Below are 57,671 nucleotides of genomic sequence, written 5' to 3'. Positions count from 1 at the left end.
TCGCCAGCCCGCGCGCCTACGATCCGCCGATGGGTGCGGTGGTCGGCGGCTTCCGCCCGTCGGCGCGGCGCTGGTGGGTGGCGGTCGGTGGCGTGGCGGCGCTGTTCCTGCTGGTGTCCCATCTGCTGTGGTCCACCGCCGTCAACGATCTCCAGCGTGACCTGCGCGGCGCCCGGTCCGCGGTCGAGGATATGGGGCAGTCATGGTCCTACTGATCCTGACGATTGAACTTGTGATCTCCAGCATCGGTTCGGCCATCGGCTGGATCCTGTCCTTCGTCTTCGCCTATCTGCCCTTCCTGCTGGCGGCCCTGCCGCTCTACATCCTCTATCGGGCGGCCCGGTCGGTCTGGCCGACGCTGCGCGCCCGGCTCCGCCGCCCGCGCAAGCCCGCCAAGGCCACGGCCCGTGCCAAGGCGCCGACGCGCAAGCCCATGCCGTCCTCGGCGCTCCATGTCCGGGCGGAGGCGCCGCCGCCGTCGAAGGCCGCCGCCGGCAAGCCGCCGCTGGCCCGCACCTACAATGAAGGGCTGGACATCCTGGCCCGGCAGATGCGCGGTCCCCTGCGGCGCGGCGACATTCCCTGGTTCCTCGCCTTCGGCGTGGGCGGCCCGGCGCTGCTCGCCACCGACCCGACCCATGTGCGCTGGCCGGAAGACGGCAGCACCGAGAACGGCTGCTGGTGGTTCTGCGAAGGGGCGGCGATCCTGCATGCCGGCGCCGATTCCGCCGACGGCACGAAACTGGACGCCGCTTGGCCGTCGCTGGTCGCGGCGATCCGCAAACGTCCGATGCGCCGGCCGCTGGACGGCATCCTGCTGTTGGTCGGCGCCGACGAGCTGCGCGCCGCGGCGGAACGCGAGGCACCGCGCCGGGCGCTGGCCAGGCGGGCGGAGTCCCTGCGCGCACGGCTGCGCTCGATCCGCGACGAGCTGGGCATGGTCTGCCCGGTGCATGTGGCGGTGGTGCGCGCGGAGTCCCTCGACGGCTTCGGCGACCTCTGCGCGACGATACCCGCGGCCATGCTGGACAGCGTGCTGGGATGGACCAGCCCGCATGACTGGCTGGCGCCCTTCGAACCCGCCCGTGTGGCGGAAGCCTTCGACGCCATCCAATCCGACCTCGCCCTGCTGGAGGCCGACGCGCTCGCCGGTGTGACCGCCGCCGGGACCGCCTGCGTGCGCCTGCCGCTTCTCCCGGCATCGCTGGAGACGCTGCGCCATCCGCTGGCGCTGTTCCTCGATGGCGCACTGGGTGGCGCGCTGGGCGGAGACGAAGCTTCCGAGCCCTTCCCGCTGCGCGGCATAGCCCTGACCGGCGCCTGTGCCACCGCGACGGGGGGACGCCGCCCGGCCTTCGCCCGCGACCTGCTGCCCGGCCGCGCCTTCGCCGAGCCCGGCTATGGGCGCCCGTCGGAAGCCGCCTTCCTGCAAGGCCGCCGGCAGCGCCGGATCGCGCAGGCCGCGCTGGCCGCCTCCGTGGCGGTCCTGTCGGTCGCCGCCTGGCAGGGCTTCGCCGGCGTATCGGCCGGAAGCGCTGCGGTGGCGGCACCGGTTGCCGACCTGCGGCGGGCGCTGCTGTCACGCGACGCCCTGGCGGATGGTGCGATGGTCGGCCCGATGGTCGGCCGCGTGATCGCCGCCACCGCCGTGATGGAGCGCGACCGGCTGGCGACGCCGTTGCTGCCGACCTCGCTGTTCAGCGGAGTCGACGAGGACAAGCGGCGGCTCGCGTCTGTCACCCTGCGCCGGGCGGTGCTGCGGCCGATCCGCGACGCCCTGCTGCCCAGTTCGGCCCTGACCGACCTGCCTCCGGTCACCAATCCCCGGCGCGTCGAGGATCTGCCGGCTTTCCGCCGGCTGGCCGCCCAGCTGGACCGCATCGGCGGCCGGCGCGGTGCGCTGGAGCGCTACGACCGCTTCCGCCGCAACAGCGGGTTCGACGAGTTGCTGGCGCTGGCCGAAAGCGTCTATGACGCCGTGCCGCGCCCGCCCATCGCGGCGACCGACGGCTTCATCACGCGCATCGCCGCCGGGGCCGACCTTCCCAACCTGGATGCCAGGACCATCGCGGTCGCCCTGCGGGCGGAATCGGTGCAGCTCGCCGCTCCGCTGGCCGAGGAACTCTACAGCCGCAATCCCCTGCGTCTGCGGGCACAGGCCTTGGCCGACCGGCTGCGCGACCTGCCGCAATCGCCGAGCGAAGAGGATGTCGCGGACCTCGGCCGGCTGGCCGATGCCGTCACCGAGGCCGCCGGCTGGCCGATTGCCGCCGCCTTGCAGGATCCCGCGCGCGGCTTGCCGGATTCCGTCAAGCTGGCGCTCCAGAAGGCGGCGATGGCCGAGCTTCCCGGCCGCGACACCACCGACCGCATCACCGAGGCGCTGTCCACCGCGGCCACTGCGGCGCGTGCCGCCGTCCTGGCGCTCGATACCCCGTCGGCCGGACGCCTGCTGAACAGTGGCGAAGGTGGCGCACTGTCCCTGAACCCTGCGGTCGCCGCCCTGCCGTCGCAACTGGTCGCTGCCGTGGCGGTCAAGCCCAAGGACGAGCCGCCGCCGGCCAAAGCCGCCGCTTCCGAAAGCAAGCCCGCGGCCCCCGCGCCGGCTCCCGAGCCCGTACCCGTTCCCGCACCCGTTGCCGCGCCGACCAAACAGGTTGCGGTCGCCAGCCCGCCGCCTGCGCCCTACGAGGCTCCCCCGCCGGCCCGGCTGCCGCCGCTGCCGCCATTGCCGACCCTTCCAATCCTTCCCGCGGAGCCTGCGGCGCTTGCCCCGTCTGCGCCGCCTGCGCCCGAGGCGGCGGTGACGAGGCTCGATGCCGTGTTCTCCCAATCGCTGGCCGGACGCTTCCCCTTCGTCCGCCCGGATCTCGCCCGCGGGGCGCCAGATGCCGATCCCAAGGACGTGCGCCGCTTCTACGAGCAGCTCGACGAGAACCGGGCGGCCGTCATGAAGACGGCGACGCCTGAAGTCGCGGCCTTCCTCGAGAAAATGGAGGCGGTGCGTCCCCTGTTCGACGCGATCTCCCGTTCGGCACCGGTCAGTGTCCGTTTCAGCCACGGCACCAACCGGGCGCAGGAGCTGGGGGCGGAGCACATCATCGACTGGTCGGTACGGTCGGGGACCAGTGCCGTCGGCGCCTCCGCCAGTTCCGACGCTCTGGTCTGGAAGACGGGGCAACCGCTGCTCCTCAGCTTCCGCTGGGCCGCCGGTTCGCCCTATCGGCCGAAGAACGCCATGGCCAGCGAAGCGGAGGCGGCGGTCGGCGATACGCTGACGCTGGTCGAACGCGGTCCCTGGGCATTGCTGCGGCTGTTGAAGGGGCGGTCAGCCTCCACCAGCGGCGACGGCGCCCTGCTGCGCATCGTCCTGCCGACCCAGACCATCGGCGGCGAGCCGGTGCGCGATACGGTTCTGTTCATGACGGCGTCCATTGCCGCCGGGTCACGATCCGCCCTGCCGGCGAAGGCCTTGGACCTGCCGTCGCGTTTCCCTTCAAGGTAGAGCAAAACGTTGGTTGCAAGAAACGCTAATGACATCTTTGGTCACATATCGCAACAAGCCGCTCCATGTTCCTGGAAAATTTCCAGTAACCCCAACAGTGACTTAATATGTTTTTAATCAATAAAACCGTATCAACAGACTATCTGATACAGATCTGAGGCAGATATTTTCTGCCAAGCTTACGATCTAATCATCATTAGGTAATTTCCTTGCTGCCATGGGCAGCCAACGCCTTTCGTTTGTCAATCGCCGTGACTGCAATTGACGATCGGCCGCCGCCTTCCACCGGAGGGCTTGACCGAGCGGCGCCGACCGGACGGAAACGTGTGGTTGACGCCGTGGCTTCCACCGCAGATCAACTCTTCCCGACCCGAGAAAGGCTTCGGATCATGGTAGACCGTAAGAAGCGCGCCCAGGACCTGATCAAGTATCACAGCTACGCCTCGGGCGCCTTCGGGCTGATCCCCGTTCCGGGCGCCGACGTCGCCGCCGTCAGCGCGGCGCAGCTGAACCTCGTCCACAAGCTCGCCAAGCTCTATGGAGTCGAGTTCGCGCAGGAGCGGACCCGCGCCATCGTCGGCGCCCTGCTGGGCGGCGTCATGCCGGGGGCTCTCAGCTCCAGCGTCCTGGGCTCCGCCGTCAAGGCCGTCCCCTTCATCGGCACCGCGCTCGGCGTGGCGGTGATGCCGGCGCTGTCGCTGGCGGCGACCCGGGCCCTGGGCCAGGTGTTCGCCCAGCATTTCGAGACCGGCGGCACGCTGCTGGATTTCGACATCGATGCGATGCGCGACTATTTCCGCAAGGAGTTCGAGGCCGCCAAGGGTGAGGCCGCCGCCGATGCTCCGGCCGCCGCACCGCAGATGGACGAGCAGCCGGTCCAGAAGGCCGGCTGACGCCTGAACGCCGGGCAAAGAAGGAAGCATCGCCGTGTTCGAGCTGATCTATATCGGTCTCTGCCTGCTGGTCGGGTTTCTGGGGATCGGCCGCCGCGGCGGCTTCCTGCTTTACGCCTTCCTGGCGGTGGTTCTGACGCCGCCCGGCGCTCTCCTCGTCATGATCCTGCTCACCGGCCGCCGCAAGAAGCCGGCCAAGGCGTGACCGCAGCCATGACCATGCTCCCCCGCAACGCACTTCGGCGACTGCCGGCACTGCTGCCGGTCCTGCTGGCGCTGCTCGTGCTGTGCACTCCGGCCCGCGCCGAATATTGGACCGTCGCGTCGGAGGACCATTTCCCGCCCTACAATTACTCCTTCAACGGCAACCGCACCGGCATCGACACCGAGATCGTCAACGCGCTGCTGAAGGAGCTGAACGTCACCCCGGTCCATCGTCCGCTGTCCTGGACGGAGGTGGTCCAGTCGATGGACGAGAACAGCGCGGACATCGGCTTCCAGTTCATCGCGTCGCCGACCCGCTTCGCGCAGTACAACATGATCGGCCCGTTCCGCACCGGCACGACCGTGTTCATGGTGCGCAAGGACTCCGCCATCACCTTCGACCGGCTGGAGGATCTGACCTCCTACCGCATCGGCGTGGTCGACGGCTTCTCCTACGCCGCCGACTTCGACGCGGCGACATATTTGGAGAAGGTGGCGTCGAGCAGCAACGTGGTCAATTTCCGCCGCCTGATCCTCGGCCGGGTGGACGTGATCGTCGGCGACCTGCATGTGCTGAACTACATGGCCAAGCAGGACGGCCGGCTTAAGGACGTGCGCGTTCTGCCCAAGCCGGTCGGGCTGATCCCCCGCTACATCGCCCTGCCCAAGGCGCGCAAGGAGAAGGCGGAACGGCTGCAGGCCGCCTTCGTCAAGCTGCGCGACAACGGAACCATTACCCGCATTCTCGACGGCTGGCTGGCGGAGTGACCGGACGATGGGCAAGCGCACCTCCTCTTCCAACCGACCCCCTCCCAGCCGGCCGCCGTCCTCGCTGCTGCCGCTGATCGGCCTTGCCGACCGCAGCATCCTGACCCGGCTGGTCGTCACCGGCTGCGTCGCCGCGACCGCCAACCTCATCAGCCTGATGAGCCTCAGCGCGGAACTGAGCGGCTGGATGCGCGGCGAGGTGCTGGACACCCCCTTCCTGATCTTCTGCCTGTCGCTGCTGGTGTCCTACGCGTTTGCCAAGCGCTTCGTCTCCCTGACGCTGACGACCGCCTTCAGCGCGCTGGCCGAGGTGCGGCGGCGCTTCCTCCGCCACGTCACGCTGGGCGGCCACGCCGACATCCTGGATTTGCAGGCCAAGCGGTCCTTCGATCTCGGCAACCACCATCTGGAGCGCATCGCCGCATTGCTGCCCAACCTGTCCATCGCCGCCAACATGATGCTGGTGGCGGCGGTCGCCTACCTCTACCTGTGGACCCTGTCCACCGTCGGCGCCACGCTGCTGCTGGTGGCCGCGCTGCTGGTCGGCGGCTGGTACGTGCGCGAGGCGCAGCGGACCCGCTCGCTGCTCAGCGACGCCAAGGAGTCCGAGCTTCGGATGCTCCAGGGCTTTTCCGAGCTGGTCGGCGGCAATGCCGAGGTCAAGCTGGGCAAGGCGCGCCGCGACGAGCTGTCCCAGGCGGTGGAGGCCGACGTCGCCCGCTGGGAGGAGCTGAAGCGCCGCCACGGCCGCAATCTGGGCGAGCTGTTCTCCTGGATCGCGACGATCATCATCGGCTTCTCGGCGGTCTTCGTCTTCATCTTCCCGCGCATGGGCGCGATGTCGGTGTCGGAACTTCCGCTGGTGACCTCGGTCATCCTGTTCCTGGCCCGGCCGCTGTCGAAGTTCCTCAACGCCGTTCCCGACTATGTGGCGGCGGAGGATGCGGCGGCGCAGCTGACGGCCCTGCTCGGCACCATGCCGGCCCTGGAATACGCGCCGTCGCGCACCGCCCGCGCCCCACGCCGTTTCTCCAGCATCGAGCTGCGCGGCGTCAGCTTCGCCTACCGCGCCGGCCTACGGCCGGAGCCCTTCGTGATCGGTCCCATCGACCTGACCATCCCGGCGGGCAGCGTGGTCGGCATCGTCGGCTCCAACGGGTCGGGCAAGTCCACCCTGCTGCGCGTCATCCCGCTGCTGTTCCGCCCCGACGAGGGGCAGGTGCTGCTCGACGGGCAGCCGGTGGAGACCGACCGGCTGGAGGCCTACCGCGACCTGTTCTGCGCCGTGTTCCAGGACCATCACCTGTTCACCCGGCTGCCGCAGGGGCCCGGCTTCGATGCCGAGCTGTTCCGCGAGATGCTGGCCTATCTGAAGATCGACCATCTGGTTCCGGACACCGGCAACGGTCTGCTGAACCGCGACCTGTCGAAGGGGCAGCGCCGGCGCGTCGCCCTGGCGGTGGCGGTGGCGGAAGGCCGGCCGGTCGTCATCCTCGACGAATGGACATCCGACCAGGATGCCGAATTCCGCACCCGCTTCACCAACGAGATCATCGGCAAGCTGCGGGCCCTCGGCCGCACCGTGATCTTCGTGTCGCACGACGGCGACGTCTCGTCGGTCTGCGACGTCATCATCCGGATGACCAACGGCCGGATGACGAATGACCGGATGACGAACACCGAAACAATCGACGGGGCAACGGACATGCCGGCCGCGACGGCCGCGTCCCGCCCCGACATGGGGTCCGCTTCGGCCCCCGCCATGGCTTGCTTGCAGGAGACCGCGTGATATGGCTGACCAAGCCTTCACCATCGACGATGCCGATGCGCTGCCGAAGCCGAAGTCGCGCCTGCGTGCGCTGCTGGCCCACTGGTACGACGAACACCGCCGCTCCCTGCTGTGCACGCTGCTGGTCGGCATCCTGATCTTCCTCTATTTCGCCCCGTCCATCGTCGTCTTCATCCCCGCCGGCCATGGCGGCGTGCTGTGGAAGCGTTTCCACGAAGGCACCCAGATGGGTCCGGCGCTCGCCGAAGGCGTGCATGTCATCTTCCCCTGGGACAAGATCGAGGTCTACGACCTGCGCCTGCAGGAGGACACCCGCTCCTATACGGCCATCGCCAACGACGGCCTGAACGTCAGCATCGAGATCACGGTGCGCTACCGCCCCTATGCGGAGATGCTGGCCGCCCTGCACAAGAATGTCGGCCCGCGGTATCTGGAAGTCCTGCTGGTGCCGGAGGTCGGCTCCGTCTCGCGCGAGATCGTGTCGCGCTTCAAGGCGGACGAACTCTATGCTCACCGCCGCCTGCGGGTGCAGACCGAGACCTACGAGCAGGTCGCCGACCGCGTGATGTACGCCCAGTTGATCGGCGCCGAGAATGTGCCGAAGCCGGACGGGCGGACCAAGACCGGCTATCTGCTGATCCAGGACATCCTGATCCGCAACGTCGCCCTGCCCGAAGCGATTATGGCGTCGATCGAACGCAAGATTCAGCAGGACCAGGCGGCGCAGGAATACCAGTTCCGCCTCCAGCGCGAACTGTTCGAAAGCCAGCGCAAGCAGCTGGAAGGCCAGGGCATCCGCGCCTTCCAGGAAACCGTGCAGGCCAACCTGACCGAGAATTACCTGCGCTGGCGCGGCATCGAGGCGACGCTGGAGCTGGCCCATTCGCCCAACGCCAAGATCGTCGTCATCGGCAACGCCGCCAGCGGCGGGCTTCCGCTGATCCTCGACGCCGCCTCCAACCAGAACCCCCTGCCGGCTCCCGGTGCCACCGCCGCCGCGCCGGGCGCGCCGCCGGCCTCGCCGAACGCCAAGCTGACCTCGGTGCCCACCAGCACCGCCGTGCCGCCGGTCTCGCAGCTGCCGTCGCTGAGCGGAGAGGGAACGCCGGGCCAGACCCCCGTCGGCCAGATGCCGAGCCTGAACACCGGCGGCGGCGAATCGGCTCCCGCGACCGGACATCCGACGGCCGCCGCTCCGGCTCCGGCCGCCAAGCCGGAACCCGCGAAGGACGGCGCCAAGACCGCGGCCTCGGCGCCGATCCTGTCGAAGGTGTCGCCGTCCAAGCTCCTCGACATGATCCAGTCGAAGTGAGGCGGCGATGGATCTATGGCGCATTCTGAGACGCGAGGCGCTGCGCAATATGCAGCCGCTGCTGCTGCTGGCGGTGCTGGCGGCGGCGCTCAACCTCGCCCTGCTGACCTCGCTGAACGACGCCCTGCTGGTGCTGGACGACCCGGAAGGGCTGCAGCGTCTGCTGATCGTCTTCCTGCTGTCGGCCTTCCTATGGCGGATCGCCCAGGGCTGGATGATGAACGCGGCGTCCAAGCGCATGCAGGCAGCACTCGCAGTCCTGCGCGTCGACCTGCTGCGCCGGGCCGTGGCCGCCGACCTGCCGGACGCGATGGCTGTCGGCCCCTCCCGCCTCGCCCAGGTGGCGGGAGGGGAGTTGCAGATGCTGGCCCAGGCGGTTCCGACGCTGGTCATCAGCTTCCAGTCGGTTGCCGCAATCGTGCTGTGCCTGCTGTATCTCTCCACCCTGTCGGGTGCGGCGGTGCTGATCGTGCTCTGCTTCCTGGTGGTCGGCGGCATCCTGATCGGACGCTCCGTCATCCGGCTGGAACTGATGTCGGAGACGATCCACGAGGCCGAAGGCGCCCTGGCGGAACGGTCCGACCACATCCTGCAGACCCTGCGCGAATGCAAGCTGAACCGCCGCCGGGCCGCCAACGCGCTGGCCGACGCGACCTCCTGCGCCGAAGCCCTGCGCAAGGAACGCCACCGCTTCGGCGCGGAGTACAGCCATTACTTCACCATCAGCGAGCTGACCTATTACGCCGCACTGGCCGGGATCATCTTCCTGCTGCCGGCGGTGACCAGCACCGACATCGCCACGGTCATCCTGGCCGGCCATGCCGCCGCCTTCATCGCCTATCCGGTCATCACCATCGTCGCTTCCTACCCCTCCTACATCAGCGCCGAGACCGCCGCCCGCTCCTATCTGGCGGTGGAAGCGGAGCTGAAGGCGGCGCCGCAGGCGGTCGCTCCGGGCCGCGGCAGCGGCATGGACGATCCCTTCTCCACCATCGCGCTGGAGGGTGCCACCTTCCGCCATGCCGGGCGGGACGGCACGGGCTCCTTCACCGTCGGCCCGGTGGACATGACGGTCGAGCGCGGCAGCGTCGTCTTCATCACCGGCCACAACGGTGCCGGCAAGAGCACGCTGATCCACATGCTGCTGGGCCTCTATCCGATCCAGCGCGGCAGCCTGTCGGTGGATGGCGTGACGGTCGGACCGGACGGCCTCGCCGCCCACCGCGACCGCTTCGCGGTGGTCTTCTCCGACAGCCATGTCACCCGCCAGCTCTATGGCGCGACGACGCTCGACGACGGCTTCGCCGAAGAGCTTCTCGACCTGCTGGAGATGTCCGACAAGGTCGCCATCGACGGCCGCGCCTTCACCACCGTCGATCTGTCGCAGGGCCAGAAGAAGCGGCTCGCCCTGATCGCCGCGCTGCTGGAGCGCAAGCCGGTGCTGGTGCTGGACGAGTGGGCGGCCGACCAGTCGCCCTATTTCCGGCGCAAGTTCTACCGCGAGATCATCCCCTGGATGAAGGCGCGCGGCATCACCGTGATCGCGGTGACCCACGACGACGCCTATTTCGACGCGGCCGACGTGCAGTTGCAGGTCGACCGCGGCGGCATCCGCCAGCTCATCGCCACGGCTCCCACGGGCGGCATTCCCGCCCCCGACCTTCTTCCCGTCTCTTCCTGAGACGGGTCCACCCCTCCCCTGCCCCCATCACCCAGACGCGAGACAGAGGCACACCATGATCCTTCTCACCGGCGGCACAGGCTTCCTCGGCGGCTCCTTCTACCTAGACGCCGTGCAGAACGGGACCGCGGCGGACTGCCTGCTGCTGATCCGCGGCGCCGACGAGGCCGCCTGCCGCGCCCGTCTCGCCTCCAACCTCGCGCGCTGCGTCGACCGTGCCACGGCCGATGCCTATGCCGGCCTGTGCCAGATCCTGCCGGGCGACCTGCAATCGCTGGCGACCAGCACCGACCCGCGGCTGGACGCGGTGACCCACATCGTCCATGTCGCCGCCGACACCTCCTTCGACAGCCGCCATTCGGTCTGGCAGATCAACGTCGACGGCACGCTGGCGCTCGCCGCCCGCGCCCGCCGGATGAAGCATCTCCAGCGCTTCCTGCACATCGGCACCGCCTTCTGCTGCGGCGAGACGCCGTGGCTGGAGATGGTCAGCGAGGCCCCGGCCCCCGGCCACGACACGCCGCACATCGTCGAGTACACCCGCAGCAAGGCCGCGGCCGAGCGCGCTCTGGCCGCCGGCTTCCCCGACCTGCCGATCGTCGTCTGCCGCCCGTCCATCGTCGTCGGCCACACCCAGCTGGGCGTGCGTCCCAGCGCCAGCATCTTCTGGTTCTTCCGTCTGGTCGACCGCACCGGCATCCTGCCCTGCTCGCCCGACGGCTTCATCGACATCGTCCCCGTCGACTGGGCGTCGGCCCGCCTGCACGACCTGCTGCGCAAGCCCGACCTGAAGCACAACCTCTACCACATCTCCGCCGGCCTCGGCAGCCGGACGACCTGGGCCGATTTCGAGGAAGCCTTCGCCAGCCACGGCCATGAGGGCACCCGCCCCTACAGCTTCTTCGACCCGAAGGGTCCGGAGGGGTGGAAGCCCTTCGACCGCGCCTATCGCCTGGCATTCCCGCAGCGCGACATCCTGCACCGGACGATGGCCGCCGGCGGCCGCAAGTACCACCGCTTCACCGCCCAGGACATCGCCTTCGACAACAGCCGCCTGCTGGCCGAAGGCTTCGCCCCGCCGCCGCGCTTCGCCGACTATATCGGCGTCTGCCTGCAGCAGCCGCGCACGACCGTCGAGGAGCAGTTCGTCGACGACGCCGCCAGCTTCGAGTTCGACGAATCGCTGGCTCCCGCCAACGCCGCCGCCTGACGCATCGACAGGTCGTCCGGGAAAAGAAACGCCATGCCGCTGCTCATCCCCACCCGCCTCGCCTCCAGCCCGATCCACGGGCTGGGTCTCTTCGCCGAGGAGCCGGTCGCGGCCGGCGTGCCGGTGTGGCGGTTCGATGCCCGCATCGACCGCCTCTTCGCCCCCGACGACGCGCTGCTTGACGAGTTCCCCCAGTTGTCCCGGCTGGTGGATTTCCATGGCTGCGTGATCGACGGGGTCGGCGTCCTGCTGCCCGGCGACGACGCCCGCTTCCTCAACCACGACGACGAGCCGTCCATCGGCCGGGCCGACCCCGGCGACTGGCGGGTCTTCGTCACCCGCCGCGCCATCGCCGTGGGCGAGGAGATCACCTGCAACTACGAGGACATTTGCGCCGATGTCCGCGACGCGGGTGCGGCCAGCTATCTGTCGGCCAGCGATTTGCCCGCCAGCGATTTGCCCGGAACGCCGGCATGACGCCGCGCGCGTCGCATCATCCCCTGGTGACCAGCATCGTCGAACCCGCCGCCCTGACTCCTGAGCGGCGGGCGGTGATGTTCGCCCTGCTCAGCGTCTGGTTCGAAGGGTACGGCGAGGAGTATTTCAACGAGGAGCTGGGCGACCTCGACCACTGCGTCCTGCAGGAGGATCCGGCTACCGGCGAGCTGGTCGGCTTCGCGACGGTCTATCGCCAGGAAACGGAGATCGCCGGCACCGCTGTCGGCGCCTTCCACACCGCCCACTGCATCCTGGAACGGCGCTTCTGGGGGTCGAACGGGCTGGTGCGCGCCATGGTCGCCGAAATGGTCGGGCGGGCGCGCGCCGACCGGTCGGGGCGGCTCTGGTACTGGAGCTACAGCGCCGTCGGCTACCGCTCCTACCGCTACATGCCGATGCTGTTCATCCGCCACACGCCCAACGCGGACCGGACGCCCGACGACCTCGACCGGGGCTTGCGCGACCATATCGGCCGCGAATGCTTCGCGCACTACTACGATCCCGGCACGGGGACGGTGGACTGGAAATGGCAGGGCTACGGCCTGACGGAGGAAGCCCGCGCCATCAGCGAAGCCAAGCTCGACAGCCCGGCGGTCGCCCAGTTCCGCCACCTCAACCCGCGCTGGGCCGACAGCGTCGAAATCCTCTGCCTTGCCCGCCTGACCGACGACAACCTCACCCCGTTCGGCCGCCGCTGGTTCCCCATTGACCAGACGGCCTGACGCCTGCCGCCCTTTCCCGGAATGACCATCCCGATGCGCCCGATGTCCTCTCTCTTCATTCTCCGCACCGCAGCCCTGGCCGGCACAGCCGTCATCGCACTTCAGGCCGCCCCGGCCCTTGCAGAGGCCGAGTTCAGCCTGACCATCGGCGGCGACGCCTATTTCCAGGGCGCCTATGTCAGCCAGAAGCAGGACAGCGGGCTGCGCTCGACAGAGTTTTCCAACCGCCTGCGCCTGACCGTCACCCCGTCGGCCACCACCGACAACGGGCTGACCTACGGCGCCCGGCTGCGTCTGGTCTCCGGCAACGGCGACCCTTCGGTGTCGAGCCGGACGGTGGAGAACGACCGCGCCTTCCTCTTCGCCAACGGGTCCTTCGGCACCATCCAGGCCGGCGTCATCAACGGGCTGTCGGACGAATACGGCATGATCGGCCCCAACACGGAGGGCATCGCCGGCAGCCCGGACAGCAACGGCATCCTGTTCCTCCACGGCTCGTCCACCTATGCCGCCCTGCCGCTGGCCGCGACCAGCCTGCGCACGCTGGTGTCCTACGACACCGGGACCAAGTTCATCTACATCAGCCCCAGCTTCGGCGGTTTGCAGGCCGCGGTGTCCTACACCCCGCGCACCGGCGATTCCAACACCTCGATCAACCGCCGCAAGGTGGATACGCTCGGCGATGCGCTCGCCTTCCGCGACGTGGTCGAAGCGGGTGCCGCCTTCCAGAACAGCTTCGGCGACGTGACGGTCGAGGCAAGCGCCTTCTACCAGACCGGCAAGGCGGTGCGGCAGAGCGACGGCATCGCCAGCCAGTCCTTCGAGGATCTGAACTCGGTCCATGTCGGTGCCAATGTCGGCTACGGGCCGGCGAAGGTCGGCGTCAGCTATGCCTACAGCGGCGACAGCGGCTATGCCAAGGGAACCGCGCAGACGCGCGACCAGCAGAACCTGATCGTCGGCGCCCAATACACCAGCGGCCCGCTGCTGTTCGCCGCCAACTACATGCGCGCGCTGGGCAACGACATGGCGACCATGACGACGCCGGCCAAGGCCGATGTCTGGCAGGGCGGCGTCACCTGGACCGTCGCCCCCGGCCTGACCACCGGGCTTGAGTATGATTATGTCCGCTCGACCCTGTCGGGCGCTGCGGCCAGCGGCGGCGACCTGACCGACCGCGCGCACATCCTGATGCTGGACACCCGTCTGGCGTTCTAAAACTGCGATCGGTTCAAGCGGAATCGCTTGAAGCGTGAATCGCACGAAAAACCAGAAGACTTGAGTCTGTCTGGTGCTTCAATAAGCATCAGACACACTCTAAGGGTCCGGACAAGCGCACCCTGGCGGGCCGGCCCGACGGCGATCTGGCGGAGGTGCCGCGCTTCGCCGTCGATGCCCCGCTGCCGGCGCCGCACGCGCTGCTGACGCTGGCCGGGGCGCCGGTTGGAGGCAGGGACCGTCTGGATCGACACCCCTCTCGATTTCGGCCCGACCATCCCCTTCGGCGGCGCCAGGCAGTCCGGCCTGGGTGTCGAGTTCGCCGAGGAAGGGGCTGGCCGAAGTCATCCAGCTCACAATCATCAACTGGGCCATCAACCGGGTCATCGACTGGGCCAACTAGCCGAACGGGGAATCGACAGACCGCCTCCGCGCGGGTTCAGTAGGGGGACCGCACCGCTCCCACCGGGGGCGGTGCCCATAAAGGACCGCCGGTCCAGAAATCATGGTCCAGAAATCATCCGGGGAAGGAAAGCAGCCTTGAGCACCGACACCACGTCGCTGACCCAGAGCTATGTTCACGGGACGGGCAGCACCCCGCTGCTGGGTGAGACCATCGGCGCGCATCTCGACCGCATGGCGGCGCTGTCCCCCGACCGGCCTGCCCTGATCGTCCGGCACCAGAGCGTCCGCTGGACCTATGCGGAGTTCAAGCGCACCGTCGACCGGATGGCGGCGGGGCTGGTGGCGCTGGGGCTGAAACCGGGCGAGCGCATCGGCATCTGGTCGCAGAACAACGCCGAATGGGTGGTGACCCAGTTCGCCACCGCCAAGGCCGGCCTGATCCTGGTCAACATCAACCCGGCCTACCGCCTGCACGAGCTGGAATACGCCATCAACAAGGTCGGCTGCGCCGCCCTGATCCTGTCGCCGTCCTTCAAGTCCAGCAACTATCTCGGCATGATGGCCAAGCTGGCGCCGGAACTGGCGCAGGCGAATGCGGACAAGCCCCTGTCGCTGCAACGGCTGCCGACCTTGCGCCACCTGATCCGCCTGGGGGCGGAGAAGACGCCGGGCATGCTGAATTTCGACGATCTGCCGGCGCTGGCCCGCCCGGCCGACGTGGCGGAGCTGGGACGGCTGGCCGGCATCCTGCAATTCGACGATCCGGTGAACATCCAGTTCACCAGCGGCACCACCGGCAGCCCGAAGGGCGCCACGCTGACCCACCACAACATCCTGAACAACGGCTTTTCCGTCGGCGAGGCGATGCGCCTGACCGAACAGGACCGGCTGTGCATCCCGGTCCCCTTCTATCACTGCTTCGGCATGGTGCTGGGCAACCTCGCCTGCGTCACCCACCGGGCCTGCATGGTGATCCCGGGCGAGGGTTTCGACCCCGTCGCCGTGCTGGGCGCGGTTCAGGAGGAGCGCTGCACCGGGCTGCACGGCGTGCCGACCATGTTCATCGCCCTGCTCGACCATCCCGACTTCCCGCGCTACGACCTGTCGAGCCTGCGCACCGGCATCATGGCCGGCTCGCCCTGCCCGATCGAGGTGATGAAGCGCGTGGTCTCCGAGATGAACCAGCGGGAGATCACCATCGCCTACGGCATGACCGAAACCAGTCCGGTCAGCTTCCAAAGCTCCACCGACGACCCGCTCGAACGGCGCGTCTCCACCGTCGGGCGCATCCAGCCGCATCTGGAGGTGAAGATCGTCGACGCGGAGGGCCGCATCGTCCCGCCGGGCACGCCGGGCGAACTGCTGACCCGCGGCTATTCGGTGATGCGCGGCTATTGGGGCGACGCCGAGCAGACCGCCAGGGCCATCGACGAAGCCGGCTGGATGCACACCGGCGACCTCGCCACCATCGACGGGGAGGGCTACTGCAACATCGTCGGCCGGCTGAAGGATCTGGTGATCCGCGGCGGCGAGAACATCTATCCCCGCGAGGTGGAGGAGTTCCTCTACACCCACCCCGACATCGCCGACGTGCAGGTGTTCGGCATTCCCGACCAGCAGTACGGCGAACAGCTCTGCGCCTGGATCCGGCCGAAGCCGGGAACGGCGCTCACCGAGCAGCAGGTGACCGCCTTCTGCCAGGGCAGCATCGCCCATTACAAGATCCCGAAATACATCCGCTTCGTCGAAGAGTTCCCGATGACCGTCACCGGCAAGATCCAGAAATTCGTCATGCGCCAGACCATGATCGAGGAGCTGAACCTGTCCCAGGACCGCACCGCCTGACGAAGCCGGCCCCGGCCGGTGGACTACCGGCTGGCGGCCAGGGGCAGGAGCAGGGGTCAGGACGCCCGCCCGCCCCATGGCAGCCAGGCGCCGATCCAGCCATACACGGTCCCGGTGGCGGTAGAGAACCATCCCTTCGCTTCCTCCGCCAGCGGCGGGGCCTTGTCCTTCCACTGCTTGATCCACTCGACGGCCGGCTGCATGTCCTCCTCGACCGACTTCAGCCGGTCGCTGACTTTGCCGAATTCCTCACGCTGCTCGCTCAGCCGGGTCGATGCCTGTTCCTGCAACGCGGACAGGGTTTCCATCATTCCCTTCGCCATCTCGACGGTGGCGTTCAGCGTCTCCATCCGGGAGGCATCCCCGGTACCGCGATCCGCAAGAGCCTGGAGGTCGGGCATCGCCGCCAGCTTCCGCTCGATCTCGTCGAGCCGGGCCTGGAGCTTGTCCAGCCGCTCCAGCAGGGCCGGATCGGCGGGCACCGGCGCGGGAGGGGACGCGGCGGCAGCGGCAACCGGCGGGGAGACCGGAACCGGTGCGTTCGCCGGGCCGGAGGCGCCGCCGGCCGCCGGAGGAGCCGCCCGCAGCAGGTCGGCCGACACGAAACCGGTCCTTCCGCTCTGCGTCACCACGCTGTACCAGGGGGCGTCGGCCACCTTGCCGGTCACCCGCAGTCGGCTTCCGCCATCGACCAGCTCGATGCGCGCCGCCCGCGCCGAGGGCTGCTCTCGCACATTGATCCGCGCAGTCGCCACGAAATCCCCGTCCAGCGGCGTGACCTGCGCCGGCGGCGTGTCGCGCGCGCTCTGCGCCCCGGCCATCGGCGGCGAGGCCAGGACGAACAGGGCCGAGGCGGCCAGGGCCAAGGCGGCCAGGGGAAGCGGGCGGCGGGCCGGACGGATCGAATTCATGGTTTCGCGCTTTCCTCGTTCACAAAGTCACTCGCCCTGATCAGCCGGTCGATTTCCGCCTCTTCGCGGGCGAGCTGGGCCTCCAGCTCCGGGCTGACCTTCCGGTTGCTCCAGAATGCGTCCTGGTAAAAGGTGTCGTACCAGTTCTGGAGCGTGTTCATGCCCACGTCCATGGCGACGCCGCCGAGCAGCGACGCGGTGACGACCAGGACGGTCAGGGAGGTCGGCTCCATGATGCTCTCTCCTCGTGGATCAGAAGGTCTCGCTGGCGAGGTCGCCCTCGGCCACCACGCGCAACCGCTCCAGCGCCTCCTGGCCGAAGCACTGGAACAGCACCGGGGTGGTCAGCGTGTCCAGCAGGGTGGAGCTGATCAGCCCGCCAAAGATGGCGACCGCCACCGGATGCAGGATTTCCGTCCCCGGCATGTCGGACGAGAACAGCAGCGGGATCAGCGCCAACCCGGCCGACAGCGCGGTCATCAGCACCGGCGTCAGCCGTTCCTCGCAGCCGCGCATGATCAGCACCCGGCCGGTCGGAACCCCCTCATGCAGGGCGAGGTTGATGAAATGGCTGATCTTGAGCACGCCGTTGCGCACCGCGACGCCGGTCACCGCGATGAAGCCGATCATGGCGGCAAGGCTCAGATCCTGGCCGAAGGCGACCAGGGCGGCGACACAGCCGATCAGGGCGAGCGGAATGTTCGCCATCACGATCAGGCTCAGCACCACCGAGCGGTAGCGCTGGTACAGGACCAGGAACACCAGGGCGATGGAAACCGCGCACAGCCCGGCCATCACCGGCCGGCTCTCCTCCTCCTGGCGGAAGCTGCCTTCCAGCAGCGCATTGTAGCCGGGTGGCAACGGGGTGGCGGCAATCTTCGCCCGCATCTGCGCGACGATGGCCGACATGTCCGACCCGTCGGTGTTGGCGGTCAGCACGATCCGGCGCATGCCCGCCTCGCGCATGATCTGGTTGGGACCGGCGGCATTGACGATGGTGGCGACGGAAGACAGCGGCACATAACCGGCCGGGGTTTCCATGCGCATCTGGGCCAGGGTTTCCGGCGTGCGGTCGGCATCCGACAGGCGCAGAACCACGTCGAACCGCTTGCCGCCGTCGATCACCTGCGACACCGTATGGCCGTTGGACAGGCTCTCCAGGGCCTCCGCCAGTTGCGCCGGCGTCACGCCGAACAGCTTGGCCCGCTCGTAATCCAGAGTGATCCGGATCTGGGGAACCTGGACCTGCTGCTCGACCAGCAGGTCGCGCAGGCCCGGAATCTCGTCGAACTTCTCGCGGAAACGGCCGGCCAGCATGCGCAGCGTGCCCAGATCCTCGCCGAAGATCTTCATGACGATGGCGCCGCGCACGCCGTTCTGCGCCACCTCCATGCGCGAGGTCAGGAACTGGGTCACGGTCAGATCGACCGGCAGCACCGACAGGCGGTCGCGCAGATCCTCGATCACCTCGGCGCGGCTGCGGCCGTCCAGCCGGACGCGGATCGGGAACTCGCTGCTGTTGACCGGATCGGCGTCCTCGTCATCCTCGTTGCGGCCGGTGCGGCGGGCGACGCTCACCACCTCAGGCACCTGAAGGATGATCTGCTCCGCCATCGCCCCGACCCGGCTCGATTCGGCGAGCGAGATGCCGGGCCGGTTCAGCAGCTGGACATAGAGCGTGCCTTCGTTGAAGGGCGGCAGGAAGGAGCGCGGCAGCAGCGGCAGGGCCAGCGCCGACAGCACGACAAGCCCGGCGGTGGCGCCCAGCAGGGCGCGGGGATTGTCGAGCGACCAGCCGAGCACCCGGCCGTTCAGCCGCTTCAGCCAGCGGATCAGCCGGCCGTCATGCGACTCCTCCAGATGCTTCATGTTGGGCAAGAGATAAGCGCAGAGCGCCGGCGTCACCGTCAGCGACACCAGGAGGCTGGCGAAGATCGACACGATGTAGGCGATGCCGAGCGGACCGAACAGCCGCCCCTGCTCCCCCGGCAGGGCGAACAGCGGCAGGAAGACCAGCAGGATGATCGCAGTGGCGTAGATGATGCCCGACCGCACCTCCTGCGAGGCGCGCATGATGACCTCGATCACCTCCAGCGGTCGGTGGCGCCGCCGGTTGTCGCCCAGCCGGCGCAAGGTGTTCTCGACATAGACCACCGAATCGTCCACCAACTGGCCGATGCCGATGGCGATGCCGCCCAGCGTCATGGTGTTGATGGTGGATCCCATCAGCTTCAGCGCGATGATGGTGACGATCAGCGACACCGGGATCGCCAGCAGCGAGATGGCCGTGGTGCGCACGCTCCACAGGAAGGCGGCCAGCACGACGGCGACGATGACGATGGCGTCACGCAGCACATCCTCGACATTCTCGACCGATGAGCTGATCAGGTCCGCTTGGCTGTAGGAGATCTTCCTCGCCTCCACGCCCGGCGGCAGGGAGGGCGCCAGTTCCGCCAGCATGTCCTCGACCCGGCCGGCCAGCGCCACGCTGTTGGCGGCCGGATGCTTGAGGATCGCCATCAGGATGGCGGGCTCGCCGTTGAAGCTGCCTTCGCCGCGCTTCACCTTGGCGGCGAAACTGACGTCGCCGATCTGGCTCAGCAGCACCGGGCGGCCGTCGCGATAGGTGACGACGAGACTGCGCAGATCGTCCAGGCTGCGGCTGCGGCCGACGTTGCGGATGATGAATTCGGTGTTGTAGAGGTCGTTGAAGCCGCCGCTGCTGTTCCGGCCGAAGTCGTTCAGCGACTGCTCGACCTGGGTCAGCGTAATTCCCAGCATGTTCATGGCGACGGGGTTGGGCGTGAAGCGGTACTGCCGCACATCGCCGCCCACGACATAGACCTGCGAAACGCCTTCCACCGCCATCAGCCGGGGGCGGATCGTCCAGTCGGCCAGTTCCCGCAGGGTCATCGGGTCCATGCCGGGGGCCTGCACCACCAGCTGCATCGCCAAGCCCATCACCGACGACATCGGCGCCAGATTCGGGGTGATGTCGTCCGGCAACCGTTCCCGGGCCATCGCCAGACGTTCCATGACCAGCTGGCGGTTGCGCAGCGGGTCGGTGCCCCAGACGAACTCGACATAGATCAGCGAAAAGCCGGGGCTCGACGAACTGCGGATGCGCGACACCCCCGGCATGCCGTTCAGCACCAGCTCCATCGGATAGGTGATGAGCTGTTCGACCTCTTCGGGCGCATAGCCGCCGGCCTCGGTGACGATCGTCACCATCGGCGGATGCAGGTCGGGAAGCAGGTCGATCGGCATGTCCCGCGCGATCAGGACGCCCCAGCCGGTGATCAGCAGCGCCGCGATCAGGACGAGGGGGCGCTGGCGCAGGCTGATTCCGACGAGAAAGGTGAACATGACGACGGGCGTCTCCGAAGGCGGCCGGAAGGCTGGAGGTGGCGAAGGATCAGGCTGCCTTGCCGGGCCAGCGACGGCGGATGGCCACAGGATGCTGCCACAGCCACAGGAGGGCCACGATCAGGGCGACCGCCACCCCCGCCCAGACGATCGGCCGGTGGGCGGATGCGGCGCCGGGGACGGTGTCCGCCAGTCGCGGCACCAGCAGGTCGGCGGCCGCGGTCGCGGTCGCCCCGGCCAGCGCCATCCTCACCGTCAGCGGCGTGACGCTGGCCGGCGGCAGGTAGGGTTCGGAGCGGTAGATGCCGGGAGAAACCTCGCTCAGCTCCAGCGTCTGCCGCGGGGTGTCGATCCGCAGTTCGGCTCCGCTCAAAGCCTCGCTGCTGTCATAGCGGTCGACGAAGGCGAACAGCCGCTTCTGGCTGGCGATCACCACGACGCTGACGGGTTCCGCGGCAGCCCCCCTCACCGTTGTCCGGGCGAGATCCATGACCATCGCGACGCGCGGCGACGCGGCACTCCCGGTCGGCCCGGCCTCGTCGGCCAGCGCCGGACCGGCGGAACCGGCGCTCAGCCCTGTTGCCAGACACACCGCCAGCACGGCGGACACCGCGCCGGCGGCGGCGCAACGGAGCCAGTCTGCCGTCTTGCTGCGAAACTCCATGGCGTCCTCCACTGTATCTGCGTTCATTGTTTTGGCTGGGCATCGTTTCGGCCGGGCGGCTGTCTTGCCGGGCCCAAGCGGATAGGCGGCGTTACTGGAACTGCGACAGCAGCCGGGCACCGTGGGTGACGATCCGGGCGCCCGGCTCCAATCCCGCGGAGATCAGCACGCTGCGGCCATCGATCATCTCGGTCTTGACCGTGTGCGGCATGAAGACCTCAGGCTCGACCAGTTCCCAAACCTGCTCGGCCCCGCCCGAATCGTTGACCACCGCCTCGCGGGCGATGGGAATGCCTTCGCGCATCTTCGATTCGTTGCGGACCGTGACGGTCACCGGACGGCCGACCCGAAGTCCCTCCATCGGATTCTCGATCCGGAACATCAGGGGCACCGACTGCTGCTGCAACGCCAGCCCGCTGCCGATGAAGGTCAGGTCGAGCGCGTCGCCCTCCGGCGTCACCGCGCTGGCGTTGTGGACCAGCTGCGTGCCGCGGGCGACCTCCGGGTCGGCGGCGACCGCTTCGATCCACAGGCGCTGCGGGTTGACGATCTCGAAAATCTTTTCGCCGGGATGGACGATGCGGCCGTTGATGGCGGTCGACGCGCTGATCACGCCGTCGATGGCCGCCCGCAGCACCTCCTGGGTCTGAAGCATCGGCAGCAGGGCCTCCCGCTCGCGGCGCAGGCCTTCCAGCCGGACTTCCGCCTGCATCACCTTGCCGTCGCGGAAGGGCACGAACCAGAACTGCTTCAGGATCTCGAGGCTCTCGGCGGTGATCCGGATGTCGTTGGTCAGCCGCGCGACCTCGCGCCGGACCTGGCTGCGGTCGACGACGCCGATGGCCGGCGCGACATAGCCGAGGATCTGTCCCTTGCGCACCGTTTCCCCGAGGACCGGCATGCCGGTCTTCGGCGGTTCGATGCGGCCGAGCAGGCTTGCCTCGACATCGCCATGGGCGTTCGGGTCCGGCACGATCCGGCCGGGCAGCTTGACCGTCAGCGGCGTGCGCACGCTGTCGGCCCTGTGCGTGCGAATGTCGAACATCCGCTGCAGCGGCTTCGGCACGAAGTAGGACCCGTCCGGCCTGCGCTGAGGCTTGTCGACCGCCAGCGACGCCAGCAGCTTCGCATCCGCCGCGCGCGCTTGCGGCACGGCGGCTACCGCTTCGGCCACGGCGGCCACCGGCGGCGTTGCCGGTTCGGATGGTGCGACCGGGAGCTTCGGCGGGACTGCTTCCGGCACGGGTTGGGCCGGCGCCGTTTGGGATGGCGGCGAAGCAGCGGCAGCGGCCGGAGACTCGGCATTCGGAACGGGTGACGGCGCTGCGGGAGCGGTCTGGCCGGCCTCCCGTGCCGAAGGATCCTGCGCCGATGCCGCCGGTATCGCGGCGTCCGTGACATGGACCTGGCTGACCGGGGTGCGGTTGACCCCGAACACATAGGCGACTTCCCAGCTGAACTGGCTGAGGGCATTCGACCCGCTGGAAATATAGCTGCCGACCGCCGCCACCGGTGCGGTTGCCGTGTTCACCACCGTGCTGGCCGCCGAGCAGGCGGTCGAGCCGATCCATTGGCCGGTGCCAGAAAGCCAAGTCCCATCGGCGGACGAGGCCGCGGACGAGGCGGCGGACGAGGCCGCGGACGGGCGCCGCACCCTGACGGGAGCCTCATCCTCCACTTCCGTTCCGTGGCGGCTCCAGGCCGCGGCGGGTGCCGCGGACAACGATGCCAGGAGAATTGCGGCGGAAACCGCCGACGACACCGCGCGGGACAGCGCCGCGCTGCGCACGAGCGCCACCGGCTGATCGAGCAGCTGCCAGCCCCGCTGCCGGGGGCCCTTCACCGGCCTTGAGGAGCCGACGACATAAGGCTGGTCTTGGCCCGCCATGGTGCGATCCACCGTTCCAAACACATTCGGCATGTAGATTCCGGCGCTCGATGATGCCCGATCCGGCCGGCAAAGCAGCGAACGCACGACCGTCCCGGATCCGGACCCGCTTCGGAACCCGCTTCCCTGGCCGGCGCGCAAACCTCGCCTGCTGTCATTGGACCCGAGGAAGCCTAACGAATTATGAACGATCATGTTGGGATGTGACGCCCTGAAATATAAACGCCAATATCGAGAAATCTTCTAACAGGGATCGCTCCACCAAGACTGTTAAGAGCCGTAACTTTCCAAGGAATCGAGCAAAGAAATCCTTGTTATCTTCGCAGATTACATTTTCAACCTAACATATTGCCAGTGATGATCCACCGCATCTTTTGATGAAAATTTCTCGGATAGACAACAATAAGACTCTGACTCAGAACGAAAAGTTTCAACACTGACGGAGTCTGCAAATTTCCCGTGAACGCTTTTCCGTTTACCCTTATTGAGGTAGCCTGTCCGATATGAGATATGCGGACTACTGAACACTCGAATCAAGGGCCGCCTTTTCACATGCCGACGCCGCAAGGAAGACGATGCCGCCCGGCGCCGTCGGCGCCGCCCCTGTCGCCGGCTTGGAAGCCGGTCGTCGACAGTGACTTGCGGACCGTAGCAGCCATGTCAAACCCGAGCGGAGCGTGACCGTATGCAAGACGTCCAATCCACCGAAGAAACCGGCAGCCGATCCGGCACTGACCGGCAGGCGTCCGAAACGGCCACGCCCGGACTCCAGACCGCGCCCGCCATCGTGCAGCCCAGCCGCAGCAACGGTCCCATCGTCCTGACCATCCTGCTGGCGGCGGCGGCGGTGTGCGGCACCGTTCTCTATTCCGACGACCTGCGCTCGTCCTTCCTGTCTCCGAGCCGCACCCAGCTGAAGCTCGATGCGCTGGAGCGGACCGTCGCGGGGCTGACGGCGATGCCGGAGAAGCTGACGGCGCTGGAACAGGCGGTCGCGGCGACCGGCAAGCGCATTGACCAGCAGTCCGTCACCGGCCGTGCGGTATCGGTGATCGCGGCACGCCTGCTGAAGGAGTCGCTCGGCACGTCCGATCCCTTCGCCGACGACCTCGCTCTGATGCGCCTCTCCGCTGCGGCGGATCCCGAACTCTCGAAGACGCTCGATTCGGTGTCGGGCTACGCGGCCAAGGGCGTGCCGACCCGGACCCAGCTCTATGGGTCCTTCGGGCTGCTCGTGCCGTCCGCTCTCCAGGCGGAGGTGCAGGACGGTGCAGGCGGACTGCGCGAAACCGTCTGGGGCTGGATGACCGGCCTCTCGACGGTCATCCTGGCATCGGCGTCCGATTCGCCGCCGCAGGCGGCCGATACGACGGCTCCGCAGGCGGCCCCGCAAGCGGCGGCTCCGCAACCGGCCGAAACCAGGACACCGGCGCTGCTAGCAGCCACGGCGGCCCGGCTCGAAGCCGGCGAACTCGCGGCGGCAATCGACATCATGGCGTCACTCGACGGCGTTGCCGCACCGGTGGCGGCCCCCTGGCTGGCCGACGCCCGCGCCCGGCTGGCCGCGGAGCGGACCGGCGCCGTCCTGGAAGCCAGGATCCGCAGCTGGAGCGCTGCCGGCACCCAATAAGGACGTCGGCCCACTGCCGGGACGCACGTCCGGCCGCCTGGCGGCCTGCGGCCCCGGACCGGCGGGCCGGACACCGATCATTTCCCGAATCCACCGCCAGATTGCGAGGCTACCGGTGACAGAGCTAAAGAAAAAGGTATCGGCGGTGATGGTTGCCGCCGGGCTTGCGCTTTTCGCCGGGACGGCGGCGCAGGCGGCAACGGTGCTGAACCGCGGCAACGGTGGCGAGCCGTCGACGCTCGACCCGCACCGCACGGACGGTCGCATCGAATCGAACATCCTGCGCGACCTGTTCGAAGGGCTGGTGGTGTATGGCCCCGACGGCCGCATCCTGCCGGGCGTCGCCGAAAGCTGGCAGGTCTCGGAGGACGGCAAGCTCTACAGCTTCCAGCTCCGGGCCGATGCCCGCTGGTCCAACGGCGATGCGGTGACGGCCGAGGATTTCGTCTACAGCCTGCGCCGCGCCCTGACGCCCAAGGACGGCATCCAGCCCTCCTCCAACATGCGCGTCATCAAGGGTGCCGCCGCGGTCATCGACGGCGCCAAGCCGGCCGACACGCTGGGCGTCGCGGCGCCGAACCCGCGCACCGTGACCATCGCGCTGGAGGCGGCCACTCCCTATTTCCTCGACCTGATCGCCGCCGACAACAGCGCCCTGCCGGTGCATCGCGGCACCGTCGAGTCCCAGCGCGAACGCTGGACCGATCCCGGCAAGATGGTCAGCAACGGCGCCTATGTGCTTGAGGAATGGCGGGCCCGCCAGCAGATCGGCCTGGGCAGGAACGCCAATTTCCACGGCCGCAGCGGCGTCTCGATCGACAAGGTCAACTTCTTCCCCATCGACGATTCCGCCGAGGAGGTCGACCGCTTCAAGGCCGGCACCCTCCACCTCACCTACGAGGTGCCGCAGGACCGGGTGAAGTGGATTTCGCTGACCGAACCGAAGGTGTTCTGGAACAGGCCCTTCCTGGCGACCTACTATTACGCCTTCAACCTCACGGTCGAGCCGTTCAAGAGCAACCGCGACCTGCGCCGCGCGCTGTCGCTGGCGGTCAACCGCGAGAACATCGTCGACAAGGTGACGCGCGCCGGCGAGACGCCGGCCTATGGGCTGGTGCCGCCCATCGTCCCGAACTATCGCCGCCAGACCGCCGACTTCATCGCCGAGCCGATGGACAACCGCCTGCGCGAGGCGCGCCGCCTGTTCTCGGCCGCGGGCTTCAGCCCGATGCAGCCGCTGGCGGTCGAGATCCTCTACAACCAGTCGGAAAACAACCGCGTCATCGCCGACGCCGTCATTTCCATGTGGCAGGACGCCTTCGGCAAGGGCATCCAGGTCAAGCCGGTCAGCGTCGAACGCACCGATTACCTCAAGCGCCGCGCGCGGCGCGATTTCCAGATCGTCCGCGCCGCCTGGATCGGCGACTACGCCGACCCCACCGTCTTCCTCAACCTGATGCTGTCCACCGCCCTGCCGCCGCGCAACGATCCCGGATACCGCAGCCGCAAGTATGACGACCTGCTTGCCAAGGCGGCGGCCAGCGAGGATGCGGCCCAGCGTTCCTCCCTGCTCGGCCAGGCCGAGAAGGCGATGATCGACGACGACCCGGTCATCCCGATCTACCACTTCTCCACCAAATCGCTGGTCAGCCAGCAGATCAAGGGCTGGGTCTACAACGTGCGCGACGTCCATCCCAGCCGCTTCCTGTCCATCGCCGAAAAGGCCGCCTCGTGACCGCCGCCACGGCGTCCACGACAGCCTGACAGCAGACAGACGGCACAGCGAAAGCAGAGCGACAGGGGGAAACACATGGATTTCGGCCTTCTCACCATTCCGCTGGTGACACTGGCGATGGCCTTCGGCTTCGCCGTGTTCACCGACACCCAGACCATCCATTTCGACTATGTCGACGTGCCCGATTCGATCTCCCAGGAAACCGGCCTGACGCCGGCGGTGGTGATCACCAAGCTGGCCGACGACATGCAGGAGATCGAGCGGCAGGCCTTCACCAAGGCCGAAGCCCGTCAGGTCGAGCTGCATGCCGACCAGAGCGCCACCTCGGTGCTGGGCGAATATCTCGGCGTCACCCCGCTGATCCGCGTGGTGCAGGAATCGGCGCACATGATCCCCTTCACCTTCTCCGGGGAAATCGTGCGCCACGACCAGCAGGTCGAATTCATCCTGCGCAGCTACGACAGCCACCACAACAAGACGCGGATCTCGCGCAACGGCTCGGTCGACGACATGAAGGGCCTGATCCACGGCGCCGCCTATGAGGCGATGCGCGTGGTGAACCCCTACATTCTGGCCGCCTACCAGTTCAAGCGCGACCGGCTGTCGCGCGACTTCACCCCGACCCTGGAAATCCTGCGCCGGGAACTGGAAGGGCACGATTCGCGCTACGCCCCCTGGCTGCACAATCTGTGGGGCATGGTTCTGTACCAGCAGAACGACCGCCACGGCGCCATCCACCAGTTCGAGGAGGCGGTGCATCTCGACCCCAACTTCCTGTCGCCGCGCCTGAACCTGGGCGTCGTCAATGCCCGGCTCGGCGAATACGATTCGGCCGTGCGGAACTTCACTGCGGTGGTGCAGCACCCCAACGTGGTGCAGAGCCCGGCGGTGAAGGCGGCGGCGCTGAGCGAATGGGGCTTCACCCTGGCCCTGACCGGCCGGATCGACGAGGCCTACGCCAAGTTCGACGAGGCCAGCCGGACCGATACCAACTTCTCCGACGTCTATTCGAGCTGGGCCGAGGTGCTGAGCGCCCAGGGACGCCGCGAGGAGGCGGAGCGGATGACCGCCAAGGCGCTGAAGCTCGCGCCCAAGGAGGTCGTCTACACCGAAAACCTGATCGGCACCGTCCAGAACGTGCCGGCCACCGCCAGCATGAACTGACGACCTGATGGAGGGGGGCCGAAACATGAGGCGGAACGCACACTCCACAACCATCTCCGGTGCCATCGCCGCTGCCGTCGCGGCGGCGATGGCCCTCCTGGTCGCGGCGGCGCCGGCCGTTGCAGCGGGTGGGCATGGCGGCGGCAGCGGGCACGGTGGCCGCCACGTCCGCCATGCGGTGCCGGTCCATGCCGAGGTCAAGCATGCGTCGGCGCACCGCAGCAAGGGCAAGGGCCATGGCGAAAGCCACGATGACGACCATGGCGGCGGCCACAGCAGCAGCGTCCTGCTGCTGGTGATCTACGGCCTGCTCGGCGTCAGCAACGACCATGGCGGGGATCACGGCGGCGGGCATTCCAGCCCGATCGCCTCGATCTTCGGGGGCGGCCATGGCGGTGGGCATGGGGGAGGCCATGGCGCCGACCATGGAACGGGACACGGCCCCGACCCGGCCGGAGCCCATGGCCCGGCCGACGCCGCGGTTATCCCGGCAGCGGCCCATTGATGGCGGCCGATTGCCGGTGAATGGTCCGGGGCCCGCGGGCTCCGGTCGGATTTTCAGAGCGGAGACGATGCAAGCAACCGAAAACAGCGGTACGGGCCGGTCGTTATGACCGTTGATGTCGCAGGCTGCCATGCCGTCCTTCATATCGACCGGCTGACGTCCAATCTCGCGATGGCCAGGTCGATGCTGGACAGTGGCGCCCGCATCCTGGGCGTGGTCAAGGCGAACGCCTATGGTCATGGTGCCCTGGCGGTGTCCAGGGCGCTCGAACATGCAGGCATCGACGGTTTCGCCGTCGACAGCCCGGATGAGGGAATCGAGTTGCGGCAGGCGGGGATCGCATCGCCGATCCTGGTGATGAACCCGCTTTGCCCCGGCGACGCATCCCCCGTGATCGGGTTCGGCCTCACGGCGACCGTCAGCGATGTCGAAACGGCCGAAGCGCTGCAAACCGCCGCCCGCCGGGCCGGACGCCCGGCGGACATCCATGTCAGGATCAGATCCTGCTGCGCCGGGCTGGGCGCGGACGGGGACGCGTTGGTCCCCCTCCTGCGCGCATTGCGCAGCCTCGCCAATCTGCGGGTGGAAGGGCTGTTCACCCACATGATCGGTCCCTACCGCGACGACCCCGTCCAGATCGGGCGCGAGGTCGCGGGCTTCCACACCCTGATCGACCGGCTGCCGGCTGATCTGCCGAGGCCGCCGCTCGTCCATGCCGTCACCAGCCCCGGCCTGTTCAATGCGCCCGGCGCGCGCTTCGATATGGTCCGGCTGGGTGCGGTGCTTTACGGCATCCGCATGGTCGAGGCCGGCGGCGCGCCCTTCCCGTTCCGGCCGGCGATGGAGCTGGTGTCGCGCGTCGCGCATTTCTGCCGGCTGGAGCCGGGGGATGACATCGGATACGGTCCGGCCGCCCGGCGACGGAGCGATGGACGGAGCGGAGGACCGGCCGGGGCCGGAGGACGGGCCGCGATGATTCCGGTGGGCTATGCCGACCTCCCCTATCTGCTACGCTTCCGCGACAGCGCCGTGCTGATCCGTGGGCGGCGGGCTCCGCTGATCGGCGAAGCCTTCATGGGCAAGGTCCTGGCGGACGTCACCGACATCCCGGACGCCGCGCTGGGCGACGAGGCGGTATTCGTCGGCGCCCAGGGCATCGAGACGATCACGGTGGAAGACATCGGCAAGGCCAACGGCATCCGCCCGTCGGCCATCCTGATGCTGGGGCCGCGCGTGGCGCGCCGGCTCTCCGGGCATTCGGCCGGACAGGTGGGGGGCATGGAATGAGCCGATGCGGACGGATGCCGAACCGGCGCCAAGCGATCGCCGGCGCCGGCACGGCGCTCATGAGCGCCCTTCTTCCCGGTGGCGCGCACGCAGGCCGGGCGACCGACAACGCATTGCTGCCGAAGCTGACCGACGGGCGGCATTGGCGCATCGGCTATGCCGAAACGATGCCCTACGGCAATTATGCGGGCACCCTGGCCAGCATCGTGAAGGGACTGGACGCCCTGTCCTGGCTGAACGGTGCGGCACGGATGCCCTATGACGCCGGCCAGAGCGACAGCGAGGCGCTTTGGCGCTGGCTGTCGGCGCGCGACCTGGGGCCGCGCATCCGCTTCGTCGCCGACGGCTGGTACGGCGGGCTGGACCAGGCGTCGGCGGAACCGATCCTCCAGCGGTTGGAAAGCGGCGGCGACATCGACCTGATGATCGTCATGGGCACCATCGCCGGGCGAAAGCTGGCGCTGGACCGCCACGCCGTCCCGACGCTGGTGTTCTCCACGACCAATGCGGTTGCCGCCGGCATCGTCGCCGCCGTGGAGCACTCCGGCCGCAATCATGTCTGGGCCCATGTCGATCCCGAGCGCTATCACCGCCAGATCCGCATCTTCCACGAGACCTTCGGCTTCCGCCGGCTGGGGATCGCCTACGAGAACAGCCCGGCCGGCCGCGCCATCGCCTCCATCGCCGACATCGAGGCGATGGCGGGACAGCTGGGGTACGAACTGGTGGCGCGCCATGTCCAGGCGCCCGTCGGGCCCGACGATCAGGAACGCTATTACGCCGACCTCGCCGCGGCCTGGGGCGACCTCTCCCGGCAGGTCGATGCCATGTACATCACCTTCGGCCGCTGGAGCCTGGAGCGCTTCCCGCCCCTGGTCCGCATCTTCCAGGAGCGCGGCATCCCGACCTTCTCGCAGCTTGGACCGGAGGAGGTGGCGCAGGGCGCCCTGATGAGCGTCGCCCGCAGCGATTTCGACGGGATCGGCCAGTTCGGCGCGTCGGTGATCGCCCGGCTGGCCAATGGCGAGAGGCTGGCGGACATGCGCCAGATCTATTTCGACACGCCGACCATCGCCTGGAATCTCGCGGTCGCGAACCGGATGGGCTACCGCCCGGCGATGTCGGCGCTGCTGGCCGCCGACAACATCTACACCAGCCTCGGCACCATGCCTTGAGCGGCCCGCCATCAGCCGAGAGGACCCGCCCCGTGCAACGCAAAACCGGCCGTTTCCTGGCGACCTTCCTGCCATCCGTGCTGCTGATCGTGGCGGCGCTGGTCTTCAGCGCCGGCATCAATCTCGGCACCTTCCGGCGGGATTGCGGCGATGCGCTGTTCTCCACCTTCAGCGTCGCCGGCCGAAAGGTGGTCACCAGCATCGAATATGCGGTGAAATACGGCAAGACCATCGACAATTTCTTCGGCATGGAGCGGGCGCTCAACCAGCTGAGGACCTATCTGCCGCAGGCGGACGGAGTCGCGGTGGCGCTGCCGAACGGACAGATCGCCTACGCCATCGGCACCTACGGCTTCAAGGATCGCGCCGGCGACCGGCTTTCCGGCTATGAACAGCGCCGGACAACCGAAGAGTTCAAGCGAAACGCTTCATTCAACTATCACGATACGGACAACCGGTCGTACGAACTGTACTTGGCGATCCGCGATCCCAGCGATGGGCGCTGGATCGGCACCCTGATGATCGCGGCCAGCGATTCGGTGATCGACGAATACGTCCGCGCGTTCGAACGCCACACGCTGATCCTCGTCGGCACGCTGGGCGCTGCCGCAATCCTTTTGCTGGGCGGCCTTGCCCTGCTGCCGGAACGCGGACGCGGCGGGCTCGGACGGCCCCGCTCCGGGCGCGCGGCGCTCGCGGTGGCGGCGCTGGTGCAGATCGCGGTCGGCGTGACCGGCTACGGCGCCTTCAGCGACGCCTATCTGCGCACGGTGGAGAACACCACCGGGATCGTCGAGAACATCGTGGCGACGGACATCGGATCGGTCATCGGACGCGGTGCGACCTACCATACCTTCTCGGGCATCGACGATTATTTCCGCGAGATCATCGGCATCGTTCCCCACTTCAAGGGCATGTCGCTGGCCGTTCCGGAAGGGGCCGATCTGTCGGGCTCGCTCGGCTCCGGCCAGCCGGCGGCCAAGGGGGATCTGGTGACCGGGCGGGCGCTGGCGACCGACGCGGACTTCGTGACGCCGACCCTGCGCATTGTCATCGACAGCGACTTCATCCAGCGCAACATGCTGGAGGTCGTCGCCAACAACGTGACGATCCTGATCATCTCGCTGATGTTCATCTATGAACTGCATGCCTTCGTCAGCCGGCGGATGCGGCCGACGGTGGAGACGGTAACCGAGACAGAGGCGGTGGTAGCGGGCGCCGATGCCGCCGCCGCGACCGGCCGGTCCCTGGCCGGCCTCCGCTTCCTCACCTTCGTGCTCTATTTCGGCATGTTCCTGTCGGCCTCCTTCGTTCCCGTCATCATGCAGACCTTCGACAGCGGCCTGTTCGGATTGGCTCCGCCCCAGGCGGCGGCGATTCCGGTGTCGGTGGAGATGCTGTGCGGCGCGCTGGCGATCCTGCTGGCGGGACGGATCAGCGCGCGGCTGCCCTGGCGGACGATGACCGCCGCCGGTCTGGCTGTCGCCGTGCTGGGCGCCGTGGTCTCCGGGATGACCGGCGATCCGCTCCTGTTCATTGTGGCGCGCGGTCTGGTGGGCGCCGGAACGATGACGGCGCTGATGGGGCTGTACCGCCTGATCGACCGCATCCGCCGGATCGATCCGGCGACCGGCGCCTATTCCGACCTGTTTTCCGGAATGTATGTCGGCGTCAATTGCGGCGCGGTCGTCGGCAGCCTGCTGGCGGACGCCATCGGCCCCCACGCGGTTTTCCTGATCGCCGCCGTCGTGCTGACGCTGGGCATCGGGCAATTGCTGCTGCTGACTCCCGAACCGGCGGGAGCGGCCGCCATCGCTGCCGCCGCCCCCGCTGTCGCCGACGCGAAACCGGACGGCGACACGGCACCCGCGCGGCGGGTGTGGAGCGACGGCTCCTTCCTCGCCTTCCTGCTGCTGGTGTCGGTTCCGACCTCTGCCTGCAGCATGTTCCTGATCTATTATTTCCCCCTGTTCGCCAGCGGGTTGGGACAGCCGGCCTCCACGGTCGGTCAGGCCTTCCTGCTCTATGGCCTGTGCATCGTCTATCTCGGTCCGCTGCTGTCGCGCCTGATGCGGTCGAGCAACCTCTCCCCCGGCCTGCCGGTCCTCGCCTCCGGCCTCATCATGGCGGCGGGACTGACGACTTTCGCGCTGACCGGGAGCCTGGTCGGGGCGTTCCTGGCGATCCTGCTTCTCGGCCTCAGCGACAGTTTCGGCCTGACCGCGCAGCAGCGCTATCTTGAGCGGCTGCCTGTCGTGGGCACCCATGGGCTCGCGGTTCCGCAATCCTATCATCTGAACGCCCGGAAGATCGGTCAGGTCATCGGCCCGATGCTGTTCAGCGCCGCTGCGGTCGCCGGCGGGGCGGGCGCGACGCTGATCGGCCTCGGTCTGGCGGCGGCGTTGCTGCTTCATCTGGGACTGTCCGTCCTGGCCCTGCGCCGGCGCCCATTCATGGCCAAAACGGCATGAGGGACCAAAACGGCCTGAGGAAGATGGCGGCACAGGCCCGGACGGAGGGCAGTCCGCTGCGCATGGCGGTTCTCGACGGCAGTTGGGCGCCGGCCATCGCCGCGTTGCAAGACGCGGCGGTCGGCGACCGCATGTATCCGGTCAGCGGCGAGCAGATCGCCGAGATGCTCGGCCCCCGCGGCCTGACGGTGGGGGCGTTGGCCGGCGACCGGCTGGTCGGATTCTTCTCGCTGCTGTTTCCCGGCCGGCAGCCCGACTCGATGGGCCTTCCCTTCGGGCTCGTGGATGGGGAACTGGACGCGGTGGTCCACTGGACCGCGGTGATCGTCGATCCCGCCTTCCGCGGGCAGCGGCTGCAACAGCGGATGGTCGCGGTGGTCGACTGGCGGCTGTTTCCCGAGTCTCCGCATGACTACGGTTTCGTCACCGTGCGCGCCGACAATCCGCCCAGCCTGCGCAGCATGCTGGCCTGCGGCTTCGCCATGGTCTGGGCCGCTCCCAAATTCGACGGCCACTTGCGCCATACCCTGTTCCGCATCACGCCGGGCGACGGCGCGGTTCCCGAGGGCGGGGAGATGGTGGCGCTGATGGATGTGCAGCGTCAGATCGACCTGATGGCGCGGGGATGGATCGGCTGGCCCCAAGGTGCCGCGACCGGTGCCACCCCCGGCCACGTCCGCTTCGCCCCCCCGGTTCCCGGCAGCCTTGTGGACCGCATCAGGGCGCGGAAGCGGTCCGGCTGGAGTGTGATCGGTTCAAGCGGAATCGCTTGAAGCGTGAATCACACGGAAAATCAAAAGGTTAGAGTCTGTCTGTTGCTTCAATAAGCATCAGACCGACCCTAGTCCGGACGGTCACGCTGTCACGCATTGACGTCGCTGAAGCCGAAGGCGTCGCGCAGCCGGGCGAGCATGCCGGTCCCCTGCCCGCGCTGACGGTCGTCCTCGTCCGGGCGGACGCTGCCGTGCCCGTCCGCCGAGCGGGTGGATGCGATGCGGCCCAGCAGGTCGCGCAGCGACGGCTGGCCGTCCAGCGCCTGTGCCAGCACCGTCTCGTCGATCTCGTACAGCAGCGCCGGCCCCAGGGTGCGCGCCGAACTCGTCCTCGCGGCCCCGTCCAGCAGGGCGCCCTCGCCGAACAGCGCGCCCGGTCCAAGGCGGGACAGCTCGATCTCGGTGCCGTCCAGGCCGGTCGTGCTGAGCGCCACGATGCCCTCCGCCACCAGGAACAGCGACCGGCCGGCATCGCCCTGGCGGAACAGCGGCTTGCCGATGGCGACCCGCTGCGGCCGGGCGCCGGCCGCCAGCCTCTCGCGGGCTGACACGTCCAACGGCTGGAACAGGGGAGCGGCGGCGATCAGCGACGCCGCGTCCGGATGGGCGTCGGCGGCGTCGGTTCCCCCCTCCACCAGCCGGATGTTGGCGTGGCGCTGCGCCAGCGTCACTCCGGCATGGCGGAAAACCGAATGGATGCTGATCAGCACCGCATGCTCCTGCGATTGCAGGAGGGAGCGGTCGGTCAGGTCGAACGACACCAGGAAACGCATCCCGAATTCGTCGATGCCGTTGAACTTCACCCAGACAAGGCCGAGATGCTTGCGCCCATCGACACTCTTCACCAGCCGCAGCGCGTCGGTCAGCAGATTGACGATCCGGTCGGGGTCGTGGCCCAGCGTCACATGCAGCAGCATCTGGGCGATGAAGCGGTTGTTGGGGTGCGAGCAGTTCTCGATCCGCGTCCCCGCCGCGACCGCGTTCGGAATGCTGACCACCGTGTTGTTGAAGGTCTGGATCTTGGTCGAGCGCCAGGAGATGTCGATCACCTGACCGATGGGCGCATCCCCCACCTTGATCCAGTCGCCACGGCGGAACGGCCGTTCGAGGTTCAGCACCATGCCGGAGAAGATGTTGGACAGGTTGCTTTGCAGCGACAGGCCGATGATCATCGCCAGCACGCCGGAGGTGGCGAGCAGGCTGGTCAGGTCCTTCTGGAAGACCTGCGCGATCACGCCGAAGACCGCCAGGATCAGGATCAGCAACGACACCGTGCTCTTGACCACCTGCGGGATCGCCCGCTCGCTGGAGGCCTCCAGCGGATCCCAGGCGAAGCGGTGCAGGGCCAGATTGATGAACAGGGCGGGGACCAGCCACCAGGCCACGTCGAAGGCGGTGACGGTGGCGGCCATCGCCCGTTCGGCATCGATCCGCGCGAAGCCGTCGATCAGTGCCGATTCGGCGGCAAGCAGGCCAACCCCGGTCGCCGCCGACTCGGCGAGCAGGAACAGGCGGGGAAAGCGGCGGTCCGACTGCCATGCCTCGGCCCCGCGCAGGGCCAGCAGCAGCAGACAGGCCCCCCACACCCCGATAAGGGCGGGAAGTCCGCCGATCTGCCGGCGCAATCCGCGATCCTGCGGCTCGATCGACAATTCGAAGCGGACCGTCGGGGCGTCGCGCCCGGCGCGCCGCTCTTCCGGCCGGATCTGGGCGCCGGGCACCGCCGCCGGGATGTCGGCGGTGAGAACCGCGTCCGTCACCGCCCAGCCCGCCCCGGCCACCTTGCGCCCGGCGAGCACGCGTGCGAGGTCGCGGTGGGCGGAGCCGTCGCCTTCGTCGGCGGCGAAGATCATCCGCTCGTGATTGAGGTCGCGGCTGCGGAACCGCAGGCCGACCCGATGTCCGCCCAGCGGCGCGCGGGCATCCTGCCACGCATCCATCAGGAAGCGGCCGGTGACATGGTAGAGCCGGTAATCCTCGTCGCCATTGCGCACCTGTTCGACGGGAACGCCCAGGATCACCGGCTCCACGGTGTCGAGGAACTGGATGTCGGTGACCGCTTCCGGCGGCGGGCTGCCGGGAACGTTGCGGTAGCGGAACCACAGGTCGAACTCGATCCGCGCCGAACGGTTGACGGGATCGATGTCGGAGATGCGGCTGACCGACATGCCGACATGAACCACCGACAGTGGCCTCATCGCGCCGCGGCTGCCGTTTCCGCCGCTTCCCTCCGCATCGGCCGCATAGCGCAGCTGGGTCAGCGCGGTGGTCAGCCCGTCCTCCGGCCCGGCGCCGGTGGTGAACTGGCCGATGCCAAGCGCCCGTTCCGGCGTTCCGTCCTCACCGAAATACAAGGGCCCGGTGACGCCGGGCACGGCATGCAGCACCGAGCGGATGGCGGCGAGCTGGTCGCGCACCATGCGCCGCGCCGACGCGCGCGTGCTCCAGCTGTCCGCCAGCCCCGCCCGTCGCACGGCGGCGACCAGAAGCTGCCCGGCGTCGTAGGCATAGAGCGCCGCCCAGTTGCCGAGCGGCCCGAACCGCGCATCGTAAGCCGCGAGCAGGCGATTCGCCTGCTGGTTGGCGATGTCCGGCAGGAAGGAGCTGATGACGAAGAGCTTGCCCGTGTAGAGGCCGGGATGGGACGATTCGCGCGGCAGCCGCGACAGCTGCTTGCCGAAGGATGGCGCTCCCAGCCAGTTGGGGCCGAGAATGCGATTGGTCACACCGGCATCGCGCAGCGCCTGGATCAGCATGACCGCCGGCTCCTCCGTCGCCAGAAGGATGACGACGGTCTCGGCAGGCAGCCCGCGCAGAGTGCCGACGAAATCGGCGATGTCGCGGGCAAAGCCGCTCGCCGCCGGATTGATCGCCGCATCCAGCCGCAACCCGACCCCACGCTGCGGCATTACGTCACGCAGGGGAACCGCGAGCCGCTCCGTGACCGTTTGCGGCGTGCGCAGCAGCGCCACCGAATCGGCAAGTAGTCCGAGCCGGACGTAATCGGCCATGAAGGCGGCTTCCCGCTCGTCCGAATGCCCGATGCGGAAATACCAGGCATTGTTCCGCGTCAGGCTGGTCTCGCTCGCCATCGGTGACAAAGCGGGAATGCCGGCGGCGGCATAGATCGGGGCGGCCGCAAGGGAGGTGGCGGAACTGTCGTGGCCGATCACCGCCAGGATGCTGTCGTCCTCCACGATCTCCGCCGCGGCCTTGCGGGCGCTGGGAGAAACGCCGTGATCGTCGAACGGCACGAACTGAAGCTGCAACCCGTCGATTCCACCGGTGGCGTTGATGCCGTCCGCCAGAAGCCCCAGCGCCTTGACGATGTCCTGGCCGCCTTCCGACAGGTTTCCGGCATAGGCGATGCGGACCGTGCCGGCACTGTCCCGAATCGCGGATCGCGCCGTCAGCGATGGCACCGCCAATCCTCCGGCCAGCAATGCCGCCAAAAACAGGAGAATGGCGATCAAGCGCATCGGTAGGACAACCCCAGGACTCCACATCGGCGGGAAGGTGGCGGGCAGGCGCCGGACTACGGCGAATTGCGCAGGTCCAGTAGGCCCGACGGCTCGGCGAGGATCAAGCCTTACGCGCGGTGCGCGCGGTCAAGTGCGGGAAATCTCCGATTATCACGGCATCCTCACCTTTAAGTGATAGAGTCTTAATGAATGCCGCAACCTTTCTTTGAAACAAATCAAAAAGTCTGGAATCTAAACATTTCACCGAGTCGGTAATTTGTTATTGGCAGGGATAACATAAAACAACCCCTTTCCAGTCAAGGCGCGGCTGAAACCAGTAGGAGTGTTCCCGATGGATATAGCGTGTCTATTGTGGAAAGAATCAGACGGTGAGACTATGTTGCACGCGCTTTCCTGAAGAGGTACGCAAAAATTGCCGCCCGATGCGCTCTCTGCGCATGGCGGGAAGGCCCGATGAGACCGTGGGGACAGGCGGACGCTCTATTCGTTCGCAGGGTGCGATGTAGACTTGGCAACGCAATGGGTTGGATTTCAAATGACCGAAGCAGTCGAGGATTGCCGCCGTAAATTCGCCGATCTGGTCAAGCTGAACGGGATTTCAAGCAAGTATATCGAGCGCGAAACCGAGCGACGGATCCTGGAGGATGGGGTTGTCCGTTGCGGCCTGACACTGGAGGAAGCACGCGGTGTCATGCGTTGTGTTGCCGACGATTACGATCTCGTTTTCGAAAGCGAAACCGATCGTCGGATCCGGCAGGTGCTGGACAAGCACGCCGGGAAGAAGGGAAAGATCGGCAAGAAGCAGTTCAACCAGACCGCATCGATCCTGCGCGATTTTTCCAACGACAGCATCAGCGAGGAAGAGGCGCGGCGCCACATCAAGCGCATCATGACCGACAACGGATGGCAGCCGAAGCGGGCCGGGCTGATCCCGACCAAGCGCTGGTATCGCAAGATCGAAACCTGATACCTGCCCTGAACACCTGAAAGGCAGAGGCCCGCGACGGGGAGCGACGCCCATGGATATCCTAGAGCTGTTCGCGTCGGGAACCGTCATCCTTATCGGGACACTTCTGATCGCGGCACCGCTGATCGTCTACCGGGCGCTGTTCGACACCGCACGGCACTGGCATGCGTACGGCGCCGGCCGCGCCGGCATCGTCGAACTGTGCGGGTTCCTGATCGGCATCTGCTTCATCATGACCACGCCACTTCCAGGCGGCGGCCTGAATGCAGATCTGCTGTTCGGCGTCGACGGTCCCTGGGCCCTCGATCCATCGGCATTCGAGGCGCTGGTCCTCGACACGCTGGCCGAGGCTCCAGACCGGCTGGCGGCGTGGCTGGCCGAGCGGGACGACCGCCTCAACCTGACCCTGGTCGTCGGCTTCGCCTTTGCCTTGCTGGCCGGACGGGGGGCATGGGGCTTCTACCGGACCTACTGGCGCGTGGCCCTGCTGACCCTGGCGATGGATCTGACGCTGGCGGCGCTGGCGTCGGTCGCGACCCTCTACGCCATGCTTCTCGGCCTCTGGCTGCTCAACCGCCTGAATTTCTGGGCTCTGGCGGTCGCGGTGCTGGTCATGCAGGAGTACCGCTACAACACGCTGGGCCTGTTCCAGAAGCAGCGCCATTTCCGTGCGCCCAAATCCATGCTGCCGCTGGGCGCGCCGGTCAGCGGCGAAACCGGCAACAGCAGGCGGAAACGGGTCAGGGCGGAGGGGTCAGGACGTGCGACTGGCCGGAAATTCGGCGTTTGAAATGCGACCAGCACACACCGGACGCCAGCACCAGCCCCGCCAGCACCAGCGCCAGATAGCTGCTCCACAACGGCGCATCGGCGGCGAACACGCCGAGGTGCCGCAGCGACAGATAGCCGCTGTAGAGGATCGTCGCCGCGGTGAGAATCCCCGGCAGGCGCAGCGCGACCCAGGCGATCCGCAGATAGGCGGCATAGAGGGCGAGAAGCAGCAGGCCGACGGCGATCTTCACCGACAGGCGGCTGCCGTCGTCGGTTCCGAGCCAGGCGGCATAGGAATAGCCGGTCGGGTTCCAGGTGGCGAACAGCAGGAGGAAGCAGGTCACGGTGCGGATCAGGTAGCCGAAGCTCTTCATGGCGTCATCCGGCCGGTCAGGCGATCAGGCGATCAGGTTTTGGGAATCGACCTGACCGCTCAGGCGATAGCGCACGAGCGACCAGGATTGCCCGGCTCCCAGCACGATGGCGACGGTGCTCAACAGGCCAAGCGAACGGGTGGTGGGATCGGCCAGATCGATCACGCCGAAATCCCACAGGACCCAGCCGAACGACGACACGACCGAAAGCACCAGCAGAATGCCGATCAGCTTCATCGACCGCCATGTGGCCTGCGCATGGATGAAAAGCAGGAAGGCCAGCACCGACGCGCCGAACAGCTTGACCGTCCAGTGCCCCAGATCGCCGACGAGCCAGTCGTAATAGGAATAGCCGGACGGGTTGTAGATGCCGAAGACCAGCAGGACCGCGAAAATGATCCGGACGATGAAACCCGCTGTCGTCATCATGGCGGCGGCTCTGCACAAATTTTCGGTTTTTCCCGTCCGGAAACCGTACGCCGCCCCCATTGCCCGGTCAATGTCGGGAAGATCCCGCAATTGCCGCACCGTTTCCCCATCCCCCTCCCCGTGCCGGAATGACGCATCGCGATGGATCGGCTGACATGACGCCCGTGAACGCCCTTTTCGGCAAGCCCGCCGCCATCGCCGCAAGCCTGGCTCTCGGCGCCCTCTTCCTGTCGGCGGGCTGGACGACGCTGCCGACCCGCCATGCCGACGCCACCGTCAGCTATGAGCTTGCCGCCCCGATGGACGGAATGCCGGCGGCCTCCGTTGCCGCGCCCGCCGCGGCGCCCATTCCGGTGCCGGTCTTCCTGATGCAGCCGGACCACGCGACCATGCGCAGCGGCACCGGCCTGCTCCAGCCGGACGGACGGGTCGACATCACGCTGTTCGATCCGTCCGACCCGCGGCTGATCCACGGCAGCGAGGCGCTGATGTTCAACACCGAGTTCCGCGTCCTCTGGCTGCTCGCCACGGACGAGGAGCGGGCCCGGCTGTGGCACGGCATCGAGGAGGTGGGGCGCGGGCTGCGCACCGCCATGGACGGCATCTTCGAATCGCCGGAGTTCACCGGCGAATACCGCGACGCCTTGCAGGAGATCGGCCGGATGGCGATAGAGGAGGCCTGGCGGGCTCCGTCGACCCGCGCCACCTACGAGGAGTTCCTGCGCAGCGCCGAGCCGATGCTGCACGACATCGTCGGCCGCGACCTGAAGGCCATCGCGATGAAGCAGGTCGAGCCGCTGGTGTGGAGCCTGATCGGCGCCAATGTCGGCATGGCGCTCGATCCGTTCCGCAGCCAGTCCTGGGATCTCGCCCCCGTCGATCAGGCCATCGACGCCGTCCTGCGCGAAGCGCGGGAGGCCGGGCTGGTCAACCGCGCGGCACGGCAGCTTGCCGACAGCTGGCAGGCGAAGGCCTTCCTGAAGACCTTCGCCGGAAATGTCGTCGATGCGCTGGCCCATCAGCAGCGCCTGCGCGACGTCGCCGGCCGGATGGTGAACGATCCCCGGCTGGCCGCCTATCTGAAGCCGGTTTCCGGCCCGGCCGGCGATCTGGCCCGGCTCGCCCCCGACCTGCTGTTCGGCGTCCAGGCCGGCGCCGATCTCAACGCGCTTGCCGCCCACACCTTCCAAGGCTTCCTGACCGGCCGCGGCGGTCCGCTCATCGTCATGATGAGCGCCCGCCAGCGCGAGGACATCCTCACGCTCGACCGCTACTCGCCCCGCATCCTCCTGCATGCCGTGCCGCAATGACCCAGACTTCCCATGCCCTCGTCATCGACGGCTTGACCATCGACCGGCCGAACGGCCAGCCGCTGCTGCGCCAAACCAGCTTCGCCATCGACCCCGCGGAGGTGGTGCTGCTGGTCGGGCCGAGCGGATCCGGCAAATCCACCATCGTCAAGCTGCTCGGCGGTCTTCTGGAGAACGGCCCCGGCGAATGGCGGGTGTCGGGACGCCTGCATTGCGGCGGACAGCCGATGGATCTGGCGACGGAGCGCAGTGCGGTCGGCGGCATCGTCTTCCAGGACCATGCGCTGTTCAACGATCTGAGCGCCGTCGAGAATCTGCGCATCGCCGCCGACCATGCGGCGCACCGGCCGGATTCCGTACTGATCGCCGACGCCACCGCCCTGCTGGACGGCATCGAGCCGACCCAGACCGTCAGCTCCTGCAGCGGCGGGCAGCGCCAGCGCCTGGCCATCGCCCGCACCCTGCTGGCCGACCGGCCGGTCCTGCTGTTCGACGAGCCGAACTCGGGCCTGGACGTCGCGATGGCGCGGCGGCTGGGCGAGCTGATCCGCGACCTGTGCCGGACGATGAACAAGCCGGCGCTGGTGGTCGCCCACCACGTCAAGGATCTGCTTCCGGTGGCCGACCGCGTGCTGCTGTTCGATACGCGCAACCACCGGCTGGTCGAGGTGCCGCGCGATGCCGAAGCCATCGAGGCTGCCCTGCTGGCCTTGGACGAAAGCGCCCCTCCCAATGGCAGTCAGGCCGGGCTTACAGAAACCGGCCTGGCCGAAACTGGCTTGGTTGAGGTCGGAATTCTGCGGGGCGCCGGCAAGGGTCGGGACTGGCGGCAGGAGATCGGCCACCGCTCCCGCTTCCACTGGTTCCTGCGCTATCTCGCCGAATATTTCTGGGAGCTGTGCGTCTCGCCGCTGATGCTGATCTATATGGGAGCCGGCGCCCTGATCATGGGCTTCGTGTCGATGTGGTTCGGCTTCCACTACAACTCCTTCGGCGGCTATCTGAAATCCCTTCTGCATGACGAGACGCTGGTCGGGCTGGGGCTGGTCCAGGGCACCGTGGCGGTTCCGCTGATCAGCAGCATCCTGTTCGTGGCGCGCAACAACGCCATCATCGCCGCCGACATCGGGAACCGGGTCCTGTCGTCGCAGTTCAGCGCCATGCAGAACCTGCGCATCACCGCGCGCGGCTACATCTTTTCGGCCATCCTCATCAACATGGTGGTGGGATCGCTGATCCTGCTGGTCATCTCGCTGGGCATGGCGAGCTGGGCGTCGATGCAGACCTGGCACGTCCAGTTCCCGATGCAGAGCTTCGAGCTGTGGCGCAGCCATTTCTTCCGCAAGCTGCTGCCCGACGGCCTGCATCCCTCCTTCAGCATGGTCTGGGTTCTTTTGAAGGTGGCGCTCAGTTCACTGCTTGCCGGCGGCGCGGCGATTGTTATCGGATGCGGAAAGAAAGAATCGGTTCTTGAAATAAATGCGGCGATTGCACGTTCGATCATTGTCGGGGTGACTCTGACCCTGCTGGTCCACGCCATCATTTCAATTCTGACACTCTGACACACCTCCCCTTCGGATATTTCCCGATAGCGCGGGAACTCTTTTGGGGTAACATTACGGTGAATGGACGCCGTGAAACGGGGAAGCGGATCATGATCACGGATGCGGACATCGAACAGCGGGCCGCGGCACAGGATGCCAAGACCGCGGCCAGCCAACCGGAACCCTGGCAATCCGCCGGCCAGGCGTTGCCGCCGTCGCCCCCGCCCGACCTGCCGCCTTTGAAGGCGCCGGCTTCGGACGGGCGAAACACGTCGCTGCCGCTGATCCTGTCCATCGCGGCGCTGGTCGCCACGGTGTCCGCCCCCTACTGGTCGCCGCCGCTCTACCGGCTTCTCCGGCTTCAGCCGGCCGGACTGGAATGGCAGGCGCGGCAGGAGGTCGAAACCGGCCGTCTCGCCCGGTCCGTCGCCGAGCTGGACCGCAAGGTCAGCGATCTGTCGGCAACACTGGTCAGGACGACCGAACAGGGCCTGTCGGCCAATGCGGTGCTTGCCAATGCCGATGCCAGAATCCGGATGGTGGCGCTCCTGCAGCTGCGCGCGACCTTGCGCCGGCCGGTTCCCTTCGATGCGGAACTGAAGGCCGTCCGTGCCCTTGGCGGCAAGATGGAGGAGCTGGAGCCGCTGCTGGCCTCGGTGGAGGCCTATGCCGCAAACGGCATTCCGGTGGAAAGCCAGCTCCGCCAGGATTTTGCGACGGTCACCGAGGCTGCGGGGCGCACCGACCCCCGGCCGACGCCGATCAAGTGGCTGTCCAACGTCACCGGCTGGACACCGGTCGCGGTCGAACCTGAGGCGATCCGGCCGGTGACGATTGCCGAGCAGGCCCAGGCGCTGCTGGCCGAAGGCAATCTGCCGGCCGCCATGGCGCAGCTGAGCGCCATCGACCTCGGCTCCACGTCGCCGGCCCGCGCCTGGATGGAGGATGCACGGGCGCGGATCGCGGCGAACCAGGCGGTCGACCGCATCGCCGAGATGGTGGTGACGGCGGCTGGCCGGATGTCTCCGAAATCCTGACAAGACTGCATCGGGATCCATGCGGGGCCCATGCACGGGCGGTGAGTTCACGCTCCCGCCGTCGCGGTCCAACTGGCAAAATATGGCTGGCAAGGTATGGCTGGATGAGTTGCGACCTTCTCGTGTCCCGCCTGCTCGGCTCGGTGATCGCCGCGTCGCTCTGGACCGCTTCGGCTGCCTGCGCCAGCCCTGCGACGGCAGCGTCGTCCCAGGGCACCGCCGCGCCGGCCGTGGCACCGCCGGCCGCCACGGCCGCGACGGCCAAGGATGCTGCCGAACAAGGCGGCTGGCTCGACAGCTACAGCCGCGCCGTCTTCGATTTCAATCGGCATCTTTACGACGGCTTCGACGCGGTGGGCGGCTGGATGCGGGGCGGAGCGCCGGCCGCACCGCCGGATCCGGCGGCCGGAAGCGTGCAGAACGTCGTCACCAATCTGGTGAACGAGCCGCTGACCGCCGTCACCAGCACGATGATCGGCGAGTTCGGCAACGCATGGCGGTCGGTGGAGCGTTTCGGCATCAACAGCACGGTGGGCGTTCTCGGCTATTACGACACCGCGAGCCAATGGGGATTCACCCCGACCCACACCGACCTCGGCCTCAGCCTCTGCCGCTCCGGCGTGGGTGAGATGGGTTATGTGGTCCTGCCCTTCATCGGTCCGCGCACCGGTCGCGACGCAATTGCCGACATCGTCCTGATGAACGCCGTGCTTTGGACCTTCGCGGGCGTGGCAGCCGGCACCGGCGCCAGCTTGCAGACCATCGTCATCGCCGAGTCCGTTGAAGTGGTGGCGGACATCACGGCGACCCGGCAATTCGACATCGAAGCGAAAAAGATCCGCCTGCCGGACTACGATGCCACCCGCGTGGCCTATTTGAAGCAGCGGCGGGAACGCTGCGCCCAGCCGATCGAGACACCGCCCGCCAAGGGGCCGGTTTCCGCTCCCCCCTCGCTCGACCGGACGCTGCCGGGCCGGGGGCGCCCGTCACCCGAGATGGCCTTCCCCGAAGACGACCGCCCAGGTCCACGCAAGGGACTTTCCGTGCAGCGGGCATACGCGGTCGCCACCCGATAAGCGGCTGCGCGCGTCGAAGAGCAACCGCCCCACCGCTCTTTCGCCTCCCCCCCGACAAGTTGCTGCGGTTTTCAAGGCTGCAAGGTCGATCAGCTTCTGAAAGACCTTTCCATCAGCCCCGAAAATTCCACTCAAGACTTTACATAACTATATTGGGCAGCAGCAGCCGCCATCGCCGAATAGCCACAGCGCTACTTGGAATACAGGCAATTCTACACTTTTTTAAAATTCTCACTTATCAAATTGAACTTCATAAATAATTTAAAACTGAAGATTGGAAGACCGATAGGGGTTGTCCGAATTGACTCAACCACTCTTTTATAAATAAAATTTCCCCAATAGTCGTTTAACCACTTAAGCAATTTTTGCGCGGACAAATGAATACCCTACAAGATTTTTATTTTTCACCGAAGATTATCTCTTTCATCTCGAAATTTATTATTGGCGATCTCATTCGAAAATTTCTCCGCACGCTGAAAAAAGATGCCCTGAGGGAGAGGACGCGCTGTGACAGAGCCAACAATCATGGCATCGGGTCGGAACGATCGATGCCGCGACAGCAGAAGCGGTGAGGCATGCGGCCGGCGGAACGGACGGGCCGGTGCGATTCTGACCGCGCTGCTGCTCATCGCCCTTGCCCAGTTCGCCTTGCCGTCCTGGGCGGCAACCGAAGCCCCGCCCGCCGAAACCGGCGCTCCGCCCGGCACAGCCGCCTCGCCGCCGCCAACCGCCGACGGCGCAACGCCGCCTTCCGCCGCACCGGCACGGCCGGACGGGCCGACGGAGGTGAAGGTGGGCATGTACCTGACCCAGCTGCTCGATTTCGACATGTCGAAGCGGTCCTACTACGCGTCGTTCTGGCTTTGGTACCTGCACGACAATCCCGAATACGATCCGCATGCAACGGTCGAAGTCGCGAACGCGAAGTCGGACAGCGTGAAATTCGCCTCGCTCGACACCAGCAAGGGGATCCGCTGGCATCAGGAAAAGCATGGCGCCGTGCTGGCGGAGGATTGGGAGATCACCCGCTTCCCGTTCGACCGGCAGAAGCTGGTGATCATGGTCGAGGACGGCCAATCCGACACCGGCCGCATCCGCTTCGTCGCCGACGGCAAGAACAGCCGCATCGATCCCGCCGCGACCGTGCCGGGCTGGACCATCGAGGGCTTCGACCTCTCGGCCCAGGACGTGACCTACAACACCTCCTACGGCGATCCCACCCTGTCGGAGGACAGCGTCTATTCGCGGGTGGTGGCGACCATCACGGTGAAGCGCCAGGGCGTCCGCCTGCTGTGCAGCCTGTTCGTCGGCTTCGGCGTCGCGTTCCTGCTGGCGCTGCTCACCTTCTTCCTCGATTTCGACTCGATGGCGGGATCGCGGATCGGCCTGTGCGCCGCTGCGGTGTTCGCCGCGGTCGGCAACAAATACGCGCTGGACGGCTATCTGCCGCCGGCCTCCACCTTCACGCTCGCCGATGTGATCGTCAGCACGACCTTCGCCTCCATCCTGCTGGCGGCGCTCGCCGTCGTCCTGATGCAGCTGACGCACAAGCGTGCGCCACGCTTCGCCCGCATCGCCAATCTGGTGCTGTGTCTGGCGACCTTCGCCGGATACATCGGCGTCAACGGCTATGCCGTCGCCTCGGCCGCCTGACGGAACGGTGGAGACGACGATGAGCGCCCCGCTCCCGATTACCGGCCCGACGGCGCTGCTGCCAGCCGTTCGGACGGCAACGGTGACCGCTCTCGCCGCCGGGCGGCACCTCGCAGTGCCGGCAAGCCAGGTGGCGGCCGTCGATCTGGCGGTTTCCGCCGCACCGGTGCCGTTCGCTCCGCCCGGCTACGAAGGCGTGGTCTTCAGCCACGGCGTGGCCGCGGCGCAGATCGACCTGGGAGACCGGAACGGCGGGCGACCGGGTGCCGGGCGATGGAGCCTGCAACTGGAGCACGCGGCAGGGCCGCTGTCGCTGCGGGTCGAGGAGGTGAAGACCGCCGGCGGGAGCATGGCGGAGCCGTCCCCCGGCCCTGTCCTCTCCATCGATCCGGACGATCTGCTCGGCGGGCTCGCCCCCTGCGGGCCGCAGCCGGCACAGCCGGCACCGGGCCATATGGACCGGGAGACCGAAGAGCTGGACGTGCTGCTGGTCGCCGGTGGCGGACAGCGCGTCGCCATCCCCGCGACGCTGGTCGACAGTGTCGGCCGTCCGGACGGTCTTCTGACCGCGCATGGCATCGCTCCCCGTCAGGTGGTGATGCTGGACGGCGACCTGCTGCCGGCCCACTCCCTTGCCTCCTGGATCGGTGGCGGGTCGCCGGAGGATGACAGCTGGGCATTGCGCCTGCGCACGGCCGACGGGACCATCGCCCTGACGGTCGCCGAACTGTTCGGCCTGCACAGCCTGCCACGCCGGGAACTGGTGGCCGTCGATGCCGATGGAGAAACCTCCCTGTGGTGGCGGGACGATGCGGGCAACCGCCCGATCCAGGTCGTTCATCCGGGGGCGGGCGGGTTCCTGCCGATAGAGCGGTTGGCGGTACGCGAGGCGGTCTGCACGGCCGTCCGGCCCCTGCCCGCGCCTTCGTCGGGCCACAGCCATGTCGCGATGGCCGCCGGCCCCGTGATCCTGGCCGCACCGGCTGCCATGGTGCGGGAGGTGAGGGGGATGCCCTGCCCCGGCGACCTCCACCGGTCGCGCCGCTCCGGATCGATCCCCGCCTTCGACATCGACACGGCGTTCGGGGGCACGGCCGGGCCGTCCGGCTGCGTGGTTCTGAAGCGCGACGGCCGGCGTCCCATCGCCCTGCTGACGGGACGGATCGAAGCGGTGGATGGCGGCTTCGGCTGGCATGCGCCGCCGCCGCTGCCCCATGCGATGGCCGTGCTGGCCGGCGCGGTCCGTCCGGCGGCGGCCGGGAAACCGTCGGACGGCACGCCGGTCCTGGAATGTCTGGTGCGGCCCGACGGCTTCCGCCGCCCGTGGCGTGCGGACCCCGGAGATGTCGTGCGGACGGCCATGCGGGCGTCATTCGCCGGCTGGCTTTCGAATTGGTGAGCGGACCCTGCAGGAGTGCCCTGGCGCAATGTTCAAGAACCTGAAAATCGGCAAGAAGCTGGCGGTCCTGGTGGTCGTCCTCAATGGCTTCACCGCCATCATCGGCCTTCTCGCCCTGCATGGCATGAAGATGGGAAACGACGCGCTCGACACGGTTTACAATGACCGGGTGGTGCCGCTGCGCGATCTGAAGGTGATCGCCGACCTCTATGCGGTCAACATCGTCGATATGGCGCACAAGGCCCGGAACGGCAATGTGCCCGCCGAGACCGCGCTTTCCGCCATCGATGCCGCCCGCGCCGGAATCCGCGAAAAATGGCGTGGCTACCTGGCAACCTATCTGGTCGACGAGGAAAAGGCGCTGGTGGCGAAAGCCGAACCGCTGATGGCCGACGCCGACCGCGCGGCCGACCGGCTGCGCGGGATCCTCGCTGCCGGCCGCTCGGAACGGCTCGACCGCTTCGTCATCGACGAGCTGTATCCGGCAATCGAGCCGGTGTCCGACGCGATGTCGGCGCTGATCGAGTTGCAGCTGACGGTCGCCAAGTCGGTCTACCAAGAGAACGATGCCCTGTACGACCTCACGGTCCGCCGGACCATCGGGCTGCTGATCGGTGCGGTGCTGGTCGGGGCGGCGCTCGGGGTGGCGATCATCCGCTCGATCACCGTGCCGCTCGGCCAGGCCCGCGACGTGATCGACCGCATGGCGCGCGGCGATCTGACCGGCACCGTCGCCGACGACGGCCGCCGGGACGAGATCGGCCATATGCTGCGTGCCACCGCAGGCATCGCCGCGACGCTGAAGGCGGTGGCCGGCGACCTGCGCGACCTGATCGAGGCGGCCCGCGGCGGCGCCCTGTCCGTGCGCGTGGAGCCGGAACGCCATGCCGGCGAGTTCGCCGTCCTGGTGCGTGGCGCCAACGAACTGGTGGAGGTGCTGACCACCCCGCTGTTCGAGGTGGCGTCGGTGATGGCGCGGCTGTCCTCCGGCGACATCCGCGGCCGCATGACCGGCTCCTATGACGGCGATCTGCGGGCGCTGAAGGGCAACGTCAACCGCAGCATCGACGCGCTGGCCCTGCTGCTCGACGAGATCTCGGGCTTCGCCGGGGCGCTGGCCCAGGGCGATGTGACCCGGACCGTCGACGGCGCGCACCAGGGCGACTTCGCGGCCATCAAGAACAACCTGAACCGCGCGGTCGAACAGCTCGCCGCCGTGCTGCGCGCGGTGAACGGCTCCACCGAGCAGGTCGCCACGTCGGCGACGGAGACGGCGGCGGCGGCCATCGACGTGTCGCGTCAGGCGGCCAACCAGATGATGACGCTGACCGACGTGTCGGGCGCCATCGAGCAGACCGCCGCCGCCATCGGCGAGATCGCCCGCAACGCCGAACGCGGCAGCACCCTGGCGCGCGGCACAGCCGACCTTGCCGAGGACGGGCAGCGGACGCTGATCTCGCTCAGCCGGGCGGTCGACGGCATCGCCGACCGGACGGCGGGGATCGAACGGATCAGCGCGCTGATCGCCGGGATCGCCGACAAGACCTATGTGCTGGCGCTCAACGCCGGGCTGGAAGCGGTCCGGGCAGGAGAAAGCGGCCGCGGCTTCGGCCTGATCGCCGCCAAGATCTCGTCGCTGGCCGAGGATGTCACCGCCGCCACCCGCGACATCGGCACGCTGGTGCGCGAGGCGTCGGCGGGGGTGGAAACCGGCGTGCGGGCCGCCGGCGAGGCGGCGGACGCGATCGGACGCATCGTCGAGGCGTCGCGCGACAGCGGTTCCACCGCCCAGTCCATCGCCGCCGCCATCGACGAGCAGAACGCCATGGCCAGCCTGCTGAAGGACCGGGTCGAGCAGCTTTCCATGACCGGGCAGGCGACGGCCGGCGCTGCGGAGGAGATCTCCGCCACCATGGCGTCGCTGACCGACATGGCCCAGCGCCTGAAGGCGGAAACCGCCCGCATCCGCACCGCCTGACCACAGCCGCACCGGAGAGGAGGCAACGGAAACGCCATGAAGGAAGGGTTGCGCCGCGCGGCCGGCAAACTGACCGCGCCGTTCGTCATCACGCTGGTGGTGCTGTTCGGCTTCTATCTCGGGGGCGACAGCTTCCAGGGCTTCGGGCTGGCCGCGATGGACAGCACGCGCCGCGTGCTGAAATACGTGCTCGGCGTTGCCGCCTTCCTGTCGTTGGCCGTGCTGGTGCAGCGGATCGTCCAGTATGTGATCTTCGACGGCATCGTCGCGTCGGCCACCGGGTCGCCGGTGCCGAAGCTGCTGAGCCAGATGTCCGGCCTGGTGATCTTCGGCATCGCCGTGTCCGCCTGCGCCGGCATCGTGTTCGAACAGGATCTGACGGTGCTGTGGGCGGCGTCCGGCGTGGCCGGCCTCGTGCTCGGCATGGCCCTGCGCGAGCTGCTGCAGGACGTGTTCGCCGGCATCGCGCTCAACATCGACCGTGCGATCCGCATCGGCGAATACATCCAGATCCACCGGTCGGGCGACAGCAAGATCAGCGGCCAGGTGCTGGAGATCAGCTGGCGCACCACCCGCGTGCGCGACTTCATGGGCGATCTGGTGATCTTCCCCAACAGCAAGTTCAGCGCCTTCACCATCACCAACTTCAGCCAGCCGGAAGCCAACAGCTTCCGCTTCGTGACCCTGACGCTCGACGCCCGCGTGCCGCTCGCCCGCGCCACCCGCATCCTCCAGGCGGCGGCGCTGGAGGCGATGACCGGACTTGCCGGCCCCGACACGCCGGTTCCCTGGGTCGAGGTCAAGGCGATCCGGCTGGAGGGCGTCGAATACGCCGTCTTCTACAAGGCGGAATGGCGTCATCTGGGCAACGCGTCGCCGGCGATCCTTCAGACGGTGCTGACCCATCTCGCCTTCGCCGGGCTGGAGACCGCGACCGTCCTGACGGAGGGCCCATCCGCTGCGGACGGCGCGTTCCGGCAGGCCGGGGGCGCCGGCCCCGATACCGCCGCCTTGACCGCCCTGCTGCGCGCCACCGCCCTTTTCCGCGGGGTGGGAGATGCGCCGCTGCGCCTGCTGGCCTCCCACGCGGCGATGCGGGAACTGCCGGCCGGTCAGGTGGCGATCCAGGCGGGAGAGGCCGGGACCTCGCTCTATCTCGTGCTGGAGGGGCTGCTGTCGGCGGATGCCGGGCGCAGATCGGTCCGCGATCCGCTGCCGGCGACGCTGCGCCCCGGCGACCTGTTCGATCCCGCCATCCTGCGCGGCGAAGCCCATGGCAGCACCGTGCGCTGCCGCACGGCGGTCCTGCTGTGCGAATTCGGCCCCGACGCCCTGCAAGCCCTGTTCGGCGCCGGTGCCGGCACGATGGAACGCGTGGCCCGCAACCTCGTCGGTGGCCCCCCCAACCGCTCCGACGAGGACGAGGAGCGGGTCGCCGACACCCTGCGGCAGATGCGGCACCTGTTTCCCGCCCCTGCCGGGCGGCAGAGCTCAGGCATCGGCCCGGTCGCGAACACCGGCTGAAACCACCGGGCAACCGGCCCCGCCGGACAATATCAACGAAAACGCCAGAGAAGAGGTGACACCATGGATCCCATTTCGCTCGCGGTCGCCTTCATGGCCGCCTTCGGCATCATCTCGACCGATGCCGTCCTGCATGCCGACAGCGTCGCCGTCAGCCTGTACATGTCCGACGATCTGTCCAAGGGAACCGCCCGGGGCGACGTGATGGAGGACATGTTCATCGCCAAGATGCAGGAGATCGGCGATACCAAGTCCTATTACGGCAGCCCGAGCGTGCGCTCGACCAAGGCCAAGACCATGGGGGCGGTCCTGGCCAAGACGCTGAAGCTGGAGGACATGACCGCCGCCGTCCAGCACACCTTCGGCATGAAGACGGCGACGGTGAACGGCAGCTTCGCCAAGGACGAGAAGGAGGGCAAGCTCCAGCTCGTCGCCATGGTGCGCGACCCGGACGAGCCGCCCTTCCCGGTGATCGTCAAGCGCAAGGATGGAGAGTCGCTGCCCGACATGATGGGCCGCGCCGCACAGGAGGTGATGGAGCATCTCGCCCCCTACGTGACGGTGGTCTACGCGCTCCAGAACGCCGACCGCCAGCACGACTACACCGAGGTGGACGAGCTGATCGCGCGCGAGCTGAAGACCTACGCCTCGAAGACCTACTACAGGGAACGGGCCAGCATCCTGAACATGGCGGGCATCGTCGCCCTTCACAAGCAGAAGCCCGACGAGGCCGCCCGCCTGTTCGAGGAAGCCGACCAGACCGACCCGGCCCTGCTGTTCCCCCGCGTGAATCGCGCCTTCGTCATGCTGGTGAAGGACGACGAGAAGTCGGTGGAAACCTATCTGAAGCCGGCGATGGAGTCCGCCCGCTATCAGCGCGCCTACACGCTGCTCGCCGCCGGGGATCTGGTGCGGGCCGGCGCCTTCATGGCGACGGGCCGCTACGATCAGGCGATCGCGGCGCTCGACGATGCCGAATATTGGGACCCGACCAGCGCCCTGGTGCCGTCGCTGCGTGCCGAACTGTGCACGGAGCGGGGAGACGTGGTGTGCGCACAGCGCAACCAGGCGAAGGCCCGCGCGAACCTCGACAATTTCGAAACCTACCCGGAGGTCGCGAGCCTCTACTACCACATCTCCTGGCGCAAGGGCGAACCGCTGAGGCCCAGCGATCTGCGCCAGGATCTGGCCAAGCCTTCGGCGGCACAGCCGACGCCGGTCAAGGTGTCCACCACCGTCAAGTGAGGGAACGGGGTGCGCTGATTGCGCAAGGCGGGAGTCTCGGTTCGCCGGGGCTCCCGTTTCTTTGAGAGAGCGGCGGCGCGCAAGTCCGCGATTGTTTTTCCGGCGAAGCGGGAGAATCATAGGTAAAACGAAGCCGCACCGGCAAATGAGGGGACGCCACCATGACCGGAACCGACGCCGACCCACCCGACATGTCCGCCGATCTGCCTGACACACCGGACCGCGAACGGCGATACTCCGCCCCGGCGCTGGAAAAGGGGTTGGACATCCTGGAATTCCTGTCCGAGTGCCGCGATCCCCAGTCGTTGCAGCAGATCGGCGACGGCGTGGGACGGACCAAGGGCGAAATCTTCCGCATGGTTTCGGTCCTGGCGCAGCGCGGCTATATTGAGCGGTTGGAGGGCGACGACCGCTTCCGCGTCACCGACCGGCTGTTCCGCCTGGGAATGAACCGGCCGGTCAACCGATCGCTGATCGAAATCGCCCTGCCCTTCATGAACGCCTTCGCCGAGAAGACCGGCTATTCCTGTCATCTCGCCGTGATGTCCGGCACGCAGATCGCTGTGGTGGCGCGGGTGGAAAGCACCAGCCACATCGGCTTCACCGTCCGCATCGGCTACCGCCAGCCCCTGGTGCTGACCGGGTCCGGCCATTGCCTGATGGCCTTCATCGGCGCCCGCCGCCGCCACGGCCTGTATGAAGAGCTGCGGCGGGAGGATCCGTGGATCGACCTCGATGCGCTGGACCGCGCGCTGGATGCCATCCGCGCCGCCGGCCATGTCGCCCGCCCCAGCGGCATCACCGAAGCGGTGGTCGATCTCTCCTGTCCGGTGATCGACCGGCGGGAGGGCGGCGCCGTCGCCGCCCTGACCTGCCCCTATCTGCGCACCCGGCAGGTTCCGAAGGAACCGGCGGAGATCCTGGCCGCCCTGGACGAAGCCAGCCGGCGTATCTCGGAAATCTTTTCGTTGGACTGACGGATTGATTTACAGGCGCAATGACGATGTGTATATAAAACATGCGATCCGCGCTGCGGATTGTGGCAGCAGCGATGCGACCGGCGGCTCCGCAACCGCGCCCGACATCGCGCCTTAGGGAACAACGCCTGGGGAGAACACACCGCCATGACCGCCAGATTGCAGGGCAAGACCGCCATCGTCACCGCCGCGGCACAGGGAATGGGCCGCGCCGCCGCACTCGCCTTCGCGGAGGAAGGCGCCAGCGTGGTCGCGACCGACATCAATGACGGGCTGCTGGTGGAACTGTCGGGCACTCCCGGCATCGTCACCCGCCGCCTGGACGTCTGCGATCCGGCGGCGATCCGCGCCTTCGCCGCGGAGGTGCCGGCTCCGTCGGTCCTGTTCAACTGCGCCGGCTTCGTTCATGCCGGCACGGTGCTGGAGTGCGACGAAGACGCCTTCGACTTCGCCGTCACGCTGAATGTCCGGTCGATGTACCGGATGATCCGCGCCTTCCTGCCTGGAATGCTGGAGGCCGGCGGCGGATCGATCGTCAACATGTCGTCCGTCGCCTCGTCGATCATCGGGGCGCCCAACCGCTTCATCTACGGCACCACCAAGGCCGCAGTGATCGGCCTGACCAAATCGGTCGCCGCCGACTACGTCACCCGCGGAATCCGCGTCAACGCCATCTGCCCCGGTACGGTGGACAGCCCGTCGCTGCACGACCGCATGCGGGCGCTCGGCGATTACGACACCGCGCGCGCCGCCTTCATCGCACGCCAGCCGATGGGCCGCCTGGGCACGGCGGAGGAGGTGGCGAAGCTCGCCGTCTACCTCGCGTCCGACGACTCCTCCTTCATGACCGGGCAGGCCATCGCCATCGACGGCGGCTGGACGAATACCTGACTGAAGGCCGGGCATCTGGCCGCCAAGGATCCGACCGGCAGGGGCATCTTTGGCCGGGCCGCGAAAACGACAAGAAATTCCTGAACGAGAAATCTGGGGAAACGCTCGATGAAGCTTCTGCGCCATGGCCCGCGGGGGGCCGAGAAGCCGGGACTGCTGGATGCCCAGGGGCGTATCCGCGACCTGTCCGCCCATGTCGGCGACATCGCCGGCCGCTGGCTGCTGCCGGAGGGTCTGGCGGAGATCGCGGCCTTGCCGGTGGACAGCCTGCCGCTGGTCGATGCCTCCACCCGGCTGGGTCCTTGCGTGGCCGGCACCGGCAAGTTCGTCTGCATCGGTCTCAATTACTCCGACCATGCGGCGGAAACCGGGGCGGCCGTCCCGTCGGAGCCGGTGATCTTCATGAAGGCGACCTCCACCATCCAGGGTCCGGACGACCCGGTGGAGATCCCGCGCGGTTCGACCAAGACCGACTGGGAGGTCGAACTCGGCGTCGTCATCGGCAAGACGGCGAAATATGTGTCGGAGGCCGAGGCGCTGGACCATGTCGCCGGCTATTGCGTCGTCAACGACCTGTCGGAACGCGAATTCCAGATCGAACGCCAGGGCCAGTGGACCAAGGGCAAGAGCTGCGACACCTTCGGACCCATCGGCCCCTGGCTGGTGACGAAGGACGAGGTGCCCGACCCGCAGGCGCTGGACATGTGGCTGGAGGTCAACGGCCACCGTTACCAGAACGGCTCGACCCGGACGATGGTCTATGGCGTCGCCCACGTCGTCTCCTACCTGTCGCAGTTCATGAGCCTGCATCCGGGCGACGTCATCTCCACCGGCACCCCGCCGGGCGTCGGGCTGGGGCTGAAACCGCCGACCTATCTGAAGCCGGGCGACCGGATCGAGCTTGAGATCCAGGGCCTCGGCCGCCAGCGCCAGCAGGTGTACGCGGCGGAGTAAGGCCTTCCCCGGCCGCGCGCCGACCGACGGCGCGGCCGGCAGGATCAGCAGTTTGCTCGACAAAGCAACCGGACGGCGCGCCCCGGAACGAGGGACCGCACCGGATGGGCCACACCCGATGGGGAGGTGCCATGCAGCAAGCGTCGCTCGACACGGCCCCCGGCCGGTTCCCCGCAGCAATGGCGGGGACCGAGCTGCTGCGGCTGGACGGCATCACCAAGCGGTTTCCCGGCGTGCTGGCGCTGGACGGCGTCTGCTTCGACCTGCGGCGCGGCGAGGTCCATGCGCTGTGCGGCGAGAACGGGGCCGGCAAATCGACGCTGATGAAGATCATCAGCGGCCAGTACCAGCCAGACGAGGGCAGCATCGCCTACAAGGGCGAGGTCCGGCGCTTCGCCTCCTCGCTCGACGCCGAGCGGGCAGGCATCGCCATCATCCACCAGGAACTGAATCTCGTCCCGCATCTGAGCGTGGCGGAGAACATCTTCCTGGCGCGCGAGCCGAAACGCGGCTGGTTCATCGACCGCGCGGCGCTGCGCCGGCAGGCCCAGGCCTGCCTCGACCGGCTCGGCGTCGACATCCGCCCCGACGCCCCGGTGAAGTCGCTGTCGGTCGCCCAGTGCCAGATGGTGGAGATCGCCAAGGCGCTGTCGCTCAACGCCGAGATCGTCATCATGGACGAGCCGACCTCATCCCTCACCGAATCCGAAACCGCCCTGCTGTTTCAGGTGATCCGGGAATTGAAGGAGCAGGGGGTTGGGATCGTCTACATCTCCCACCGGCTGGACGAGATGGCGCTGATCGTCGACCGGGTCACGGTTCTGCGCGACGGCCGCTTCGTCGACACCCGCGCCTTCGCCGACACCTGCGTCGACGAGATCGTCGCACTGATGGTTGGCCGCTCTCTCGACGACAAATTCCCGGAGCGCACCTCCGTTCCCACCGAGGACGTGTTGATGGAGGTGTGCGGGCTGACCCGCCGCGGCGTCTTCCATGATGTCGGCTTCGATCTCAGACGCGGTGAGATCCTGGGATTCGCCGGCCTGATGGGGGCCGGCCGCACCGAGGTGGCGCGGGCGATCTTCGGCGCCGACCCGCTGGATGCCGGAACCATCCGGCTCGGCGGCGGCGAGATCGCGGTGAAGACCCCGCGCGACGCCATCGCCCACGGCATCGCCTATCTGTCGGAGGACCGCAAGAGCCACGGGCTGGCGGTCAAGATGTCGGTCACCCAGAATTTGACGATGGCCAACATGGCGGCGGTGTCCAACGCGCTGGGCTTCATCGACCGCAAGGCGGAAGAGCAGGCGGCGTGGCGCTACATCCAGATGCTGTCGATCCGCACGCCGTCGCCGCATCAGGTGGCGCGCCTGCTGTCGGGCGGCAACCAGCAGAAGATCGTCATCGCCAAGTGGCTGTTCCGCCAGTCGCGCATCCTGTTCTTCGACGAGCCGACGCGCGGCATCGATGTCGGCGCCAAGTTCGCCATCTACCAGCTTCTCGACCGGCTGGCCGCCGAGGGGATCGGCGTGGTGCTGATCAGCTCCGAACTGCCGGAGATCCTCGGCCTGACCGACCGCGTCGCCGTCTTTCATGAAGGCCGGATCACCGCCGTTCTGAACACGCGCGCGACCAGCCAGGAAGAGATCATGCATTTCGCCTCGGGCCATGGCCGCCCGGCGGCGCCGGGAGCCGGAACGCCATGAGCAATCCCACCACCAAGACCCTCGACGCCGCGCCGTCCGCTGCCACGCCGCGCCAGCCGGTGAGCGACGCTCCCCAAACCATAGGCAGCCGGGTGATGAACGACCGGCGCAAGGACCTGATCCAGAAATTCGCCGCGCTGGCCGGGCTGCTGGTGCTGGTCGCCGTCTTCTCCGCGACCAGCGACGCCTTCCTCAGCGTCGGCAACGGCATGACCATCGCCTTGCAGGTGACCTCCATCGCCTATCTCGGTATCGCCGCGACCTGCGTCATCATCACCGGCGGCATCGACCTGTCGGTCGGCTCCGTCCTGGCGCTGTCCGGCGTGGTGGCGGCGCTGGCGGTGAAGGCGGGCGCGCCGGTGCCGCTCGGCATGGGGCTGGGCATCCTGGTCGGCGCCTTCTGCGGCCTGCTGAACGGGCTGTGCGTGACGCGGCTGAAGCTGCCGCCCTTCATCGCCACGCTGGGCATGATGATGGTGGCGCGCGGCGTCGCCTTGCAGATCACCGGCGCGCGCGCCGTGTCGGGCCTCGGCGACTCCTTCGGCGAGCTTGGCAACGGCGCCATGTTCCGCATCGTCCGCATCGGCGAGGACGGCTTTCCCGACGTGGTCTTCCCCGGCATCCCCTATCCGGTGGTGCTGATGGTGGTGATCGCCATCGCCGTGGCGATCATGCTGAGCCGCACCACGCTGGGCCGCCACATCTATGCCGTCGGATCGAACGCGGAGGCCGCCC

46 protein-coding genes (2 of these 46 cut by a window edge) are annotated in these 57,671 nt (G+C 67.8%); 37 read left to right on the top strand and 9 right to left on the bottom strand.

All coding sequences use genetic code 11. The features are described from left to right. From CRT60_RS36250 to CRT60_RS20005, 13 genes are all read left to right on the top strand, one after another. Positions 1-215, top strand: the final stretch of a protein-coding gene (locus tag CRT60_RS36250; protein WP_098738291.1) for a DotU family type IV/VI secretion system protein. 538 nt of this gene lie to the left of the window's left edge; the window shows 215 of its 753 coding nt (coding positions 539-753); its start codon lies off the left edge, out of view; its stop codon occupies positions 213-215. After that, positions 203-3,505 (top strand): type VI secretion system protein, encoded by a 3,303-nt coding sequence (locus CRT60_RS20055; RefSeq protein ID WP_244592646.1) that lies wholly within the window; start codon positions 203-205, stop codon positions 3,503-3,505. The genes CRT60_RS36250 and CRT60_RS20055 overlap by 13 nt, the downstream gene beginning before the upstream one ends. Before the next feature lie 389 nt (positions 3,506-3,894). Further along, the gene (locus tag CRT60_RS20050; RefSeq protein ID WP_098738290.1) at positions 3,895-4,398 is read left to right on the top strand and encodes a YcjF family protein; all 504 of its coding nucleotides are present in this window, start codon (positions 3,895-3,897) and stop codon (positions 4,396-4,398) included. Positions 4,399-4,432: 34 nt separating this feature from the next. Next, on the top strand, positions 4,433-4,603 hold the full coding sequence (locus tag CRT60_RS36490) for a hypothetical protein (protein ID WP_167421769.1): 171 nt from the start codon (positions 4,433-4,435) through the stop codon (positions 4,601-4,603). An 8-nt stretch (positions 4,604-4,611) separates the two neighbouring features. Beyond that, a complete protein-coding gene (locus CRT60_RS20045) occupies positions 4,612-5,370 on the top strand; it encodes a substrate-binding periplasmic protein (protein WP_244592645.1) in 759 nt (252 codons plus the stop codon). A gap of 7 nt (positions 5,371-5,377) precedes the next feature. Next, positions 5,378-7,159, top strand: coding sequence for an ATP-binding cassette domain-containing protein (locus CRT60_RS20040; RefSeq protein ID WP_098738288.1), 1,782 nt, complete (start codon positions 5,378-5,380; stop codon positions 7,157-7,159). A gap of 1 nt (position 7,160) precedes the next feature. Next, positions 7,161-8,471, top strand: coding sequence for a prohibitin family protein (locus CRT60_RS20035; RefSeq protein WP_098738287.1), 1,311 nt, complete (start codon positions 7,161-7,163; stop codon positions 8,469-8,471). A 7-nt stretch (positions 8,472-8,478) separates the two neighbouring features. Continuing rightward, positions 8,479-10,152 (top strand): ATP-binding cassette domain-containing protein, encoded by a 1,674-nt coding sequence (locus tag CRT60_RS20030; RefSeq protein ID WP_098738286.1) that lies wholly within the window; start codon positions 8,479-8,481, stop codon positions 10,150-10,152. A gap of 55 nt (positions 10,153-10,207) precedes the next feature. Next, positions 10,208-11,362 (top strand): SDR family oxidoreductase, encoded by a 1,155-nt coding sequence (locus CRT60_RS20025; protein WP_098738285.1) that lies wholly within the window; start codon positions 10,208-10,210, stop codon positions 11,360-11,362. A gap of 33 nt (positions 11,363-11,395) precedes the next feature. Then, positions 11,396-11,839, top strand: a complete 444-nt coding sequence (locus CRT60_RS20020; protein ID WP_098738284.1) for an SET domain-containing protein — start codon at positions 11,396-11,398, stop codon at positions 11,837-11,839. Continuing rightward, positions 11,836-12,582, top strand: coding sequence for a hypothetical protein (locus CRT60_RS20015; protein WP_193548448.1), 747 nt, complete (start codon positions 11,836-11,838; stop codon positions 12,580-12,582). Before CRT60_RS20020 ends, CRT60_RS20015 begins: the two co-directional genes overlap by 4 nt. A 42-nt stretch (positions 12,583-12,624) precedes the next feature. Further along, a complete protein-coding gene (locus tag CRT60_RS20010; RefSeq protein ID WP_098738757.1) occupies positions 12,625-13,800 on the top strand; it encodes a porin in 1,176 nt (391 codons plus the stop codon). A gap of 540 nt (positions 13,801-14,340) precedes the next feature. After that, complete coding sequence (locus tag CRT60_RS20005; protein ID WP_244592644.1) at positions 14,341-16,050, top strand: AMP-binding protein; 1,710 nt, start codon at positions 14,341-14,343, stop codon at positions 16,048-16,050. 56 nt (positions 16,051-16,106) lie between these two features. Here the strand turns inward: CRT60_RS20005 and CRT60_RS20000 are convergent, their stop codons facing one another. From CRT60_RS20000 to CRT60_RS19980, 5 genes are all read right to left on the bottom strand, one after another. Beyond that, complete coding sequence (locus tag CRT60_RS20000) at positions 16,107-16,961, bottom strand: SH3 domain-containing protein (RefSeq protein WP_098738283.1); 855 nt, start codon at positions 16,959-16,961, stop codon at positions 16,107-16,109. Further along, positions 16,958-17,194, bottom strand: a complete 237-nt coding sequence (locus CRT60_RS19995) for a hypothetical protein (RefSeq protein WP_098738282.1) — start codon at positions 17,192-17,194, stop codon at positions 16,958-16,960. Before CRT60_RS19995 ends, CRT60_RS20000 begins: the two co-directional genes overlap by 4 nt. A 19-nt stretch (positions 17,195-17,213) precedes the next feature. Next, complete coding sequence (locus CRT60_RS19990) at positions 17,214-20,327, bottom strand: efflux RND transporter permease subunit (RefSeq protein WP_098738281.1); 3,114 nt, start codon at positions 20,325-20,327, stop codon at positions 17,214-17,216. A gap of 49 nt (positions 20,328-20,376) precedes the next feature. Then, positions 20,377-20,991: a hypothetical protein gene (locus CRT60_RS19985; protein ID WP_193548447.1), complete on the bottom strand. Its 615-nt coding sequence runs from the start codon at positions 20,989-20,991 to the stop codon at positions 20,377-20,379. A gap of 91 nt (positions 20,992-21,082) precedes the next feature. After that, complete coding sequence (locus tag CRT60_RS19980) at positions 21,083-22,879, bottom strand: efflux RND transporter periplasmic adaptor subunit (RefSeq protein ID WP_244592643.1); 1,797 nt, start codon at positions 22,877-22,879, stop codon at positions 21,083-21,085. Between the two features lie 685 nt (positions 22,880-23,564). Here CRT60_RS19980 and CRT60_RS19975 point away from each other — a divergent pair. From CRT60_RS19975 to CRT60_RS19940, 8 genes are all read left to right on the top strand, one after another. Continuing rightward, on the top strand, positions 23,565-24,509 hold the full coding sequence (locus tag CRT60_RS19975; protein WP_193548446.1) for a mitofilin family membrane protein: 945 nt from the start codon (positions 23,565-23,567) through the stop codon (positions 24,507-24,509). A gap of 148 nt (positions 24,510-24,657) precedes the next feature. Next, positions 24,658-26,244 carry a peptide ABC transporter substrate-binding protein gene (locus CRT60_RS19970; RefSeq protein WP_244592699.1) on the top strand — a complete coding sequence of 529 codons (1,587 nt, stop codon included), beginning with the start codon at positions 24,658-24,660 and terminating at the stop codon, positions 26,242-26,244. 75 nt (positions 26,245-26,319) lie between these two features. Beyond that, positions 26,320-27,408 (top strand): tetratricopeptide repeat protein, encoded by a 1,089-nt coding sequence (locus tag CRT60_RS19965; protein WP_098738278.1) that lies wholly within the window; start codon positions 26,320-26,322, stop codon positions 27,406-27,408. Positions 27,409-27,433: 25 nt separating this feature from the next. Next, positions 27,434-27,913 (top strand): hypothetical protein, encoded by a 480-nt coding sequence (locus CRT60_RS19960; RefSeq protein WP_244592642.1) that lies wholly within the window; start codon positions 27,434-27,436, stop codon positions 27,911-27,913. 105 nt (positions 27,914-28,018) lie between these two features. After that, on the top strand, positions 28,019-29,200 hold the full coding sequence (gene alr, locus CRT60_RS19955; RefSeq protein WP_098738276.1) for an alanine racemase: 1,182 nt from the start codon (positions 28,019-28,021) through the stop codon (positions 29,198-29,200). Positions 29,201-29,259: 59 nt separating this feature from the next. Further along, positions 29,260-30,375, top strand: a complete 1,116-nt coding sequence (locus tag CRT60_RS19950) for an ABC transporter substrate binding protein (protein WP_244592641.1) — start codon at positions 29,260-29,262, stop codon at positions 30,373-30,375. A gap of 32 nt (positions 30,376-30,407) precedes the next feature. Next, complete coding sequence (locus CRT60_RS19945; protein WP_244592640.1) at positions 30,408-32,846, top strand: MFS transporter; 2,439 nt, start codon at positions 30,408-30,410, stop codon at positions 32,844-32,846. Between the two features lie 23 nt (positions 32,847-32,869). Beyond that, complete coding sequence (locus tag CRT60_RS19940; protein WP_204562024.1) at positions 32,870-33,619, top strand: N-acetyltransferase; 750 nt, start codon at positions 32,870-32,872, stop codon at positions 33,617-33,619. A gap of 89 nt (positions 33,620-33,708) precedes the next feature. On the opposite strand, the gene CRT60_RS19935 is transcribed toward CRT60_RS19940, so the two are convergent. Beyond that, positions 33,709-37,041, bottom strand: coding sequence for an ABC transporter substrate-binding protein (locus CRT60_RS19935; RefSeq protein WP_244592639.1), 3,333 nt, complete (start codon positions 37,039-37,041; stop codon positions 33,709-33,711). Positions 37,042-37,636: 595 nt separating this feature from the next. On the opposite strand from CRT60_RS19935, the gene CRT60_RS19930 reads away from it, so the two are divergent. Next, entirely contained in the window at positions 37,637-38,068 is a 432-nt protein-coding gene (locus tag CRT60_RS19930; protein WP_098738272.1) for a hypothetical protein, read from the top strand. 52 nt (positions 38,069-38,120) lie between these two features. Beyond that, positions 38,121-38,858, top strand: a complete 738-nt coding sequence (locus CRT60_RS19925) for a hypothetical protein (RefSeq protein WP_098738271.1) — start codon at positions 38,121-38,123, stop codon at positions 38,856-38,858. Here CRT60_RS19925 and CRT60_RS19920 read toward each other — a convergent pair. Beyond that, a complete protein-coding gene (locus tag CRT60_RS19920) occupies positions 38,809-39,213 on the bottom strand; it encodes a DUF6524 family protein (RefSeq protein ID WP_098738270.1) in 405 nt (134 codons plus the stop codon). The two genes, CRT60_RS19925 and CRT60_RS19920, sit on opposite strands and share 50 nt — an antisense overlap. Positions 39,214-39,237: 24 nt before the next feature. Continuing rightward, positions 39,238-39,642, bottom strand: a complete 405-nt coding sequence (locus CRT60_RS19915) for a DUF6524 family protein (protein ID WP_098738269.1) — start codon at positions 39,640-39,642, stop codon at positions 39,238-39,240. A 155-nt stretch (positions 39,643-39,797) separates the two neighbouring features. Between CRT60_RS19915 and CRT60_RS19910 the strand changes: the two genes are divergently transcribed. The 4 genes from CRT60_RS19910 to CRT60_RS19895 all read left to right on the top strand — a co-directional run bounded on the left by CRT60_RS19910 (position 39,798) and on the right by CRT60_RS19895 (position 44,609). Beyond that, positions 39,798-40,952, top strand: a complete 1,155-nt coding sequence (locus CRT60_RS19910; protein ID WP_098738268.1) for a hypothetical protein — start codon at positions 39,798-39,800, stop codon at positions 40,950-40,952. After that, positions 40,949-42,514, top strand: a complete 1,566-nt coding sequence (locus CRT60_RS19905; RefSeq protein ID WP_098738267.1) for an ATP-binding cassette domain-containing protein — start codon at positions 40,949-40,951, stop codon at positions 42,512-42,514. Before CRT60_RS19910 ends, CRT60_RS19905 begins: the two co-directional genes overlap by 4 nt. 92 nt (positions 42,515-42,606) lie before the next feature. Then, positions 42,607-43,533 carry a COG4223 family protein gene (locus tag CRT60_RS19900; RefSeq protein ID WP_244592638.1) on the top strand — a complete coding sequence of 309 codons (927 nt, stop codon included), beginning with the start codon at positions 42,607-42,609 and terminating at the stop codon, positions 43,531-43,533. A 104-nt stretch (positions 43,534-43,637) separates the two neighbouring features. Continuing rightward, a complete protein-coding gene (locus CRT60_RS19895; RefSeq protein ID WP_098738266.1) occupies positions 43,638-44,609 on the top strand; it encodes an MlaA family lipoprotein in 972 nt (323 codons plus the stop codon). Positions 44,610-45,013: 404 nt separating this feature from the next. Here CRT60_RS19895 and CRT60_RS37170 read toward each other — a convergent pair whose 3' ends face one another. After that, complete coding sequence (locus tag CRT60_RS37170) at positions 45,014-45,409, bottom strand: hypothetical protein (protein WP_244592637.1); 396 nt, start codon at positions 45,407-45,409, stop codon at positions 45,014-45,016. On the opposite strand from CRT60_RS37170, the gene CRT60_RS19890 reads away from it, so the two are divergent. From CRT60_RS19890 to CRT60_RS19845, 10 genes are all read left to right on the top strand, one after another. Beyond that, the gene (locus CRT60_RS19890; protein WP_244592636.1) at positions 45,408-46,262 is read left to right on the top strand and encodes a ligand-gated ion channel; all 855 of its coding nucleotides are present in this window, start codon (positions 45,408-45,410) and stop codon (positions 46,260-46,262) included. The two genes, CRT60_RS37170 and CRT60_RS19890, sit on opposite strands and share 2 nt — an antisense overlap. Before the next feature lie 19 nt (positions 46,263-46,281). Continuing rightward, positions 46,282-47,661 (top strand): chemotaxis protein CheW, encoded by a 1,380-nt coding sequence (locus tag CRT60_RS19885; RefSeq protein ID WP_098738264.1) that lies wholly within the window; start codon positions 46,282-46,284, stop codon positions 47,659-47,661. 28 nt (positions 47,662-47,689) lie between these two features. Beyond that, the gene (locus tag CRT60_RS19880; RefSeq protein ID WP_098738263.1) at positions 47,690-49,639 is read left to right on the top strand and encodes a HAMP domain-containing methyl-accepting chemotaxis protein; all 1,950 of its coding nucleotides are present in this window, start codon (positions 47,690-47,692) and stop codon (positions 49,637-49,639) included. A gap of 36 nt (positions 49,640-49,675) precedes the next feature. Continuing rightward, complete coding sequence (locus CRT60_RS19875) at positions 49,676-51,163, top strand: mechanosensitive ion channel family protein (RefSeq protein WP_098738262.1); 1,488 nt, start codon at positions 49,676-49,678, stop codon at positions 51,161-51,163. Positions 51,164-51,226: 63 nt separating this feature from the next. After that, positions 51,227-52,408, top strand: a complete 1,182-nt coding sequence (locus CRT60_RS19870) for a tetratricopeptide repeat protein (protein WP_098738261.1) — start codon at positions 51,227-51,229, stop codon at positions 52,406-52,408. Positions 52,409-52,569: 161 nt separating this feature from the next. Beyond that, positions 52,570-53,385, top strand: a complete 816-nt coding sequence (locus tag CRT60_RS19865) for an IclR family transcriptional regulator (RefSeq protein WP_244592635.1) — start codon at positions 52,570-52,572, stop codon at positions 53,383-53,385. A 147-nt stretch (positions 53,386-53,532) separates the two neighbouring features. Continuing rightward, complete coding sequence (locus tag CRT60_RS19860) at positions 53,533-54,276, top strand: SDR family oxidoreductase (protein ID WP_098738260.1); 744 nt, start codon at positions 53,533-53,535, stop codon at positions 54,274-54,276. Between the two features lie 108 nt (positions 54,277-54,384). Then, on the top strand, positions 54,385-55,230 hold the full coding sequence (locus CRT60_RS19855; RefSeq protein ID WP_098738259.1) for a fumarylacetoacetate hydrolase family protein: 846 nt from the start codon (positions 54,385-54,387) through the stop codon (positions 55,228-55,230). A gap of 131 nt (positions 55,231-55,361) precedes the next feature. Continuing rightward, positions 55,362-56,936 (top strand): sugar ABC transporter ATP-binding protein, encoded by a 1,575-nt coding sequence (locus CRT60_RS19850; protein ID WP_161958097.1) that lies wholly within the window; start codon positions 55,362-55,364, stop codon positions 56,934-56,936. After that, positions 56,933-57,671, top strand: partial view of an ABC transporter permease gene (locus CRT60_RS19845; RefSeq protein WP_244592634.1) — the 5' portion only. Its footprint extends 344 nt past the window's final position; the window shows 739 of its 1,083 coding nt (coding positions 1-739); the start codon lies at positions 56,933-56,935; its stop codon lies beyond the right edge, outside the window. Before CRT60_RS19850 ends, CRT60_RS19845 begins: the two co-directional genes overlap by 4 nt.

Source organism: Azospirillum palustre, assembly GCF_002573965.1.
In the GTDB taxonomy this organism is placed as follows: Bacteria; Pseudomonadota; Alphaproteobacteria; order Azospirillales; family Azospirillaceae; genus Azospirillum; species Azospirillum palustre.
Note: the sequence above shows the minus strand (reverse complement) of the source record. Positions and strands in the feature narration are given on the sequence as shown.

What these genes read in the sequence shown, in the direction of transcription:
- CRT60_RS20055 (WP_244592646.1), top strand. Translation starts at nt 203, where the DNA reads ATGGTCCTACTGATCCTGACGATTGAACTTGTGATCTCCAGCATCGGT.
- CRT60_RS20050 (WP_098738290.1), top strand. Translation starts at nt 3,895, where the DNA reads ATGGTAGACCGTAAGAAGCGCGCCCAGGACCTGATCAAGTATCACAGC.
- CRT60_RS20045 (WP_244592645.1), top strand. Translation starts at nt 4,612, where the DNA reads ATGACCATGCTCCCCCGCAACGCACTTCGGCGACTGCCGGCACTGCTG.
- CRT60_RS20040 (WP_098738288.1), top strand. Translation starts at nt 5,378, where the DNA reads ATGGGCAAGCGCACCTCCTCTTCCAACCGACCCCCTCCCAGCCGGCCG.
- CRT60_RS20035 (WP_098738287.1), top strand. Translation starts at nt 7,161, where the DNA reads ATGGCTGACCAAGCCTTCACCATCGACGATGCCGATGCGCTGCCGAAG.
- CRT60_RS20030 (WP_098738286.1), top strand. Translation starts at nt 8,479, where the DNA reads ATGGATCTATGGCGCATTCTGAGACGCGAGGCGCTGCGCAATATGCAG.
- CRT60_RS20025 (WP_098738285.1), top strand. Translation starts at nt 10,208, where the DNA reads ATGATCCTTCTCACCGGCGGCACAGGCTTCCTCGGCGGCTCCTTCTAC.
- CRT60_RS20020 (WP_098738284.1), top strand. Translation starts at nt 11,396, where the DNA reads ATGCCGCTGCTCATCCCCACCCGCCTCGCCTCCAGCCCGATCCACGGG.
- CRT60_RS20015 (WP_193548448.1), top strand. Translation starts at nt 11,836, where the DNA reads ATGACGCCGCGCGCGTCGCATCATCCCCTGGTGACCAGCATCGTCGAA.
- CRT60_RS20010 (WP_098738757.1), top strand. Translation starts at nt 12,625, where the DNA reads ATGTCCTCTCTCTTCATTCTCCGCACCGCAGCCCTGGCCGGCACAGCC.
- CRT60_RS20000 (WP_098738283.1), bottom strand. Translation starts at nt 16,961, where the DNA reads ATGAATTCGATCCGTCCGGCCCGCCGCCCGCTTCCCCTGGCCGCCTTG.
- CRT60_RS19995 (WP_098738282.1), bottom strand. Translation starts at nt 17,194, where the DNA reads ATGGAGCCGACCTCCCTGACCGTCCTGGTCGTCACCGCGTCGCTGCTC.
- CRT60_RS19990 (WP_098738281.1), bottom strand. Translation starts at nt 20,327, where the DNA reads ATGTTCACCTTTCTCGTCGGAATCAGCCTGCGCCAGCGCCCCCTCGTC.
- CRT60_RS19985 (WP_193548447.1), bottom strand. Translation starts at nt 20,991, where the DNA reads ATGGAGTTTCGCAGCAAGACGGCAGACTGGCTCCGTTGCGCCGCCGCC.
- CRT60_RS19980 (WP_244592643.1), bottom strand. Translation starts at nt 22,879, where the DNA reads ATGGCGGGCCAAGACCAGCCTTATGTCGTCGGCTCCTCAAGGCCGGTG.
- CRT60_RS19975 (WP_193548446.1), top strand. Translation starts at nt 23,565, where the DNA reads ATGCAAGACGTCCAATCCACCGAAGAAACCGGCAGCCGATCCGGCACT.
- CRT60_RS19970 (WP_244592699.1), top strand. Translation starts at nt 24,658, where the DNA reads ATGGTTGCCGCCGGGCTTGCGCTTTTCGCCGGGACGGCGGCGCAGGCG.
- CRT60_RS19965 (WP_098738278.1), top strand. Translation starts at nt 26,320, where the DNA reads ATGGATTTCGGCCTTCTCACCATTCCGCTGGTGACACTGGCGATGGCC.
- CRT60_RS19960 (WP_244592642.1), top strand. Translation starts at nt 27,434, where the DNA reads ATGAGGCGGAACGCACACTCCACAACCATCTCCGGTGCCATCGCCGCT.
- alr (WP_098738276.1), top strand. Translation starts at nt 28,019, where the DNA reads ATGACCGTTGATGTCGCAGGCTGCCATGCCGTCCTTCATATCGACCGG.
- CRT60_RS19950 (WP_244592641.1), top strand. Translation starts at nt 29,260, where the DNA reads ATGAGCGCCCTTCTTCCCGGTGGCGCGCACGCAGGCCGGGCGACCGAC.
- CRT60_RS19940 (WP_204562024.1), top strand. Translation starts at nt 32,870, where the DNA reads ATGGCGGCACAGGCCCGGACGGAGGGCAGTCCGCTGCGCATGGCGGTT.
- CRT60_RS19930 (WP_098738272.1), top strand. Translation starts at nt 37,637, where the DNA reads ATGACCGAAGCAGTCGAGGATTGCCGCCGTAAATTCGCCGATCTGGTC.
- CRT60_RS19925 (WP_098738271.1), top strand. Translation starts at nt 38,121, where the DNA reads ATGGATATCCTAGAGCTGTTCGCGTCGGGAACCGTCATCCTTATCGGG.
- CRT60_RS19920 (WP_098738270.1), bottom strand. Translation starts at nt 39,213, where the DNA reads ATGAAGAGCTTCGGCTACCTGATCCGCACCGTGACCTGCTTCCTCCTG.
- CRT60_RS19915 (WP_098738269.1), bottom strand. Translation starts at nt 39,642, where the DNA reads ATGATGACGACAGCGGGTTTCATCGTCCGGATCATTTTCGCGGTCCTG.
- CRT60_RS19910 (WP_098738268.1), top strand. Translation starts at nt 39,798, where the DNA reads ATGACGCCCGTGAACGCCCTTTTCGGCAAGCCCGCCGCCATCGCCGCA.
- CRT60_RS19905 (WP_098738267.1), top strand. Translation starts at nt 40,949, where the DNA reads ATGACCCAGACTTCCCATGCCCTCGTCATCGACGGCTTGACCATCGAC.
- CRT60_RS19900 (WP_244592638.1), top strand. Translation starts at nt 42,607, where the DNA reads ATGATCACGGATGCGGACATCGAACAGCGGGCCGCGGCACAGGATGCC.
- CRT60_RS19895 (WP_098738266.1), top strand. Translation starts at nt 43,638, where the DNA reads ATGAGTTGCGACCTTCTCGTGTCCCGCCTGCTCGGCTCGGTGATCGCC.
- CRT60_RS19890 (WP_244592636.1), top strand. Translation starts at nt 45,408, where the DNA reads ATGTACCTGACCCAGCTGCTCGATTTCGACATGTCGAAGCGGTCCTAC.
- CRT60_RS37170 (WP_244592637.1), bottom strand. Translation starts at nt 45,409, where the DNA reads ATGCCCACCTTCACCTCCGTCGGCCCGTCCGGCCGTGCCGGTGCGGCG.
- CRT60_RS19885 (WP_098738264.1), top strand. Translation starts at nt 46,282, where the DNA reads ATGAGCGCCCCGCTCCCGATTACCGGCCCGACGGCGCTGCTGCCAGCC.
- CRT60_RS19880 (WP_098738263.1), top strand. Translation starts at nt 47,690, where the DNA reads ATGTTCAAGAACCTGAAAATCGGCAAGAAGCTGGCGGTCCTGGTGGTC.
- CRT60_RS19875 (WP_098738262.1), top strand. Translation starts at nt 49,676, where the DNA reads ATGAAGGAAGGGTTGCGCCGCGCGGCCGGCAAACTGACCGCGCCGTTC.
- CRT60_RS19870 (WP_098738261.1), top strand. Translation starts at nt 51,227, where the DNA reads ATGGATCCCATTTCGCTCGCGGTCGCCTTCATGGCCGCCTTCGGCATC.
- CRT60_RS19865 (WP_244592635.1), top strand. Translation starts at nt 52,570, where the DNA reads ATGACCGGAACCGACGCCGACCCACCCGACATGTCCGCCGATCTGCCT.
- CRT60_RS19860 (WP_098738260.1), top strand. Translation starts at nt 53,533, where the DNA reads ATGACCGCCAGATTGCAGGGCAAGACCGCCATCGTCACCGCCGCGGCA.
- CRT60_RS19855 (WP_098738259.1), top strand. Translation starts at nt 54,385, where the DNA reads ATGAAGCTTCTGCGCCATGGCCCGCGGGGGGCCGAGAAGCCGGGACTG.
- CRT60_RS19850 (WP_161958097.1), top strand. Translation starts at nt 55,362, where the DNA reads ATGCAGCAAGCGTCGCTCGACACGGCCCCCGGCCGGTTCCCCGCAGCA.